This window comes from Shewanella sp. SM68 (assembly GCF_025653925.1).
Lineage (GTDB): Bacteria > Pseudomonadota > Gammaproteobacteria > Enterobacterales > Shewanellaceae > Shewanella > Shewanella oncorhynchi.
Genome location: NZ_JAKKRU010000004.1, coordinates 115,344 through 173,014 on the forward strand (window position 1 = coordinate 115,344; position 57,671 = coordinate 173,014).

Here is a 57,671-nt window from a genome sequence, read left to right on the forward strand (position 1 = left end):
TTCCTCGAAGCGGGTTTTCTGGGGGTCATGCTATTTGGTCAGCAGAAGGTAGGCAAAAACCTGCATTTCTTCGCCACTTGTATGGTCGCCACGGGCACTATTATCTCAACCTTTTGGATCTTAGCTTCAAACAGCTGGATGCAGACGCCCCAAGGTTTTGAAATCGTGAACAATCGCGTTATTCCAGTGGATTGGTTTCAGATAGTGTTTAACCCTTCATTTCCCTATCGTTTAGCCCATATGACAGTGGCGGCCTTTATTTCATCGGCTTTCTTTGTGGGCGCATCGGCGGCTTGGCACTTACTCAAAGGTAACGACACGCCCGCTATCCGCAAGATGTTGTCTATGGCGATGTGGATGGCGTTAATTGTCGCGCCGCTGCAAGCTCTAATTGGTGATTTTCATGGTTTAAATACCCTTGAATATCAACCAGTAAAAGTCGCGGCAATGGAAGGCCATTGGCGTAATGAGGGTGACAAACCCACACCGCTTATCTTGTTTGCGATTCCCGATATGGACGCAGAGAAAAACCACTTCAGTCTCGAAATCCCAGGGCTGGCGAGCCTGATCTTAAAACATGATTTAAGCAAACAAGTGCCAGCCTTGACTGAGTATCCCGCCGAGGACAGACCCAATGTGCTGTTAGTGTTTTGGAGTTTTAGGCTCATGGTCGGCTTAGGCTTATTGATGATTTTTGCTGGACTGTGGAGTGCTTATCTCAGGCGCAAAGGCAGCCTCTACAGCAACAAACACTTTCTGCGATTTGTATTGGTGCTCGGCCCCGCCGGATTGCTCGCCACACTGGCAGGCTGGTTCACTACCGAACTTGGCCGTCAACCTTGGGTGATCCAAGGATTGATGCGCACGCAGGATGCCGTGTCTTCCCACAGCGTAACCCACTTGAGTATCAGCCTAGGGATTTTCATCGTCAGTTACTGCGGCATCTTCGGCGTGGGTTATCGCTATATGATGCGACTCATCCGCAAAGGGCCAGATATCGCGGCAACAAGCCATTAATTTTAAAGTAAATGAATCTAATTTTACTTATTCAATCTAAAACATATTTAAGGGCTCACCATGGAATTCGATCTACCCTTGATTTGGTTCGGGATCATCATTTTTGCCACCTTAATGTATATCGTGATGGATGGCTTCGATCTCGGCATCGGCATACTGTTTCCCTTCATTCACGATGAGGACGACAGGGATATTATGGTCAATACCGTCGCCCCCGTTTGGGATGGTAATGAAACCTGGTTAGTGCTCGGCGGCGCCAGCCTGCTCGGTGCATTTCCCCTCGCCTATGCCATAGTGCTCGAAGCGCTAACCATACCGCTGCTCATCATGCTGCTGGCATTGATTTTTCGCGGCGTGGCATTTGAGTTTAGATTTAAGTCGGGTGCAGAAGCTAAACCATTCTGGGATAAAGCGTTTATGTTTGGCTCTATCACGGCCACCTTTTCACAGGGCGTAGTGCTGGGGGCGTTTATCTCCGGCATTTCGGTGAGTAACCAACAATTTAGCGGCAGTAGTTTCGATTGGTTAACGCCCTTCTCACTTTTCTGTGGATTTGGCCTTATGCTGGCCTATGCTCTGCTCGGCGCGACTTGGTTAGTAAAAAAATGCCAAGGCGAGCTTAAAACGACCATGCAACAACTCGGCAAAGCACTGACATTATGCCTGTTGATGACCATAGGTTTAGTCAGTTTATGGACCCCCTTCGTGCAACCCAATATTGCCCTGCGCTGGTTTAGTTTACCGAATTTATTCTACTTCGCCCCAGTGCCAATACTGGTATTAGCCTGCAGTTGGGCCTTGATAAAATCCCTAAATCGTGATGATAACTATCAGCCATTCCTACTCACTCTAGGGCTGATTTTCTTAGGATTTAGTGGCTTAGGGATCAGCATCTGGCCACACATTATTCCACCCAACATCAGCCTTTGGCAGGCAGCAGCCCCCGACAGCAGCCTGAGCTTTATGCTCGTCGGCGCCCTGATGATCATCCCGCTGATTTTGGTTTATACCTTTTGGAGCTACTACGTGTTCCGCGGCAAAGTGACCAAGGATGCAGGCTATCACTAGCCATGACTCAGATAAAAGAAGAGGCTTCCCAAAACGCGACCTAAGCTAACTTGGCTTAGGTCGCTGATTCACCTTAGATGACTTTACATATGCAGGAGATCAACATGACGACCCAAACGAAATCCCTCGCCTATCGACTCGGCTGGTTAGTGCTGATTTGGTGTACGAGCGTAAGCTGTCTGTTCCTCGTCTCTATGTGTATCAAAATACTTTTAAAAGGTGCGGGCTTAACAACCTAAGTAAATATTGACTTTAGAAGCTTATATTAAGGCTTAATTCAGTTAGTGCCCATAGCATCTAGCAACAATGCACTAGAATATTCAATGGTTGAATTAATTTGCGCCAAATTAACAAGTGCTCAGTTTACTTTACGAGTGCTAGCATTAAATTGACGAAGACTAACCCCCAATGTGGCAAAGTTAAAACAATGTTAAATCCAACTTTACTGTTATCAGTATATTCAGCAAGATTAGCTTAGTTAGGCTTGCTTTATATTTTTACTTGACCTATGGTATCAGCCAAGCAATTACTTATTTAGTTAATGGCAAGATTTAGTTAATGGCAAGACCGATATACTAAATCGATATACAAAAAAATAAATAATCAATCGAATATCAACTTTTGACTGGAGATGTAACACTATGTTTAGCACTGCATTTTCATCACTATTTTCCCATGTGTTAGCTAACACATCTAGTTCAGTAAGCTCAATCCGCCTCTCGCTCAAATTCCCAGTCTAAGCCGAGCGTCACTCGCGCTCGGCAGAATTATAACTTCTTGTGAAATAAGCACAGAGTAATACTCATTTTAATTTCTATGCTTATATTTTAACTTTGTTATTTCAGAGGCGGCAATGGCATATTCTTTTTTTAGTGGTCTTTTCCAGAATTTTATTCTAAAAACTGAAACCTATTATTTACAAAACAGTTTTAATGCCTCTCTACGCCCAACGGCTTTGGCAGGCGTGATTAGTAAGCTTGAGCAGCTAAAGCATGATACGACGAGTGATAAAGTGACTGTGGGACGAGAAATTCACTTAGTTAATCTGCAGGATCAGCAAGAGTACCAAATTGAACTCGTGTATCCACCAAGGCATAAACCCAGTGCAGGACGTTTCTCTGTCATATCAGATTTAGGCGTCAGCTTACTTGGGTTATCAAAGGGCGAACTGGCAGAGGTGAGCATTTTAGGCAAACCAGTTCTGTTTATGATTAAAGATGTCAGTTTAACGAAAAAACAACCTAAAAAGTCTGTATAGAAAAAATCATTTGGGCATACTTTTTGTAAATAGCTATTGAGTATTGCTACTTGACAACATTTCAGAAATTTTAAAAAATATGATTATTAGGCTGTAAGCATTTTAAAATAAAGCATGTTCAATTCAGTGGCAACATGCTTTGAACTCGCTATTAGCGGCGGCTTATAGCGGCATTTTCAACATAATATCATTAGAGGGAATGTTATTTTGAAGTCATTAACTGGCCGCGATATTTATTAAAGAGACACTTTAGATAAGTTTAACACTACAATTAACGACTCTTTGCAACTATTTACGTATAAGTCATGGCAGCGCTTTAGAGTAAACAGCAAAGGGGTTAAGAGGTTTAGCACGGCGCCTCAATCGTTAAATTTATTTTTATACTCTTTATAAATAAACCGTCTCAATTAAAGCCTGAAATAAAAAATTGAGCCCAACTATCGAAACCGATTTGCGGCGCGGGTTCGGATAGTAACCTTCACTTTGGAGTTTATATCTATGAGTAAAGAAAAAAACAAAAAACCGCCAATGAAAACCTTAAAAGAGAAGCGTCAAGATAAACGGAACCGCCAAAAGGCTTCCGACTAACTTATCTAACTCTGTAAAAAACCTTAAATCCTCTCTTTAAATAGGCCGAAAATAGGGTGTTAATACTTTAGCACCCTATCTTATTTCACAGTTTCCCCCAATATTTTTAGTGCATCATCTAGCGCGACTTTCGCATAGGATCTCATTATCTCGCCTTTATTAAGCCTTGCTCCATCAGCCACTCAATCACAATCGGCGGCGATACTGCTCAGGTGAGCACTGAGCATATTTTTTAAACATCACGATATAAGGCGAAGTTTGGTTATAGCCGAGCGTCAATGCCACTTCTTTGATCGCAAGTCCCTGACGTAATAGATGTAATGAATAGATAAACTTATGCCTTTGTCTTAGCTCAGTAAAACTCATCCCCAGAACCTCTTGGCAGCGACGAGCTAAGGTACGCTCTGTGGTATGTAATTCACTGGCCCAAGATTTAAAGGTTTTCGAACTCGCAGGGTCGGCTTCAAGTGCCTGCAACAACGGCTGTAACAGTTTATCTGAAACGGTGGGCAGAAATTGCGGTAGAGCTTTACCCAAGGTCAGCTGATCGAGCAAAACCTCAACCAGTCGCTTATCCGCCGCAGTTTCTGCCACAGTGACTTGCCGTTCCCGCAGATCGTTAACGATCGATTGGGCAATGGATGTCACGGCTAAAAGACAGGTCTCTATGGGAAAAGCCGCAGCCCGCTCGGCAACTATATTCATCGAGCAATAATGAATACTGCGCCGAGTGTAACTTTCATGTTCTATCCCCGCAGGAACCCAAATCGCATATTGTGACGGCGATAAAAACCGTTGCCCTGCAGCATGTAACTCCATAATTCCACCGCTGATTAACTGCAGTTGCCCCCAAACATGTTGATGTTTTGGCGTTACCGTATTTGGCAGGAAAGCTTCATAGTTGAAGAAGATATCTGCAGCAGGCTCTTGCTCTGCCGTGAGCGGATGGTAAACCGTGCGCATTTTGATGCCCTCAAAGCTATGGTGGTCCAAAAAACTCAAACGAAATCGCTAACCCAGATTACGCTTGTCCGTAGAGGAACTGACCTTGTCTGATAAGCGATATTTATATCATAACCGACCATGGATAATAGCCACTAATCTATTATCTGGATGCTTAAGTGATAAGCCATAAACTATGGCCAGTCACTTTAGCCAGTACCTAAAGGCAAGACCATGCTGTATTTGTTCCCCCTGTTGGCCGTATTAATTTGGGCAGGCAATTCGATAGTCAACAAGCTCTCATTTGGGATTATCGATCCTGAAGCCATAGCATTTTACCGTTGGTTTTTCGCTATGTTATTGTTAACCCCCTTTGTCGCAAGTCGCGTCTGGCAAAAACGCCAAGTGATACTACCTTTGTTACCTAAGTTTGCTACTTTGGCTTTGTTAGGTATGGTGCTAAACCAGAGTTTGGCCTATTTTGCGGCGGCTACCACCACGGCAACAAATATGGCATTAATCACCTCTCTCGTGCCTATGATCAGTCTGTTTTTAGCCGTGCCATTACTCAAGCAAAAATTATCACCGTTAGCCTTTGGTGGCACCTTAATCTCGCTATTTGGATTGATTTTTATGCTCAGTCACGGCGATATGATGAACCTTGCCATCGGCGTGACTCAAGGTGATTTACTGTTGCTCTTTAGCGCCTTTGTGTATGCGCTCTATGGCGTATTACTGAAACGCTGGCAACTGCCACTACCGACTTGGGAATCGGTTTATATTCAAGGACTCATAGCCGTATTCATGCTGACGCCACTGCTGTTTACGAGTCCCAGCATAGCGATCAGTGCCCAATCGGCACCACTGATACTTTACGCTGCTATCGCTGCCTCACTTTTAGCGCCGTGGGCTTGGATCAATGGCATAAGCAAACTCGGCGCCGATCGCACCAGCGTATTCTTTAATTTAATGCCTATTATTGCGGCGATACTGGCGGCCATCATCCTAGATGAAACCTTAGCCATTTATCATTATATTGGCGGTTCTATGGTCATTATTGGCGTCATGCTAGTGCAGATAAAACCTAAGCCTAAAGTCATCCCTACCCTAGCTTGTCCTGAATAATCCAAAGTAATGCGTCAACGCCTTGGTAATAGTGACCAAGGCGGTTTCGCTTATTTCAATGCGTACAAAATCCCATCGCAATCTGCTGCACGCAAAGGCAATTCTATAAATAACGGCTAAGCTATTTATTAAGTTATTAATGGAGATCGTCCTATGTTTAACAGTATTCGCGTTAAGTTTTCACTGATGTTTGCCATTATGGCGACAGCCCTCATTGTCATGGCAGTCACCGATGCTATGCAAAGCCGTGCTACTGTGAAACAGATGCAGGAATTTAGTCAGTTATTTAATCCCGCAATTTCGGCAATTCTCAATGCAGATCGCGACCTTTATCAAGCGCAGCTAAGTGAAGAAGTGTTATTGAGGGAAGAATTATCTGCCGATAATCGCAAGAGTGAGATTGATAACTGGCAAGAGAATGTCGATCAAGCCCGTGACAGAATGGGCGAATTTAAAAAAATCCTTACAGATCACCTGCAAGTACTGCAATCAACTAATGGCTTTGAGGCGCAGTTTTCTCTCTGGTATCAAGCCTCATCAGAGGTCATTAATGCCGTCAAAAGTAATGATTTTGAACGCGCGAAACAACTCCACGAAACCAAATCCAAGCAAGAATTTAAGGCATTAAGAGATATCTACAATGCCGCGGGCGAAGCCGCCGATAACAGAGTAAAAGAGCTAGATTTACAAGCAACGGAACAGGCAACCACCCAAACCCAAATATCCTTAACGATAGCAAGCTTAGTCGCCATTGTGGCGCTGTTGATTGCCTACTTCGGCCCTAAAATCATAGTCAATGCAATTGAAGATATCACTAGCAGGATCAATGACATTGTCGATGGTGACGGTAACTTAACCCAAAGGATCCCTATCACACGTCAGGATGAAATCGGCGAGCTCGCCCATGCATTTAACTTATTTGTAGAGCAGCTACAGCAAATGGTCATCTCGATTATTGGTCAAACTAAAGATGTGAGCCAAACCGTTGAAAGCCTTGCAACTAAGTCAGCTACCACAATCAACATCAGCCATGAACAAGAGCAGTTTGTCGATACTATTGTCACAGCAGTAAATGAAATGAGTGCAGCCGTAAGAGAAGTCGCCAGTAACGCTCTTCATACTGCCACCGAAATCACTAAGGTGAATGACCAAACAGTAGAGGGTAAGAATATCCTCGCCCAGTCCGTTAATCATATTCAGCAACTGTCTGAATCAGTTAAAAATGCAGTGACAGTTATTGAAAAACTTTCAGTCAATTCTGCCAATATTGCCTCAGTGCTTGATGTGATCCGCTCAATCGCTGAGCAAACTAACCTCCTTGCCCTTAACGCGGCCATTGAAGCGGCGCGCGCTGGCGAACAGGGCCGTGGCTTTGCCGTAGTTGCCGATGAAGTACGTACACTGGCGAGTCGTACCGAAACCTCAACCCAAGATATTCAGCGCATGATTGAAGAGTTGCAACGCGGAGTAAATGATGCGGTTAAAAGCATTGAATCGGGAGCTAGCCTGACCACATCAACCGTGACCCTCGCCAGCCAGACCCAAGATGCATTAGATGAAATTCTAAACTCCACCTCTAAGGTCAGTGAGATGTCCACTCAAACGGCGACTGCGACCGAAGAGCAAACCCATGTGACCGAAGAAATTAATCGTAACTTGACCGAATTATCCGATAAAACAAGATACTGCAACTTAGTCATTCAAGAGACTCAGCAAATAGTCGTCAACACTAAAGCCATTTGCAGCAACCTACAAAAAGAAGTTGCGCGATTTAAAGTCGCTTAAGATAAATGACTAACGACACATAGTTAGCGATAAGCTATTGAAACGAAAAGAGTGCCCAATGTAGGCACTCTTTTTAATGGAAATAATACCAAGCAAAGCTTGAAGACAATAAAAGCCCACAACCGTATGCAAGTTGCAAATAACGGTAACGAAACCCAAGTTGTATCGATTCACCCGTTAAAGTGCGAATAACAGTACTAACTGCTTAACGTTAACTCACAGTAATGATTGAATTTCTAATTCAATCATCTGCAAAAGCTGTAAAACAACCAAAAGATACATCAATCAAAACTGACTAATTGCCCACCCAAGTGAGCAATTTTTTCAGCGGCCAAGTCGGGATTAAGATAGCCAGCGACTTTCGTTAACGCATCGGCGCGCCAAGCAAAAGAGGCTCTCACACTAACAATACGCTCGCTTTCAGCATCGATGTTCGTATCGGCAACATTGCCAGTTGGCAGTAATAGTGCAGGGTAATCATGACTTAAGGTTTGTGAGACCCTTGAGCTGGCGAGCGCCATATTGCTAACGCAAAGCTTTTGGCTCGCTCCTAATGGACCGCGGCACACTACATTTAAAGATGCACTGCCAAAAACTTTTAAATCGCCACCCGCATTGACCCAACCTCCGCTCACGCCAGCGCGACGCAGCTCACTCACTGCCATATCAACCGCATAACCTTTAGCTATACCATCTAAGGTTAAAATTAGCGGTCTAGCTAATCGCGCTTGATTACCTTTTATTTCAATATCTTGCCAGTCACCTTGCAATAACAATGGCATACCAAGGTAAGCAGGCAAAGCGCCGCGAGACATCATTTCGCCGCCAACGGTACAATTGAATAAGTTGTTGCTCGCCTTACCCAGCCCCTTAGCCAACTTGAGCACTCGTAAACTATCTTGGCTTAACGTTACCCAAATTCCCGGCTGCCGATTTAACTGATTTAACTCGCTGTCCTGTTGATGGAAGCTCAGCAACCGCCCAATATGGGTCACACGCGAAAAAGCCGCGCTAATAGCCGCTTCCAATGCTTTATCTTTAAGTAGTACCTCACCGCTTTGATTTGGCAGTGACTCGGCAGCGATTTCCACCAGCGTTCCGAGTAATGGCTTAGCGCGACGTATCATGATAATACCCACTGTAGTAGGAAGATCTGAGGGATCAGCAATAAACGCTTCATCCAGTTAAATTTAAACAAAGCACTAAGAGCAATTAACATAATTTGTGCGGATTCTATTAAAGTCTCTACTTCAATACAAATTGTTGCCATTAGTTTTTATGGGGATTTTAGATGCTTGAAACTGTTTTATATTTAAAAACAATAGATTGCTTATTAAGGTTTTATTAAAGTTATTTGACTTATCATTGCTATCACAACGCTGCACAAGCGAACTAAGTCAATACGTCCCCAAATGAGCCCTATTGATTAATGCCACTCATCATTTACGCTATTTATGCTGGCTTACCCACCAACAACTCAAACTAAATGGAGCAATAAATAGCCGGCTTACTCCATCACACCAGTCATCTGCTTAAATTTTACGCTATTCCGTTCAGTTGAAATACACGCTAAATCAGATATAAACCCTCTAACTCAATCTAAATGAAAACAGGTAAATTATTGATTAGTAATTAAAATAAAGACTAATTTTCATCTTATACAACCTATTAATAACCTAGCGATCACAACGGAAGTAAAAACATCTAGACGTCTAAATTGACAGGTTATCAGGGATCAAATATGCTTTGCCTCAAGTTGCTAGGATACGATGCCGAGGCAACACTGAATTTAAGCGAGTTTGACTGCCAAGGATCCTGCGGAAAAACCCTAAGCGAAAGAGAGATAACATTTGAGCAATCCAACAGCAGCACAGCACAGCCCGGCATCTTTTATTGCCCTGTTGCCATTATTTGTTTTCCTTGGTCTTTTCATTGGCGCGGGTGTGTATTTCCAAAGCCAAGGTGTCGACTTTGCCTTCTATCAATTACCCAGCGTTATCGCTATTTTACCTGCAATCATTCTGGCGTTGATTTTATCAAAACAGAAATTAAATCAATCGATTGATACCTTTATTGGCGGTATTGGTCACAGCAATATTATTGCTATGTGTTTAATTTACTTACTTGCAGGCGCCTTCGCTGCAGTCGCTAAAGCCACTGGCGGCGTCGATGCTACTGTTGCTCTTGGTTTATCGTTAATACCATCGAACCTGTTACTACCTGGTTTCTTCGTGATTGCCGCTTTTATCGCAACGGCCATGGGAACCTCTATGGGGACAATCGCGGCTGTCGCTCCCATCGCCCTAGGCGTAGCCGACCAAGCGCAAATCGACTATGCACTGATGGCGGGAGCCGTGATGTCTGGCGCCCTATTTGGTGACAACTTGTCGATTATTTCCGATACCACAATTGCAGCTACGCGCACCCAAGGCTGTGATATGAAAGATAAATTTCGTGAAAATTTGATTTTCGCTATCCCCGCATCACTGCTAACCTTAATCGCCTTTGTATTTGCCGGACAAGGCCAAGCAGAATTAGCAACGCAGAATATCGATCTTATTAAGGTCATTCCTTATCTGACCATTTTGATCTTAGCCGTGGCGGGTCTGAACGTATTTGTGGTCTTGACCTTAGGTATCTTATTAGCGGGCGCAACCGGCCTGTTTACTATGGATTACGGCGTGATCCAATTCGGTAAAGATATTTATGCTGGCTTTAGCAATATGCAGGAGATTTTCATTCTGTCTATGCTAGTGGGTGGTTTAGCCGCACTCATGCAGCAGCAAGGTGGTCTTGCCTTTGTGAGTAAACAGATTGAAAAGCTGATCACTCGTTTCTCTAAGGCGCAAGGTGAAGCTTCATGCCGTGCAGCTGAGCTAGGTATGGCAGGTATAGTCGCAGTGACTAACTCTTGTGTGGCTAACAACACGGTTTCTATCGTGGTGACGGGTGATATTGCAAAAGACTTAGCAGAGAAGCATGGCGTGAGTCCAAAACGTGCCGCCAGCATACTCGATATTTTCGCCTGTATTATCCAAGGTTTGATCCCGTATGGTGCACAGGCACTCTTGATTGCTTCGACCTTTAGCATCACGCCATTAGCAGCGGTATCACACGCTTGGTACTGTATGATTTTAGCCGTAGTGGCTGTTGCGATTGTAATTTTCCGCAAACGACACTAAATGATATTTGAGTCGCATGAGTAAAATCTAACGTTTATGACAAGGAACGCACTAGGCGTTCCTTGTCATTTTAAAGCCCTCTTTTGACGAAAAAGCATCAACTCGCTTGCCTTCATTAAACAATTCAGGCAAGTTACCGCATTCAATGTGGTCATATCCCATCAGCATATTTTTAGTCTCCATGAATCCTCTTTATCACCAAGAACCAAGTTATTACGATCTACATCGTCTTATTACATGGTTGATTGTAGGCGCAGCCTTTATTAGTGCTTCTGGAGTTTTAATTGCTATTTATGCTGAATATCAAAACATTGGAGTTCAAGTCTTACAAATACGAGCTGATTTTTTAGGTAACTATATCAACTCACCCCTCGCTTATGTGTTTAATTTAAGCTTATTGGCTGCAGGACTCTGCATACTCATTTCAATGACCGGGCTCTACTTACTAAAACTGGATACGTTCAGCCAATGCATAGCACTTACAGGTGCTTGGGTAGGAGTCTCTGTGATTTTGATGGGAATATTCCCCATTAATTTTTTGAGCATACACAGAATAGTTTCAACGAGTTATCTATTAAGCACCCTTATCTTACACAGCCTTGTGATTATAGCGGGGATAGTGCCTCGGTTTATTTGCCCAAAGCCACTGTTCTATTTGAGCCTGATCAGCTTTTGTAGTGCAGTGAGTTTAACCCTGCAATTAGATTGGACAATATTGGATTTCCCTCCCTGTGTGCCCCAAACACACTTTTGTACTGTTTCAGCCAATATGTGGCTCCAAACTAACTTGAGTATCATTTGGTGTTTAAGCCTAGCCTTTGCAATGCGGCGCCTATCAAAAATACTGTATCATCGCGCCCAAGAACGCCAAATACTTTAGGGTAATCCATGCGCTTAGCAAAATACCTCGCCCAGTGTGGCATAGGCTCACGCCGTGAAGCCTGCCGTTTGATTGAGGCCGGGCGCATCACACTCAATGGCGGTATCGCCCGCCACACAGATCCCATCTGTTTAGACGAGTCATTACACTGCCTCGACAGTATTGAGTTTGATGGCAAACCTATCACTAAAGCCGAAACATTCGCCTATTGGGTATTTAACAAAGCTGTGGGCACAGATTGCCGTCTGCTTGAGCAGGATGAAACGAGCCTCATACACCTACTTCCCAAAGCACCAAGACTCTACCCCGTCGGCAGACTCGATAAGGACTCCCGCGGCCTACTGCTGTTAACTAACGATGGTGAGCTGACCCATAAACTGATGCACCCCAGTTTTGCCCACAGCAAAACCTACCATGTGCGCCTCGATAGGCCATTCGCAGATGATTTTATTGAACAAATGGCCAGTGGAGTGCGTTATAAAGACCTGCAAACCCTGCCCTGCCAAGTCCGCCGCCTCAGTTCGGACAGCTTTGAAATCGTGCTGACTCAGGGATTAAATCGACAAATTCGTAGGATGTCCAAGGCACTCGGATATCGCGTTATCGATCTTGAGCGCATTGCCATAATGGCGCTGAATTTACGCGAATTAGCATCTGCTGAATTACAAGAAGGGCAAATGCGGCCACTAACACCACAGGAAACCACAGCGCTTAAAACGGCACTGGTTACAGCGTAAACTAAAAAACCGAAGATAATTACGGATGGAATATCTACATTAGACCTTCTGATTTCTGCCAATAGCAGCCATCTGCAGTTAACTCTCTTATGCCCCAAAGCAAGACAGTTGAGCTACGCGCATTACACATTAATTGACATTGCTTCCCCAGTGACACGCCGTGAATATATCCATATAGGCTCGACGGCGACATCCATGTCGCCAACGGTCACTGGTGCAACAATGCCAATCTTAACTAACCCCCTCGCTACTCGTTTAGCTAAAAAGATATTGCCCCGAAATGAGTTAACGTTGTTGCTCAATCGAGGTATATTCATTTTGGTTTGCCATAGATTCTCTCATTTCACATGTTTTGCAATAACAAATCTAGAACGGTGGCCAATAAACTTAGCCACAAAAAAGACAGATAAACTGCTAATAAGTTCGCTGTAGATTCAGAAAGCTAATTTCTCTTAAGTCGTCAAACTGCTTACACAAGGCTTATGACCACCTGCAAGGATAGTTATGCTAACTAATTGTTTTTCTTTGACATATAATAAGTGCGTGATAATCTATCACCATACAGTTGTATAGATAGTAAATAGGGAACTTTAATGTCTACAGTCTACTCGTTACGAATTAACTATGACACAAGTGCCGATTGCCCAGAGAGAATATTTAAGGCTATGGCACTTTATGTTGAAGGGTTTAATGAGCTTCAGGCTGCATTTCTTCATGGCTACAGTAGTGAATTGAAAATCTCATCTACTTTAAATGAAACTCGCAGTGGATCACTCATTGCTGATATTGGAAAAACTGTCAGCAAGTGTGTTAACGGAGTTAGCACTGGTAAACTTTTTGATCTAATAGCTAATGGAATCGAAAGAAAAATCTCCTGTGTTGGCAAAGTTGATTCTGAAAGTGATGTTAGACAGTTCGCTGATGAAGTTTACTCTATTGCAGCTAATGATCCTGAAATGCTTAAAATTATCTGTAAAAATGACGGTAACCTTTACCATATTGCTGATGCACTTCATAAGTTAGACAAGGCTCAGAAAAACCTTCATGAAAACGATAAGGTCGAAGTTGGACGGTTTGAAAATATGGTACCTTTAAGTCCAACTTTCTCTTGTCCACGTGATGCTGAAGCAATATTTGAAAACTGTGAAGTTATGCATATAAACAGCGAAATTTTGACTTTAAGACGACCAGCCTATCAAGATGAACTTAACTGGGAATTTGAAAGAAAATCGCATAACGGCCGTAAGATTACAGCGAAAATGTCATGTGTAAAGTGGTTAGACGACTTTAAAAAACGAAGGGTTCAGATATGGCCAGGTGATGGACTAGAGGTTAAGGCAAAATACACCCAAACCAATAAACCTGGTAAAAATAAAAAATCATATACCTATGAGATCATAGAAGTGATTAGAGTAGTTCCCGAAGAAGAAATATTAACGCAAGGTGATTTAGGCTTAGCCGATGACCAATAGAAATTATGAACCAGCCAAAAAGGAGGTGATGTTCATCGTGCTGCCACTGCTGATATTATTTATCATAAAGTGGATTGGTGGTGATCTTCTTAGCTTCATAAAACTGACCGACTTTTCACTTGCTACTTCAATAATGTATGGTCAACTAGTAGCAAAATCATTCAACGTGCCAGATAGCAGTAAGAAAAGAGATGAATTTAGTACCTATCAAGTAAAAATATTTAGTTTATGCTTACTTTCCTTGACGATGTACACATCACTTAACTTAATAAAAAGTGTCTCGGATACAGTCTATTGGGTACAGGGAGTGTTATGTGTTACTTAATTAATATATTACGTTCCAGCAGCCACTGTAATCAATGAAATGAGCAGGGAATAGTGAAAAACTTCAGCTTCATCTACGAAAATAGTTCTTTCTAGTTGACTGAACAGAAAAGCCAAGTCACTTATAAACCAGCGCCTACCTAATAGGTTGCTTTTATAAAACCACTGCGAGTAACGCATGTGATGGTCAATGGAATGAGGGCATCAGTTAGATTCCTTCACTAGCCCTACAAAATCTAATAAGTATTACTATCGACTAGTACAATAACTCTATCAAGCTTCTGTCCAAAAACGAGTCACATCTCTGCTTTAAAACAAACAGGCGACACCGATGCTAAGCGGGCGTTCCATGGTGATTAGCGAGACGACCGTCCGCCCCATGGACGGGGCGGTCGAGCATCCAGGGAGGGACTTGCTGCGTGTCGGTGAGCAAGCACCATGGCAAGCCTGCGTTAGTGGATATCAGCCAACGAATATGCGGGGTCAGTGTAAACTAATCTGGTTACCATAACTTTGCTAATGCTATTACTCACCTTTAGTGCATTAAATCTAACGCATTTATGTCCCAAAGCGTGCAGCGTAAGGCCGTTAAATCCACAGGTTACACCAATAATAAAAAGGTGAGTAATGCCCTGGTGCACCTATCAAAACTGCTATATCAACAGCTATCAGCAGCCATTACTTTCACACAATAAAAAAGCGATAAACCCAGTGAGTTTATCGCTTTTTTATTATCTTGTTATGGCTGCATTCAAAGAGCACTAAATCGCACTTGAATGCTGATAATCCAAATTCACTGCCATTATAGGCCGCACCATTGCTGATGCGGCAATGGATTACTTAACGATTTCCATCTCGGCTAATAGGTTGTCGGCATGATCTAAATACTTCATTACCCACAGCATATAACGGCTGTCGACATGAATAGAACGGTTAATTTCATTATCAAATGCCCAACCGCCGATAATGCTTTCATACACACCGTCGAACAATAGGCCGACGAGTTCAGCGCGGCCGTTTAAGGTCGGTGAGCCAGAATTTCCGCCAGTAGTATCTAAAGTTGATAAAAAGTTTACTGGTACAGAATCTATTGATTTCATATAGAAATCACCATATTGCTTCTGCTTAATCAGCTCTAACTCTTTCTTCGGTGCATCGAATGGGTCAACACCCGTGTCCTTTTGCACTATGCCTTCAAGGCGAGTGAATGGCACGGCCACTAAACCGTCTTTTGGCGAATAGCCTTTCACATGGCCAACTGTGACACGTAAGCTTGAGTTAGCATCGGCATACACAGGCTTACCCTGCTCTAGGTTATAAGCAATAATGGCATCCATATATTGCGGACGCACCTTCATTAGTTCACCCGCTAATTCTTTTTCTTTCTTTTCTTCAGCCATATCTGTGTCATACATAGCGACAGCGAATTGAATGAAAGGATCTTTAGAGGCTTTAAAATCGGCAACGGATTTATCCATCCACGCCAGACGAACATCTTTCTTACCTAACTCAGTTTTGGCGTACATTTTATCTAAGGTTTTCGAAAGCTTAGCTTCACTAAACTTTTTATCGATACCAAAGGCTTTATCCAATGCGGGTAGGCGCTGATCTTCTGGCAGTGCGGCGTAGCGTTTTAGCATGTCGAGCAATACCGCTTTATCAACGCTTGGCGCATAACGACGGTCGATACGCTCCATGCTGGCTTTTAGACGTGTCATATCACGATCTTGGAAGCCAGGTTCACGCTGCATATCTGGCAGTTGTTTCTCGTTCGCGAGGCGATATAAGCTGCGCGCCGTCGGCAACATAGTCGTACTGCCTATATAGCTTAAGATCATGTCACGCTCTTGATGCGTTTTGCCTTTGGCAATCAAGGCATCTAATTCCGCTAAGGTTTTACCGTATTTCGCTTCACGACTGCTGTCTTTGGCTATCCACGCCGCAAGCTTAGCTTCGAGGGCTTTACGGTCGGCCAACATGGTTGATTTACCGTAAAACTCGATCATAGAAGTGAAGTTTTTCGCGTAATTTGCAAGGCCAGCAATTTGACTCTCGTACTTAATACGCTCGTCGCTGCCCTCTGGCGCGGTTTCTTTAATGATTTCAATAAAGCGTTCACGCAGCATTTTGCCTTCGGGATAAGCCCACTCAAACTCATTTTGAACTTCAGTGGCTGTGCGATATCTGTTGGTGCGACCTGGGTAGCCTGCCACCATCACAAAATCACCTTCGCTCACACCTTTAGCCGATACTTTTAAGAAACTTTTTGGCTCATAAGGCACGTTGTCAGCACTAAACTCTGCGGGTTTACCCGCTTTAGAGACATAAGCACGGTAGAAAGAAAAATCGCCTGTGTGACGTGGCCACATCCAGTTGTCTACGTCGCCGCCGTATTTACCCACGCTCGCGGCTGGGTTATAGACTAAACGCACATCACGGATTTCCAGTTGTTTAACCAGATAATATTCGAGACCACCGTGAAAGCTATACACTTGGCAACGGTAACCATCTTCTTTTTCACATTCAGCAACTAAGGCTTTCTCTTGGCTTTCAACGCCTTGATAGAAGGCGCTGCCCACTTTACCTTCAAGCCCGTTTTTAACTCGCTCAGTGACATTAGTGACATCTTCAGTCACATAGACACGTGAGCCAGGGGTCGCAGGTAACTCATCGGCGAAGGTCTTAGCTAAAAAACCATCCTGCAGCAGATTTTTCTCAGGAGTGGAGTTGTATTGAATCGCTCCATAGGCACAGTGATGGTTAGTCACGACTAGGCCCTTTGGCGATACAAATGATGCAGTGCAACCGCCAAGGCTTATCACTGCATTCATCGGGAATTCGGTGAGTTTAGAAATCGATTTTGCATCAATTTCAAGGCCTTTTGCTTTCAGCTCATCAGCCATAGCAGGCAGTTGATGGGGCTGCCACATACCTTCGTCAGCCTGTGCGCCAAAACTAGCGGCCACGGCAACTGTGAGTAACCATTTTTTCATTGTGTTAAGTCCGTTTTATGTGAATGAAGCCACGCGCAAGCTGGGCCATTTTCTCGTTTTAATAGCGTTGTTTTAATTTTAAATAACTGTGCTAAAACCCAGCATCACTTGCTTTAAAACCTAAAAAGCAAAAAGTCAGGCCGAGGCCTGACTTTATCACATGCGACACTCTCTATAACAGACTCTGAAAAACTCGCTTACAAAGCAAATACATTTAATCAAAGTTACTCAGCCGCGTTCGCTAAAAAAAACCACCTATTGCAATGAATTAGATCCCAACAAATAGCTGAGCACCCACAATCACGGCACCTAACAAGCCAGCAATGACTAACGCAAAAGATCCGCCAGACACTTGATAACCCCCAAGCTGCGACTGACGTTGACGCAGTGCCATAACAATTGGCAAGAAGATGATCATCACGACCAATGGTACGGCCGCAAATCCCAGTACCGCCACAAAGCCTTCAGGCAAATACAAGGCACACAAAACAGGCGGAATAAAGGTCAGTAACCAAGTTTGAATACGGCCGGCAAACGTTTCTTTGGCGCGAGTTAATTCGGCGATAAAGTCATATAAACTTAAGGTCACACCGAGGAATGAGGTCACTAAGGCTAAATCAGCGAATAATGAAATACATTTGCTGATCCAAGGCGTATGAGCAATATCCTGTAATGCCGTGACGAGTGAAGGTAGTGAACCTTCAAAACTATTCACCTCATATCCGCCTACTGTGCCTAAAGTCACCAATAACCACAGAACATAACAAGCAAGTGGGATAGTCGAGCCGATTAACAACACCTTACGCAGTGATACCGCATCGCCATCAAGATAACGCACTAAGGTGGCGATACAGACGTGGAAACCAAACGAAGTAAACACCACGGGAATTGCCGCCATCCAATTGCTGGTCATCGACTCGGCAATCGCACCCGTTGCCATGCTAGCAATACTGACTTCGGGCAATAAAAATAATACCACCACCACGAGCAATAGAATCATTAACGAAAATAGGAAACGTGAAACTTTATCGACCCAAGCAACACCTAGCGCCGCAAAGCCACCGAGCACGAGTGTAAATAACAACACTGCGACTTGATTATCGAGCACGATATCGAACATGTTCTTCGCTTTAAGCACTAATAACGAAGAGCCGCCGGTGAGATAAGCCGCGGTCAAGGCAAATAATAAACTCAGGAAAGAAGCACCTTGAATTATTTGACCTTTTTTACCCAGTAACTTACCCGTAATAGCATGCACGTTATCCCCCACGCCAGTGCGTAAGTTAATTTCGAGCATAAGTAATGAGGTATAGGCGGACACGCCCCAAATAACGACGAGTAACACTAAAGCAGGGATAATACCTAAAGCCGCTGTGGCTAAAGGTAACGCTAACATACCTGCGCCAATGGCCGTCCCGGCAACGATGGCGATCGAGCCTAACATTTTTGAATTCACACAATAGTCCTGTTCAATAATTAATTATTATTTTATTTGAGTAAGATTTGAACCGATAAAGCCTTGCGTCTTAAATCGAAATAAGCGACACATCACTTAAAGCATCCAATCAGATCTCGACCTAGCAGATCAATTGGCCCCAATAGCTTTTGAATGTTTCAACCCAGTAGCCATTGAGGCTAACTAAATCGATTATTGAAAAATGGCATGACTTTCAATTGTGATAGCCCAAATTAATGTACCGATATAAGCATCGATTAAATAGATAGTTTGGGACATTAACAGAGCCAAACCCAGTGGGCAAGCCAGTTGTGAACAAAGAAGGGTAGCAAACGGTAAGGTAACAACTTAATAGCGCTGTGATAAACGAAAATAAACAAGCCAACAAAATCGCTACCTTTGTTGAGAATACCTGTAATCTTGTATTAGGCTCGAATCAAAATAAAGCCAGTCTTTTTCCATCCGATGCAGACAAAAAGGGCTTAAACACACGGATATGTTTAAGCCCAATGACACCTTTTTGAAGCTAGGTTAGCTCAAAAAGTTAATTTACAGCTCAGTCCACGCCATAGCCCAAGAAGCGCCAACACCTGGCTCAAATCCTGTGGCAGAAGCCGACCACTGCACGCAATAGCCGCTATAAGGGAATGGCTTACATTGATACACTTTGCCATTTTTAGGCTGTAACACTGTAGTACCTGCAACGTAATCTTTCACGCCTGCTGGGAATACAAAATCAGCTTCTGGTGCAGGAGCTTGATCCTTTAAGAAGAGAGCAAAGTTCTGCTGAATAACATCACCTTGTTTAGGCTCAGCTTTTACCTGCAAATGATAATGCCCAGCTTTAGGCTCAACGACGTCTAACACTAAGCTCGCGCTGGTATTGTTAACAGTTTGGCTCACAAAACCTGACGCGGTGCCATCATGGCTAAACAAATACGCTGACACTAGCATCTCAGCGTTACTGGTTACATCAAAGCTGACCTTCGCCGCACCATCGATAATTTGATAATCGTCAGCAAGTGAAGTGACTTCTAAGCTGTTGCCCGGAGCAGGAGCTAAATCAAATCCGACTTCGACACGCTCAATACCTGAGTTTTTCGCTGTAAAAATGTCATTTTTGCCATACACAGGCTCAATCACACCCGATGCATTTTTTTGTCCCGCTTTTAACTGGGACTGCTGAGCATTAATCGCACTTGCTAATAGGAAAGGCCAATTTTGTTTATCACCTTGAGTCGCATCGCTAATGGTAATGACTGTTTGCTTAGCCGTTTGCTCACCATTGGCGTCAAACACCCGGGTCATCACTTTATCGCCTGCTTTTAGATTGAGTGACGGATTGATATCCCCCACATCTTGCCATTCACTCGGCACAACAGGACCCGAGCCCAAGTTCACATCGATAGCATTGTAGAAACTATTCGTCGTATCTCCCACTTCCCACACGGCCAAGATCACTTGATAACCACTGCGACCTTCTGGCACGTAGCAGTCATGGGTCACTAACTTAGGCGGCTGTTCCATACCACCATCAACTACGCAAAAGGGTGCTAAGTCAAAGCTCGCTCGGCTCAAAGCTTGGTTTGGGTTCCAATCTTGGCGAGTTAAATAGTAACGCCAATTACGGGTGACATGATTTGCTGTGAACTGCCAACTGAACTTATTCCAGCCCGCTTTAATATCCGTCTTTGCCCAACGGCTCGGACTTTGTTCATCCAAAGGTGAAAAAGCACCATTGCCAGCACTCGCCAATTTGCCATCAGCAGGACCTGATTCAGGAAAACCCGATGGCCCCTCAACACTTTGTGGCTCCCATTGCACCGCACCACAATTGGCATTTTTACCTGTTTTACAGGCATATGAACGCGATTCAGGTGCCACAACATAACCGTGCGCCTGCGCAGAGATACTCACAAACGCATTCGTCGCCATTACTGCCGCGGCCAATAAACTCAATTTAGAAATAGGGGAAAAAACAGTAGGATTTGCCACTTTAATGCACTCCATTGATTGCCTATCATCCTAAACATAATGATAGGCTTAGATATAAAAGTGGTATTTGGGCAAACAACAGCATTAAACAGCAGTCGTTTATCTTTCACAGAAATCGAATTCTGCGGCAACTCCGCTATCTTAGTTCACTAAAAAATCCATTTACAACCTTAGACCGGAAGCTTTGCGTCCTAACTTTTCAATTAGTTTGCCAAATACAGTCGTTATCATTGAGTCACTACGAGTTAACAGTATGTAACCAAGTAGAAATGACTTGGCTAAATTAGCAACAAAAGACAACGTTGTCAAAAAATAATTCATTTATATTCATTAAGTTACAGAATGTGGATCGGTATTTTTCTGACACCCGTCAAACATTTATCAGCACCTACTGTTATAAACTCGTGCTTGAAACTAAATCTTACCTAGGTATAATGCCCACCTCGCTTCGGGGGAGTAGCTAACTGGATTTCGAGCCATCGTCATCTAGGGTGAACATCAACATACTTGGCAACATGCCATGGTGTTCACAGCAAATCATAGATTTGCCCAGCAAGACCTGAGCACAATGACCGCACCTAGGGGTGGACGGTTTATTGTGCTTATGTCATAACCACCCCTAAAGGATCACACTTGGAAGCCCTACTTGCCTCAACCTTTACGGTTGCTATCGCCGAAATTGGTGATAAAACTCAATTGCTTGCACTAATCCTCGCCGCAAGATTTAAAAATAAAACTGCCATTATTTTAGGTATTTTGCTGTCGACATTATTTAACCATTTTGCCGCAGCTTGGATTGGTCAATGGGCCATTAACTGGGTAAGCCCAGATCTTGCACGTTATTTAGTGGCTGCGTCCTTCTTCGCGATCGCTCTTTGGGTGTTAATCCCCGATAAAGTCGATGCAGAAGAGAGCCGTTTCTATAAAATGGGCCCCTTTCTCGCCACCTTTATCCTGTTTTTTATCGCCGAAATGGGGGATAAAACACAAATCGCAACTGTGGTATTAGCCGCAAAATACGATTCATTAACTATGGTGGTTGCAGGCACAACCTTAGGCATGCTGCTTGCTAACGTACCCGTAGTGATCGCAGGCCACTTCAGCGCCGAAAAATTACCTATGTTGTGGATACACCGTGGCTGCGCCGTATTGTTCGCACTCTTAGGCGTAGCAACACTGTTCTTCTAAGAATCGAGGCAGGGGTTTTGCTGCAGAATAAAATTTCTTCACGCAATATTTCATTCTTTTAAACCTAACCGTTTTGCAAGTCGGTGCAAATTACCTGTATCGATTTGCAATATTCTTGCACACGCAGCCCAATTTTGTTGATTCGCGGCTAAAACTTGGCGAATAAGTTGACGCTGATATCTCTCAGTCGCAGCCTTAAGCCCCAGCATAACACTGGAATTATCTTGCGATTGTCCCTCACGACAGGCCGACTCAGACCTAAATGCTAATTCACTGGCTGGCGTTGCGGCATCTGATGGTCTATCTTCGTCAACTGTTCTGTGTGCTTGATTCATCAAAGAATCGAGCTGAAAATGTTTATTACTTAAGCTGATGTAAGCCGTTTTTAGCTCGGCTTTCGCCAACACCGCAGCCCTGTGTATCGAATGCTCTAGCTCACGCACATTACCCGGCCACGTGTATTGCTCTAATAACTGCTGCGCTGCGGGTGTGATATTGATATGGGTGAGTCCTAACTTCGCTTTACAACGTTCAAGAAAAAAACCTGTCAGCATAACAATATCTTGCCCACGCTCTCTTAATGGTGCTACGTGGATAGGAAATACGCTCAACCTATGGTAAAGATCGAAACGAAAGCGCCCTTCCGTTGCCTCTTGGTGCAAAATTCGATTAGTGGCGGCAATAATCCGAGTATTAACTTTTAGGCTCTTATCACTGCCCACTCGCTGTAATTCACCGTATTGTAAAACCCTCAATAACTTAGCTTGCAGCCCCAAGGGAAGCTCCCCTATTTCATCTAAAAACAAGGTCCCCTTGTCAGCGAGTTCAAACTTGCCTTGCCTATGACTGATTGCCCCCGTAAATGCCCCTTTTACATGCCCAAATAACTCGCTTTCGGCGACGGACTCAGGCAGTGCTGCGCAGTTCAAATAGATAAGTGATTTATCGGCTCTGGTCGATTGATTATGTATCGCCGCGGCCACTAACTCCTTACCCACGCCAGTTTCGCCGGTAATTAATACCGATAAATCAGTGCCTGCCACGGCACTTATCTGCTGCTTTAGCGATTGGATCTGTGTGGATTGCCCTATGATCTCCTGCTGACTAGCAGGACGATTGAGCACCTCAGTTCCATTGGAAACTTCAACAACTTGGGATTCTAGCTGTTGCATCAATAACGCAGTATTAAGACTGGCTGCGGCCAGTGCGCTGATCACACGCAACTCGCTATCACTAAAATCATCAAACTGATGAGGGTTGAAACCATCAATGGTGAGCGCCCCAATTAAGCGATCGTTCGCGATTAGTGGTAAACCAATGCAAGCATGTACATGTAAGTTCGCACTATGATGTGGAATTAAACCATCATACGGATCAGGAAGTTCACTGTCGGCCGGGAAACGAACCACATCGCCAGCACGGGCGATAGCCTCTAATCTCGGATGTTCACTAATTTGAAAGCGCCGCCCTAACACTTCGGCAAAGAGCCCATCTATCGCCAAGGGGACAAATTGCTGCTCCCGAAATGCCAATAATGCCGCAGCATCACAATTGACACGCCGCCTGACCACTGCCAACAAACGCTCAAATCTGTCTTGCGTCGACACGCCGACAGTTAAATCTAAGGCTAACTGAGTTAAATCAGCATGGGCACTCATAGCACATCCACAGTCAAATAAAGTCATATTGACAACAGTGTAATGTCAATTTGACTAATATCAAATTGTCATTATGACATCAGCAAGTGATTTAAAATGTTGAAATACGCTAATACCAATAAAAATCAAAACCTTAAAATATTGGCATGGTGAGTGCAATAAGAGATTTAACTAAATAAGCAAGATTTACGTAGCGCATTCATTATTAATTATCACAGGTGTATTTATGACTATTCATGTAAAAAACAATATCCACTGGGTGGGTCAACGCGATTGGGAAGTGCAAGATTTTCATGGTACTGAGTACAAGATAACTAAAGGCACAAGCTACAATAGCTACCTTATCCGTGAAGAAAAAACCGTGTTAATTGATACAGTTGATCATCGGTTTAGCCAGCAATTCTTACAAAATCTTGAAGCTGAAATTAATTTAACCGACATAGACTATATTGTGATGAACCATGCAGAGGAAGACCACTCAGGCGCCCTGACTGCATTAATGGCCAAAATTCCTAACACACCAATTTACTGCAGTGAAAATGCGGTCGACTCCATTGTAGGACATCACCACCACCCAGAATGGAATTTCATTACCGTAAAGACAGGTGATAGTTTAGCAATAGGCAATGGTAAGCAACTGATATTTATCGAAGCACCTATGTTGCATTGGCCAGATAGCATGATGACATACCTCACCGAAGATGCGGTTTTATTCAGTAACGATGCCTTTGGCCAGCACTATTGCGATGAACATTTATTCAATGATGAGGTTGATCAAAATGAATTAATGGAGCAATGCCTACGGTACTACTCAAACATTTTAACGCCCTTTAGCAGCCTAGTAACGGCTAAAATTCACGAAGTATTAAGCTTTAATTTACCTGTAGATATGATCGCAACTTCACACGGCATTGTGTGGCGTGATAATCCTGCCCAAATTATTCACAAATATTTAGCTTGGGCCGACGCTTATCAAGAAGACCGCATCACGATTTTCTACGACTCTATGTCCAATAATACTCGCATGATGGCCGACGGTATTGCTCAAGGTATTCATGATGTTGACCCCAATGTAGCAGTAAAAGTGTATAACGTCGCACGTCATGATAAAAACGAAATCCTTGCACAGGCATTTAGGTCAAAAGGTATTTTAGTCGGCTCATCCACCATGAATAATGTGATGATGCCTAAAATTGCCGCCATGCTTGAAGAAATTACGGGCCTGCGTTTTCGCAATAAAAAGGCGGCAGCTTTTGGTAGTTATGGCTGGAATGGCGGCGCAGTCGATAGAATTCACACTCGTTTGATGGATGCTGGTTTTGAAACCTCGGTGGGATTAAAAGTCAAATGGCGTCCCGATCGAGATGCGATGCAAGAATGCCGTCAGCACGGCCAGCGAATCGCGCGAGAATGGGCATTGCGTCCCCTCGATAGCGCGAATAGTCGCTCTATCATTAATCAAGTCATGTCAAAACCTAGCCAAGCCACCACAGCCAGTCAAATAGCTGAAAATACTGCTACTAATAACGTCCCTATGACTGCACCTATTGCAACAAAAGCGTGCGAATTAAATGATACACAATCAATGATTTGCACCGTTTGCCAATGGGTTTACGACCCTGAAAAAGGAGAACCTAATCAAGATGTCATTGCTGGCACACCTTGGACTCAAGTGGCCGAAGACTTCCTCTGTCCCGAATGTGGCCTAGGTAAAAGCGTTTTCGCTGTCATAAAAAATGAGGTGACTAATGTCTAAACCTATCGTCATTATCGGCAGTGGATTCGCGGCATATCAGCTAGTCAAAACACTGCGACGTTTAAACCGCGAACAACCGATTACAGTCATCACAGCCGACTCTGGTGACGAATACCATAAACCAGATTTAAGCCATGTGTTTAGCCTTAAAAAAATGGCGTCAGACCTCATAAAATTGACCGCGACTGAATTTGCACATGAACAACAAATTGACGTGATAAATCACTGTGAAGTCATAAAAATAGATAAAGTTCGTCAGGTAGTCTGTTGCCATCAAGGACGCGAAATTGCGTACGAAAAATTAGTGCTTGCCACAGGTGCACGACCCTTTATTCCGCCTATAGAGGGGGATGGCGTCGATATCATCCACACAGTTAACAGCTTAATGGAGTATCAGGCCTGCGAAGCAGACATCCATGGCGCGAGGAGAGTACTAGTTATCGGTGCGGGTTTGGTCGGAGTTGAACTGGCAATGGACTTAGCAACTGCGGGTAAGCAAGTGTTTTTGGTCGATCCACAAGCGAGCTTAATGCCGAATATGCTACCCGAAATGTTAAGCCACAAACTGACCGCTGTACTAACGCAGCATAACATCACAGTGCAATTGCAAACCCGAGTCAGCCAACTGCAGCACCAAGATGGCAGTATCTCTGTGTGCCTAGATAATGACCAGCGGTTTATTTGTGATGCGGTTATCTGTGCAGCCGGACTGATCCCTAACAGTCAACTTGCCCAGCATGCGGGGCTAGAAGTCAATAAAGGTATCGTCGTTAACGAATGCTTACAAACCAACGATGCCCATATTTATGCGCTAGGTGATTGCGCCCAAATCAACGGCCAAAATAGGGCCTATTTGCAACCTGCGTTACTGAGCGCCAATGCGCTGGCGAACACATTACTGAACCAACCGACAGCAGTGAATTTTCCCGCCATGCTCATTAAAGTGAAAACGCCACTGTTACCTATCCAGCTCAGCGGTATAACAGTCAATGGCGTCCATCGCTGGCAAGTCGATATTGATGCTCAAGGAAGCTGTATTAAAGCATTCGACGTGGATGAAAAATTTATAGGATTTATCGTAACCGAGGATAAAATGCAGCAAGCGTTTGGATTGTTAAAGCAGCTAAATAGCCCTAACGCGGCACTCATCGCGGCCTAAGAGCACATTAACGAGAATGTTAATATTGTTGTCGCTGATAATAAAAACTGAGTAGAGGCTTTCTACTCAGTTTTATCGTTTCTACTATTTATTCAAATATTCGCAACAGCAACAGTTTAAAGACCTAATGCCAGTTTAATACGTTGTCCATAATCCGCATCGGCTTGAGTAAAATGCGCCACCATACGTTGCTGCACATCTAAACTCGCTTGACTTAATGAACCCGAAATTGTTGCCACTAGGCGCGCTTTCTCAGCTTCAGAGAAGATGCAATACAAATTACCCGCTTGGGTATAATCGTCTTGGTTATAACGACTGTAACGCGCCGCTTCACCTTCTAAACGCAATGGTGGTTCGCTAAAGTTTACTGGCTCAACCAAGGCATCAGCAGTGCTGTTCGGGCCATAGTTTGCCGAAGCGTCGCCACCAGTTTGACTGCCATGGTAAGGGCATTGTGTGCCCGCCATCGCACCTGCACGTTGATGGTGATTTGCCTTAGCGGCATGCGGGCAGTTTACTGGCAATTGGTTGTAGTTAGCACCAATGCGGTAACGCTGCGCATCGGCGTAGGCAAATAAACGCGCTTGTAACATCTTGTCTGGTGAAGCCCCGACGCCTGGGACCAAATTACTAGGTGCCAATGCCACTTGCTCAACTTCAGCAAAGTAGTTTTGTGGCAGACGATTCAGCTCTAATACACCAATCTCAAGTAATGGATAGTCGCTATGCGGCCAAACCTTAGTTAAATCAAATGGATTGATATGGTAAGTATTGGCATCCGCCTCAGGCATAATCTGCACATTAACCGTCCAACGCGGGAAGTTACCATCAGTAATAGCAACCACCATATCGCGCTGCGATGAATCGGGATCAATCCCTTTTAATTTATCAGCCTGTTCATTAGTTAAGTTGACCACGCCTTGCTGCGATTTAAAGTGGAACTTTACCCAGAAACGCTCGCCCTTGGCATTCCACAGCGAGAAAGTGTGTGAACCATAACCGTGCATTTGACGGTAGTTCGCCGGAATACCACGATCCGACATCAAAATGGTCACTTGATGCATAGCTTCAGGATTCAATGACCAAAAGTCCCACATAGCCTGCGGATCTTTTAAGTTTGTCTTAGGATTACGCTTTTGCGTATGGATAAAGTCTGGAAACTTAATCCCATCTCGTAAGAAAAAGGTCGGCGTATTGTTACCCACGATATCGTGATTACCACGGGTAGTATAAAAACGTAAACCAAAGCCGCGTGGATCGCGCTCTGCGTCGGCAGAACCCATTTCTCCACCTACGGTTGAGAAACGAATAAAGGTTTCGGTTTGCTTACCAACACCATTGAAATGGTCAGCAATGGTGTAATCGCTTAAATCTTTAGTCAGCGTAAATGTGCCGTAAACCCCAGTACCTTTAGCATGCACGATACGCTCAGGAATACGCTCACGGTTGAAATGGGCTAACTTTTCAATTAAATGCCAATCTTGCAATAGCAGAGGACCACGCTCACCCGCCGACAGTGAGTTTTGATCGTCGGCCACTGGGGCGCCGTTTTGGCTCGTTAAGTACTGACTTGTTTGATGTTGTTTACTCATGCCCTGCTCCTTAGTCTTGATTGCTGGTTAACCAGGTTTCAATTAAATCGTAAATGGTGGCCATGGTTTATCTCCTTGGCTGGCGACGTGTTGTCGATAGAGCAAGAATAGAGAATTACCACTTGAGAATAAAACAATTAAACTAGATTCATACAATCTAGAAAAAAGATTAAAGATAAGTTTGGCAAGACAGTTAATGAATTACACGGACTCACAGCCAATGGTCCGCTCACATCACTTAAGATGCTGTTGAAAAACCAAATAGCTGCTCAGGACAATGGAGCGAAGTGCGGTGCGAGAAAGCGGAGTTAAGCTAATACACTGCCATTAACTGCTGGATAAGTCGGCTTCACGATAAAGCTTAACCAAATAATAAGTGTCAATCAGCACGATAAAAAAGTTAACTAAGGCAACAGGATAAGCCCCAATTGCCACACCGTAGGCCACAAATAAAGCCGCACCAATGAGATTCCACCAGCGCAGTTTCTTAATGTTTGACATCATCAGTGATATTGCAACGACCACTGAAGCTAAATAACCAACCCATTCCCAAATTGTAGCGTTATCCATATCCAATCCTTATCTATATATTATTTAAATCAAACGATTGATACGCCAATCACACCACAGGTAATAAGCTGGCTCATTGCATTTAGCGTTTAACGACAGCCGCCGTCATCCGTGAAATACAAGTCAGTTCACCCGCGCTGTTGTGGATTAAAACCTCCCATACAGAGCTGCGCTTCCCTAAGTGGATAGGCTTAGCCGTGGCGGTTAATACCCCATTACGGGAAGCCCGTAAGTGGTTAGCGTTAATTTCTTGACCGACACAATAGTACTGCTCAAAATCCACCGCGAAATTTGCCGCATAGCTGGCAACGGTTTCAGCAAGCGCGACATTCGCGCCACCATGCACTATGCCCAAAGGGTTATGCACCGCCGGACTGGCTGGCATAGTGGCCTTCATGTAATCGTCGCCAATCTCACTGATCTCAATTCCTAAAGTCTGCATCAAGGTGCCTTTGCCACCCATACCGGCATCTAAACGCGCGCAATCCTCTAACGTTACAGCTCTAAACCAAATACTCATTGCAACTTCCTAGTCAATAAAACCAATCAGCAGTTTACTGTGAAGTGGATGAAGTTCAACTAGTTTACTCTCAGCTGGTCACATCAATATCAGCAAAAATAAGGCTCAAACTAACCAAGATTTAACGGTACTTAGCTGACTAAACCAGACAAGAAATAATCCCCACACCACGACTACACTTGGCATAATTAACGCGTCAGCTCCTAGCACCACAGCCGCTTGCTGAATGCAAAATACATAGGTCATTTGCAACAAAATAGCGATAAGCGAGGCGACCAACACTTTATAAGCAATTAATTTTCTGAATAACAATAATAGGCATCCTAGAACCCCTGAAACCACGGCAAAGCCAAACACAGCATCAACCCAAATTGGCGTCGTTTCATAGAGTTTAATTTGATCTGGGCTCATCTGTGCGAGTGCATCTGGCGTCATAGTCATTTGCATCACAAAAGCCATCAGCCCCATGATATTCCACAACAAACTGAGCGTTGCGACAAAGTAAAACCACAGTGGTGCCTTGATATTCATGGTTTTCAGCGGATTTGAGGTGGTATCCATACTCACTCCTAATAAAAACTGAAAAAAAGAGATAAAAAAGGGATGGTTAACCATCCCTTTGTTTCAGTCTAGCTCACAAATTGCACTTGTGAGTTAACCCCATATACAGGTTAACGGCGACGACGCTGCAAACCAAACAAGGACATCAGTGCTAAACCTAAATAACCTAAAGCACCGCCATCATCTTTAGGCTTTGGCTCAGGTTTTGGCGGGACTACTGGCGCAGGATAACTTAAAGCAACAATCACAGGATCATGATCCGATGCAGAAAAAGCATTTTCAGATTTAACCAGATCACCAGAGAACTTCTTACCGTATTCAAACAAGCTAGATTCCACTGAGTTGATATGCCAATCTTCAATATCCACTAAACGTTTGGCTAAGCTAGCATTGGCTAAAGCATGATCTAAGTTACCTAACTCGCCGTTATAGCTATAAGAGAAAGTGCTTGCACCGTGGGCTTTCGTGTTCAAGTTGATAAAGCCATAACCTTTTTCAATCTTGCTGCCTTGGCGCTCAAACACTTTGCCGTCGAGCGTCGTCCATGAAGCGGTCAGGATGTCACGATCTGACTTGCTCGCATCGAAGTCGGTTAGTACACGGATAGGATCCTCCATACCATAGGCATTCATATCACCGATGATCAGTAAGTCGCCTTTCACGTCTTTTAGCGTTTCACCCAAGACTTTGGCCGCAGATACGCGGAAAGCATTACACTTGCCCTGTTGATCGGCAGGATCAACTGACTCTTCGAAGTTAGCCCAATCTTCTAAACAGCCTGAGCCTTTAGATTTCAAATGGTTAACGACTACGGTCAGAGACTCATCATGGATTTTAAAGGTTTGCGCTAAGCTGTGACGTTGATAAGCATCATTACCAGGGTTAGTCTCAGTTTTGCCATCTTTAGTACGAGTCACGCTGCCAGCACTGGCGTGCTGTTCTGGAGTACCGATAACTTGTGCGGCCCCCGCTAAAGTCACTTTACCACCACGGTATAACATGCCGACAGTGATCGCATCTGTGCCAAAGTACTTGCCGTCATACTTATCAGCATCGGTGATTTCAACAAAGCTATAGGCGTTTTCAGGCGTCTGCTTGTCATTTAGTGCATCGACTAAATCCTTAATAGCACTCTTCTCACCAAAACCGTTGTTAGCAATTTCCATCAAACCCACAATATCGGCGTTCATAGCGGTAATAGCGCTAACGATTTTAGTACGTTGCAGCACCATTTCTTCCAGCGTTAGGGCGCCACGGTTACTGCCTGATGGATTGGTATCGCCACCATCAACATCGTTAAAGAAGTTCAGCACGTTAAAGCTAGCCACGCGCAGATCACCCTTAGTTGCAACACTTGGGGCTTCAGTTCTATCGTCACCACGGATAAAATCACCCGCTGTAATAGTATTAGTCGCCACTAAACGATAAGCGCCGTAGCTGTAACCAATCACACCTTGCAGGTTAGTCAGTTGATCGCCAACACGGATGTAACCCGTTTCCACATTGAAATCAGGGAAGTATGGAATAACACCATTGGCAGGCTTGTAATCGGATTCGATAAAGAGTTGGTTTTCGCGGTTAGATTTAACTAATGCCGTTGCTTCAGCAGAAAGCGCTGGATACAGCTGTGTAGGCTTCATCAAAGGTGCTTGATATGACACTAGCATGTTATTGCGACTACCCGCATAGTCGAAGCTGAAGGTGCGGCTGATTTTAAGATCACTGCCCGCATCTAAGGCCACATTCATGCCTTCATAGCGCTCTAATGCTTGCGCTAAGGTTTCGCCATCGGCCACATAGAAAGGTGCGGCAATAGGGACTTCACCCTTAGCGCCAACATCAAATTTCTTATCGGCTTTAATATCGATTTGAGTTAGGCCAAAGTATTCTTTCACTTTACCCTGCACACACACTTCAACCCCTGGTTGAATCGCTTCAGGTGCAGCTTCACCTAAGAATACAAATACACCATCAGAGGTATACGGTGAGTTATCACCCTTAACTTCTTGTAAGTAAAAACCTTTAAACAAACTTTCACCACGGGCAGTCACTACGCCACGCACAGTCACTTCGGCTTCAGATTCGAATGCCCCTGCTGGTACAAATGGGCTCGACTCGCCCGCACCTTGTACTTGATAAATAGGCACAATTTTAGCGCCAGTACAGCTAAAGAGCGGCACTTCTGGCTCAGCAGGCGTTTCTAGAGAACCTAAACCAGAGAAGGTATCTTTAGGTAATTGTTCCCACTGGGCGGCATTAAATACTGTATTCGCCACTAACGCATCTAATTTACGTTTTAAGGTAACGTCTAATCCCCAACCCGTTGGCGTCGGCACATCACCAATAATATCGATGACTGCATCATCTTTCATTAAGGCAACCGCATCACCGCCATTAAAACTTAAACTACCAGAGTAACTATCAACCCCTTGAGCAACAGTAATAGTACCGCTAGTATTTAAAATAACTTTTGTCGATTTTGCCGCAATAGTTTGACCACCTAAAGCCACCATATCCGACGCAACAGTAGCACCATCTTTATAACGAACCAGTTTATAACCCGCGAGATCAATTGCCGTATCGCCGCTGTTATACAGTTCAATCGCTTTATTATTTGAGCTACCTTCAACATATTCGGTGATCATCACATCTGCGCTTGCCATCATAGGCAAAGCCGCTGCAACAGCTAAAGAAATAGCCGTTAATTTATTAACATTATCCATATCATCAACCCCATTATTATAATATTGCCGCTAACTTCTATTAACGTGCGAGCGGATTATTTCAGAGTTGAATGCGTAAAAAAAGAGGGCAAGATCGCACATTGCCAATGTAACACATTGATGAGTAACTAATTATAGACACCTCACTGTTCACCTAACAGAACAGGATGGTAAATCAAAAGTATTAGCCATGTAAAAACAAACAGTAAGAGCAATACACATAAGCTCAAAGCATCTAGTGTCCAGCTCAAATAATAATCAATATTTTAATGTGATATTTTGATGATATTATTCGGTATGCAATACCCAATAATATATAAGGAACACGGGTCCTTAAAAGGTAATGGATATAATTAAAACTTAATTTAGCATTCATTATTTTGAAATAAACATAACAGTCAAACTGCTAAAGTGGATGATTTATACCCTTGGTTATTGCAGCAGATTAATGTTGATGATGGGTATAAAAATGAAACATAAAGCCAGTCTGAGAACCAACGACTGTAAGATAGTGAGCTCAATATTAAAACAATAATGCGAATTTTACAGACAAAAAAATACCGCTCATTTAGGAGCGGTATTTTCAATTGCGGCGTATTACACGTCGCAGCTAATCAATTACTTTTTAGCAGGTTCAGCTACTGGCGCCGCAGAAGCTTTCTCGATTGATTTCAACTCAACTTCGAAAATCAACGTAGAGTTTGGTGGAATAGTACCAGTATCACGTACGCCATAGGCTAATTCCGATGGGATCACAAACTTGAACTTAGCGCCAACAGGCATTAATTGCACGCCTTCAGTCCAACCTGGAATAACGCGATTCAAAGGGAACTTAGCCGCTTCGCCGCGTTTATAAGAACTATCAAACTCAGTACCGTCAAGTAAAGTACCGACATAATCCACTTCTACAGTGTCTTCTGCGGCAGGCTTTTCACCCGTGCCTGGAGTTAATACTTCATATTGTAAGCCAGACTCAGTTGTCACTACACCAGGCTTAACCTTGTTTTCTTCAAGGAATTTTTTACCATCTTCGATATTTTTCGCAGAAATCGCTGTTGCTTGTTCCTGACGTTTATCGTTTAACTTTTTATCTAGACCTTGAAGAATGGTTTGCATTTCTTCTTCGGTTAAACTTAATTGGTCATTCAGACCATTAGTGAAACCAGTGACGATCAGAGTGCGATCAACTGGCAGGCCTAATTCTTCTTGCTCTTTGATATGGCCAGACATATAACGACCGATTGAAGCGCCTACACTGTAAGCTTCTTTTTGAGCTTCAGTCGTTAATTCAACATTTGTACTCGTAGCTGCTTTTTCTTCTTGATTACAAGCAGATAGGCCAATAATAGCCAATGCAACTAACGATAATTTATAAATCGATTTCATTAAAGCTTCCTCAGCATCCTCAAGCGGTTACAATAACCTAAGCGTGACAACTTTATACTAGTTATCTCGGTTATACCAACTAGATTCTTTATGGGTTAACAGTGATTAATGTCACTTGATCAAGTCTAAAGACAACAACTTAGGGAGCAAGTTCATGAAGAAAAATCTACTGCTGGTAATTTGCACAGTTTTTCTAATCGCTTGCCACCCCAAAGCAGAAGATATCAGTGTTCTCACGACAGAACCCAGCTATAGCGCGAGCCTATCAAGTAATGGGCAATTCGCCTTAGTTGCCACTCAAAGTAGTGGAGTTCAATGCTGGGATCTCAGCACCCATACCCTCAAATACCAATGGATACATGGCGATATTAATACTGGCGTCACAGGTACGGCGATTTCTCCCAACGGGATATTTGCCGCATCGTTAAGCCGAGATTCAGTTGCTATGTGGAAAATAGCCGACGGTAAGCCTTTGGGCTGGTGGTCCTTACCTTCATCCGGTGAAAGTGTCGCGGTAGCCGATAATGGCGCACTACTTATTGGTTTAAATGATGGTTCAGTCATGTCGCTTAATGCCGAAAAATCTGCCTTAATCAAGTTTCTTGGACATAAAGAGCGCGTCAATAGTGTAGCCCTATCTGCTGATGGCCGATTAGCATTAACGGGGTCAAATGATATGCAGGCGATTCTCTGGCAGGCACAAACTGGCCAACCGCTTCATACGTGGACACTCGGCAGCCGTATAACCAAAGTGGCACTCAACGACAGTGGTAGTTTAAGTTTTACCAATGGCAGCACAGATGAAGCAAAGATCTGGGATAACACAAGCGGTAAGCTATTAAACAAGCTGGATATTACCCGTCGTCAAATGAACTTTTCAGCGGTGAGGTTTATCAAACAAGACAGCCAGATATTAACAGGTACGCCAGCGCGGGAAGTTATACTCTGGCAACGTGACTCGGGTAAACAAATTGAAAAATGGCAGGTTGCACTCACTAAAAACAGCCAAAATCGAGGAGCCGTTGTATACTCTGTGGCAATTCGAGATACCAATAAAGTCGTTAGTATCAGTAGCCAAGGCTTAGTTGAAACTTGGCAGAAATAGAGGTTAGCCATGCAAGGCGTACAAGCACAGATTGAAGATCTAGAAACCAAATTGGCTTTTCAAGAGCTCACAGTCGAAGAATTAAACCAAGAGGTCATCAAATTAAATCGACTGGTGGCTCACCAGCAACACCAAATTCACATGTTAATTGGTAAGTTGCAGGACATGGAACCGAGTAATATGGCGACTCAGGCTGAAGAAACGCCACCACCACATTATTAACACTGACGCTTTAGATGTTAACTTTGATTAAAAAAACAGTTACTGCAAAATATCCAGGGAATGCGATGTTTAAACATTTAATGCCAAAAGAAACCCCAACTCTATTACCCATAGCGTTAGTGGGTGAACCCATTCTAAGGCAGACTGCAATCACAGTGAACCATTTCGATGCCGAGCTCGTGCATCTTGCCGAGCAAATGTCTGCCAGCATGGACGCTGCCAATGGCGTTGGTATCGCAGCCTCCCAAGTTCACAGCCCTTTAGCCTTATTTATTATGGCTTCTCGCCCTAATGAGCGTTATCCCGACGCGCCCAATATGGCGCCTGTGGTCGTGGTTAATCCGCAAATCATTAATGCATCAAGCGAGTTGGTCAGCGGAGAAGAAGGCTGCTTATCTGTACCGGGGCAAAGATTTACGATACAAAGACATCAAGCCATTGAAGTACGCTATCAAAATTTACAAGGCGAGTGGCAACAAACCGGATTAACGGGCTTTATTGCACGGATTTTTCAACATGAATTTGATCACCTTCAAGGGATCACATTACTCGAGCGTTCACTTATGCCAGAACAGACTCAGGCGATTTCAGCCCAATCCATCAAAAAAGGTGAAGCGCAATAATGAAACTGTCCTTCGTTACATCTTTTTCTCGCGCATTTATTGCACCAACCTTGGCAATGGGATTGATTTTAAACTTATCTGGCTGCGCTTATAACAGTATTTTCATTAATTATCCTGCGCAGATTGAACCACTCAAACAAGAGCTTAATAGTGCGACTCCCATGGCCGATATCGACAAACTTGCCAGCAATATCAATGGCAATGACGGCTTACTCTATGCCCAAGAAGCGGGACGAATTGCTCAAGTCGCCGGCGATTTTGCTGCCAGTAAAAAATATTATCAGCAAGCAGTAGATGCTTATACCGCCTTTGATGATAAGGCCAAAGTCAGCGTTAGTGACATTGGCGCAACAGCCAGCAGCTTAGTGTTAAACGACAATGCGATTCCGTACCGAGGCCCAGGGTATGAACGCATCATGCTGCACCAATACCAAGCTCTTAACTATTTGTTTAGTGGAGACTATCAGGGGGCTCTAGTCGAAGTTCGTCGCAGTAACGAACTACAGAGCAGCGAGCAAGAACGCTATCAAAAATCACAAAAGTCAGTTCAAGCCATGGCAAACGGCACCATAGATGCCGAGGTTAACAAACTAGGACAAGCCGCGGGCACAGTCACCAGTTCTTTCTTAAACGCTTACAGTTATTACACGACTGGTGTACTGCACGAAGTGCTGGGTGAGCCGAACGATGCCTATATCGATTATCGTAAAGCAGCACAAATCACTCCAGATAACACCTATTTACAGCAAGATCTGGTCCGTCTCGCCAAGCAGCTCGGCATGCCACAATATGATGAGTTTAAGCGCCGTTGGGGCGATGCTAAGTTGCCCAATCCCAAAGATGGTCAAGTAATTTTGATGGTCGAGCGCGGCTTTGTGCCAGCAAAACAAGCTCTCACTGTACCTTTTACTATCCATGGTAACTGGCAGACAGTGTCACTCGCTACCTACATGCCAAACAATACTTTTGTGCCAGAGACGCAAGTGCAAGGTTTAGGTACAGTGCTGAAAACTGAACCTATTGCCAATATCGATGCCTTAGCCATCACAGCACTCAAGGAAGATCTGCCCGCGACGCTAGTCCGTCAAGTCGCTAGAGTCTATGCTAAATCTGAGATGGCCTATCAGATTGAGAAGAGTGGCAAACCGGGTAACAATGCGGCCGATATTGGCAGCATAGCGATGCAGATTTTTAACGTAGTAACAGAACAAGCGGATCGTCGTAGTTGGCTGACGCTCCCTAAACAAGCACAGATCGGGCGGCGTTATTTGAGTGCAGGTGAATACACTTTGCAGTTAGATAAAGCGCCACCGGCTAAAATTGATGTTGCAGCAGGCAAAACCACCTTAGTCTGGGCAATTGATACTGGTAATTACACCCGAATTTATTCAATAATCATTTAGCCTAGCGGTTGTGGTATTTGAATAAGACGTGTGTCATTAAGTTTATACAATCACAAAATGGAACTGACTATGAAACAATTTAAACTGATTTTTGTACTGGCTGCCGTTATGGGTCTAGCTGCATGTCAATCTAAAGTCGAATATGGCGATGCCACAGAAGTTGAAACCGTCAATGAGAACTTTGGCTCGACGGATCTACAAGCTATTGCAGCCAAGATGGTGGATAGCATGATGACTTTCCCTCCTATCGTGGCAATAACAGCCAATGACCGCCCGATTTTATTTGTTGATAGCATCAAAAACAAAACCTCAGAACATATCGACACTGAGTCTGTCACTGACTCTATCAGTAACAAATTATTGCGCTCAGGCAAGTTCCGTTTTATCGACATGACTAAAGTAGATTCAGTCCGTAAACAACTAGATTACCAAAACAACACTGGCATGGTTGACCCATCAACCGCCATCAAGTTTGGTCGTCAAATTGGCGCTCAATACATGTTATATGGCAATTTATCGAGCATAGTGAAGCAAGACGGTAGCACTAAAGATGTCTACTATAAGATGACAATGCGTTTAATGGATTTAGAAACAGGCCTTATCGAATGGTCTGATGAAAAAGAAATCCGTAAGATGAAGTCTAAGTCTTTCTTAGGCATGTAATTGTCCTATTGGCACTTAATTCTGCCAAACAGTAATCTCAAGAAGCCAGCGTTAACGCTGGCTTTTTTTTACATTTTTAACATTGGTAATCCAAGGTAAATAAGGTAGTGTACTCGGCCAAAAATACACTGCGATGATGATGCTCAAAATTGGCGCTGGCGCGAGGGATAATTTGCCACAAAGGCAAACCTACACACACGATATTGAATGCAAACATCCAAGCAGAAAACAAAACAAATCGTTGAAGGATTTAAGTTGTGAACTTGTTTAAAGCCAGTCTCGTTGCCCTTACCTGCGGCACATTAATGTCGTGTGCAACCCAAAGTACACTCAATACGGGTCCACGTGATGCTAGCGCTTATATTAGCCAATATCAGGCTGCGCTTCGCTCGCAGGTCATCTCCGATATTCACTATGACTTGGATTTTCAGCTCACAGGGGACGCCGAGTTTTCCGCCACCTCCAAAGTGACATTTCAATTAAGTGAAGTGCCAAAACAACTGAGCTTAGATTTAAACAAGGCGCAGATAAAACGCTTTATCATCAACGGTACCGCCGTATACCCCAATTACAATGGCGCTTACATCAGCTTAAATACGCGTTTGCTCACCTCAGGTGAAAATACCATAGAAGTGCAATTTAGCCGTGCCCACAGCACCAATGGTGAAGGTTTACACCGTTTTAAAGATCCAATCGATGGCAAGGTCTACCTCTACTCTCATTTTGAACCCGCTGCAGCTCAGCAAATGTTCGCAGTGTTCGACCAACCGGATCTCAAGGCTAACTATCAAATTACGGTAACAGCGCCCAAAGACTGGCAAGTCATTAGCTCGATGCGTGAAAGCCAAATCACCCCAGCGGGTGCTTACAATCGTTGGACTTTCCCACAAACACCTAAGCTAAGCCCATATAACTTTTCGATGCACGCGGGCCCTTATCACATGTGGCAAGACAACTCAGGCCGCTATCCTATGCGCCTGTTCGCCCGTCAATCCGTTGCTAACCAAGTCACGGAGCAAGATTGGTTTACCTATACAAAACAAGGATTAACTTTTTTCGATAATTACTTTGGTATTCCTTATCCCTTTAAGAAATACGATCAAATTCTAGTGCCAGACTTCCTTTATGGCGCAATGGAAAACGCGGGCGCAGTGACCTTTTCCGAAGATCTCTTCCTTCATAAAGCGGCTATGACAGCGGATCAGAAGCAAAATCTTGCGGGCGTGATCATGCACGAAATGGCGCACCAGTGGTTTGGCGATCTCGTCACCATGAAATGGTGGAACGGCTTGTGGTTAAATGAAAGTTTTGCTTCATTTATGGGCACACTTGCGACTCAAGAAGCCACAGAATTCACCAATGCTTGGCGTACCTTCTACGCTAAAGGCAAGCAAAAAGCCTACGAGCAAGACAGCTTAGTCACCACGCACCCCATTGAAGTACCCGTAGCAACGACTCAGAACGCCTTCGACAATATCGATGCTATCACTTACCAAAAAGGCGCATCAACGCTGAAACAATTACGCCATTTACTCGGGGACATGGTGTTTCGTCGTGGCGTCAGTAACTATTTAAAACAATATAGTTATCAAAATGCTGAGTTAGACGATTTTATCAATAGCCTAGGGAAAGCCGCTGGCCGCGATTTAAGTGCATGGACTCAAGAATGGCTCTACAGCGCGGGCGTTAACACCATCAAGGCGGAATATCGTTGTGAAGGCAACCGAATCAGCGAATTTAGCCTACGACAGCTCCCTGCAAGCGCAGAGCTACCCACATTACGTGAACAAAAAGTCCAAGTGGCTTTATTTACCCAAGGTCGCTTTGATCTGCGAAATGACATTACAGTGCCAGTGACTTACAAAGGCGAGCGTACTGAAGTTAAACAACTGATTGGTGAGCGCTGCCCAGACCTAGTCTATCCAAACTTTGATGATTGGGGCTTTGTGAAAGTCGAGCTTGATGACAAGTCATTTAATACCGCAAAACAACAACTGAGTAATATTTCCGATCCACTACTGAGATCTATGCTATGGCAAAGTCTGTGGGACAGCGTCCGCGAAGGTAAATTGAGCTTAGATCAATACCTAAGCACAGTGTTTGTTAACGCGCCTGCTGAGACGGACTACACGATTGTTGGTCAGATCATCGATAGCATGTTGCGCTCGAAGGAATATCTCGCGCAGATCGCCCCTATTCAGCAAAACTACGCTGAAAATGCAATTAAAGGCTTAAGCCAAATGAGTCTGAGAAAAGCAATGGAAAATAAAGGCGATAATGATTTCCAACGGATCTGGTTCAATGCCTATGTCAGTTTAGCAAGCGACAGAGATTCACTGCGTCATTTAGCACAACTCATTGATGGTGAAACAAAAATTAAGGGGTTAACTTTAGATCAAGATTTACGATGGGCAATCATAACCCAGCTTAATCGCTATGATTTTCCTAACGCGCTGCAGCGCTTAACCAAAGAAGCTGCCAAGGATAATTCAGACTCTGGTGAAAAAGCGGCACTTGCGGCACAAGTGATCCGCCCTGAAGCGGCCGCAAAACGTCGTTGGTTAAGTAAAGTACATCTAGACAGCCTACCTTTCTCCAAACAGCGGATTATTATGCAAAATCTTTATCCTGCTGAGCAAAAACTATTAAGCGCAGCTACAGCGGAAGAGCGTCTGGCGAGCTTAATGGATATGGACAAAAAAGGGCCTGTATTTATGCGTAATTATAGCCATTTCCTCATCCCAACCGATTGTAATTACACTAGCATAGCGGCATTGGACAAAGTACTTGATCGCCAAACTGGGCTATCTAACCTTACCCGCCGTAATCTACTGGAAACCCGTCAAATAGAGCAGCGTTGTGTGCTGATCAAAAATAAGATGACCCACTAATATTTAGGTCATTTTAAAATTAAAAAGGGGCTCCTAGGAGTCCCTTTTTTATGTTCTGTTACAGATGAGTCTTAAACTTGAACCAGCACACAAGATGTTACCCGCGCGAAATTAAGCTCACTAACCTTTGATATAAACAAGCCAGCATTCTGAATAATGAATTAATCACACTCACAACCAATGACATATTTAATTAAATTGTTAGCTTGAGCTTATGTATTTTAACGGCTTACTGACGATAACTAATGTTATTTATCACCTGTAAAATATTATTCATCTCTTCAGTTTAGTCTGCTAAGTTCCATCAGCTCATCAAATAAACAACCGCTGACGCAATCGTTATTGATATAAAAATCATGTAATTATTAAATTCATAAATTATGGGCGTCACTTCTAAATTTATTACTATAATTCTTCAATGATTTAATGTTTTGCCCCGTACTGCCGCTATACTAAAACAATGTTAGAGAGCTAACGGAATATAAAGGATATAGATTATGCGATCGACACTCAAAACGCGGCTGCTGTTTAGCAGTCTTTCCGCTGTACTGATCACTATTGCTGTACTCGTGAGTATCTCTAGTTATTTCATTAGAAATAATGCGTTAGAAAACACCCAACATGAAATTGACCAACTGGCGAAGACTTTTTCATCCGGCATAGGTCAGTGGATACAAGACAGAAAAATGGCCATTACTAGCCTAAAGCAAACCATTGAAGCCAATCCTAGTACCAACGTTACCCCTCATTTGTTGCAAGCGCATACTGCGGTTGACTTTGCCCTCACTTACTATGGTGACGAGCAAGGCAACATGTATCGCCAAGATCCGTCGCTGAATACCGCAAATTATGATCCCCGCGTTCGCCCTTGGTATATGGATGCTAAAACGGCGGGTAAAATGATCATGACGGCGCCCTACGTCAGCGCCACATTGAAAAAACAAGTCGTAACTATAGCAGAACCTGTGATGAGCTCAGGCCAGCTCATAGGCGTAGCGGCTGCAAACTTAACCATAGATCAGTTAACAGATGCAGTGCAGCGCCTCCAAGTACCAGGCAAAGGTTACACTCTGATGGTCGATAATGCAGGGCTCATTATTAGTCATCCCAATAGCCAGCTAAATACTCAACAACTCACTAAAATCGATAGTAATTTTAGTAATAACTGGTTATCACAGCGCACTAATGCCAATACGATGGAAGAGCGAAACCTCGATGGTGCCACTAAGTTAGTCTATGTTGCGGCAATACCCTCAACAGACTGGGCGCTGATTTTCGTAATGGATAAGCAAGAAATCATGTCACAGGCAACCGATCTTGCTTGGTGGATGTCAGCCGTAGGTGTTGCACTATTGGTGCTGTTTGGTTTAATTTTAATCGCCATCTTTAAAATTCAATTCAAAGATCTCGAACGCGTTGCCCAAGCACTCAATGATATTGCCGAAGGCGATGGCGATCTCACTGTGCGCATTCATACTGCCAACAGTCACGATGAAATTGGTATGTTAGCTTCGGGGTTTAACCGCTTTGTAGAACGTCTACACGGTATGATTTCCCGCATGCACAAGATTGCGGGCCAATTGGAATATCAAGCCAAAGGAAGTAGTGCGTCGGCAACGGATAACAGTCAGCGCATTGAAGTACAGCAAGATGAAGTGACTATGGTTGCCACTGCGGTGACCGAAATGGCCAGCGCCACCGAGGAAATTGCCAGTAATGCTGAGCATACAGCGCAGACCGCTCAAAATGCGGTCGGACTTTCAAACCATGGCCATAAACAGGTAATGCAAAGCCAGCAATCTATCCGTAATTTAGCCAGTGAAGTAGAAACTGCAGGGCGAATTATCGGTGAACTGAACGAGCACTCACAAAAGATCAACAGCATTTTGTTGACCATTAGTGGCATCGCAGAGCAAACCAACTTACTTGCACTCAATGCAGCCATTGAGGCGGCACGTGCAGGAGAACAAGGTCGTGGCTTCGCTGTAGTTGCTGATGAGGTGCGTGTACTGTCACAACGTACGCATTCATCGACACAAGAAATTCAAGCGATGATCGAAACCCTACAACAAACCGCAGGCAAAGCCGTTAAGTCTATGACTCAAAGTCATGAAATGGCAGAAACCAGTGTGGCCGATGCTAATTCAGCCAGCGAAAGTCTGTTGCAAATCAGCAAAGCCATTAATGATATTTCAGATATGGCGAGCCAAATTGCCACTGCAGCCGAGGAGCAAACCTCAGTCACCAGCGAAATCAACCGTAATACAGAGTCGATTCGTGAAGTGTCAGAGAATCTCTCGATTGAGGCACAAACGTCTATGGTCCAAGCTCAAGAGCTCGCCCATTTAGCCGCATCATTGCAGCAGGAAGTTAATCGCTTCAAACTGTAATCAAAAGCCTTATTTTATATAAAGATTACATCAACAGTTCCATACAATAATGCCCGCAAGTGTCAGTGACATTTGCGGGCATTTCTTTACATATTATTTCTTCAAAGACTTACAATGGCTCGCCTAAAGCGAGCTTAAATGATCTTCATCGCTTTATTTTCAGGAATATTGGCCTCAGGCCGAAGCTCAGCATGTAAGTTTCTTAATCCTTGATAACCCATTTCAATTCGATTTCCGCCATTCTTTTTAGCTTTATACATAGCAGTATCGGCACAGGAAATAAGCTGTTTCTCATCTTCACCGTGCTCTGGATACAGAGCAATACCGATACTCGGCAGAATATGGATCTGCTGTTCGGCAAGCTCGAAGGGTTGCTCGAATACTTGCAATATTTTTTGCGCAGCCAGCAGGGTATTATGTGCTGAATCGACTCGTTCAAGTAAGATGACAAACTCATCCCCCCCAAAACGCGCAACGGTATCTGAGCCCCTCACACAACTGACTATTCGCTGCGCTGTCACTTGTAGTAATAAATCGCCCACGCTATGACCAAAAGTATCGTTAACCCACTTAAATCTATCTAAGTCTAAATAAAGCAAAGAGAAATAACTTGATTCCCTATGGGCTCGAGATAGCGCCTTTTGAAATCTATCGTAAAAAAGCTCACGATTAGGTAACAAGGTTAACTGATCATAAAGTGCAATATGCTCTAATCGCGCGAGCATTTGTCGACGCTCAATCGCAAAGGCTATTTGTGTAGAAACAAACTCCAATAACTCACGGTCTTGGTGTGTATATGAAGCCGAAGTGGGCAAGCTATGCATAATCAAAGCGCCGATAACGCCTTTCTGTAGCTTCAGCGGCACACCCAGCCAACTTAAACTGCCATTACCCAAATCTTCACGAATCGCTTGGGGATAATCAGTTAAGGTCACGGGACACAGGAGTAAAGACTCAGCACTGCGGATCACTTGATCAGTGAACACACTGAAACTTGCAATATCGATAAGTGAATCCTTGCCAGTAGCGGCTTTATAAGGAAAACTTAATTCATTTAAATCTTGATCGTACAATGCAATAGCAAAGTTTGCTGCAGGCAATAATTTAGCAATAATTTCATGAATTCGACGATATAGGGCTAGCAAGTCCTCAGCGACATGCACAGCCTCTGAAATCTCATATAAGGCTGCTTGTCTACGTTCGGCATTTTTGCTCTTAGAAATATCTCTAGCGACTGCGACACGTTGTTGATAAGCATCGGACCAACGTGCAGACCAAAGAATATCGACGATAACACCATCTTTACGCACATAACGGTTTTCAAAATCGACTTTAAAGCGACCAGCCATAATTTCATTGGCCGTTGCGAGAGTGCGTTCCCTATCCTCTGGAATGACAAGATCTAGCATCTGCATACCCATCATTTCTTCTGGGGTATAGCCAAAAATACGTTCTGCCCCAGCACTGACAAATTCAAACCTCCCCGCTTTATCGACGACACAAATAGCATCCAAGAGAAGGTCGATAAAATTGCTTAAGGAAGTGTAGCCATCATTATTCACGTAATTCTCCAATAAACGTCCGTCTTTGGCTAAGTCCTAAGTTTGATCATAAGCATAAAAATAATAATAACGCACTATTAGAGTAGGTTAATTTTCAATGTCATTCCAGAGTTGGCTAAGTTAAGTCCGACTTTTACAGAGTTAAATTCAAACAAAATCAAACACAATACTTAAGGCCATCGGTGGCACTATTTGAATCTGGACGACAGATATCGGCACAATGCCCTAAAGTGTTGGTCAACATCAGGGCGCAGCTTTGGTACGCGCAAATCGCATTAAAGGAATTTATTTTTGGACCAATTGTGCTCTCCGTTACATCAACCCAACCATTTTCGCCTTGGGCTTGCCATGTGGTCGCACTCGAATTGGCAAGAAAGTGTGTATGGTCACGGAACTAAACAAGCGGAGCGACTCGCCCGTTACGCGACAATATTCAATACTGTCGAAGGGAACACCAGCTTCTACGCAACGCCTGCACAGCAAACGGTAATGAATTGGCACAGTGCCACGCCCGATAGCTTTCGTTTTACCTTCAAACTACCGCAAACCATCACTCACCAAAGATTATTGCAACACTGCGGCCAAGAATTGAAAGATTTTTTCCAGATAATGACACCATTAATCGATAAAACAGGGAGCTGGAAAATTCAACTGCCCGCCCATTTCGGCCCAGAAAACTTGCCTGCGTTAGCGCAATTTCTAGATCAAATCCCCCAAGGGTTAACCTATGGCGTCGAAGTCAGGCATGCTGCGTTTTTTGCTAAGGGAGATGCCGAGCGTGCGCTTAATCGATTACTCATCGATAAAAAAGTGAATCGCATCATCATGGACAGCAGGCCCTTGTTTGCACTGCCGCCCTGCAATGTCGCGATTATCGACGCTCACAAGAAAAAACCTCGAGTGCCAGTGCATGCGATTGCCACCGCCAATAATCCAGTGGTGCGCTTTATCGGCCAACCAGACGATGCCGTAACACAACTCGCACAGCAAGGCGTTACTGCTTTACCTAAGGATAACGATGCCTTTTTTGATAATTGGCTCACCCAACTCCCGCTGTGGCTCGCAGAAGGTCGAGAACCCTATCTGTTTATCCATACTCCCGACAATGAAGCCGCGCCTGAACTAGCCATCCGTCTCTATCAAAAATTGCGCAGCCAAATTGCAGCGCACATTCAACTCGCCGAGCTAAGACTACTTGATAAGAAACCTGAGGAGACAAGCACGCAGATGGGACTTTCTTGGTAAAACGGGCGCTAAGTAAAATGGACGTAAGAAGAAACCCACGGCAAACTCGCCGTGGGTATATACCCAAACAACCTGAAGATGCAGGATTCAGCGGGAATTTAACGCACTTTAGGCAAGGCCATTTATTGCTCCTGCATAAATGGCATTCACGCCATCCATGGCGATTGCGGTTATTTGCAGGCCTAGCGGGCTAAGTTAAAAATAACCAACGCAGCATAAAGTGCGTTAAAACCCGCCGGGACGGAGCGCCCAGGGCACTCCACTTCCGTGTTGCATCAATTCAAAAGGTGGCCGACATTCTGTCATTAATGCGCCTTGAATTGAAGCACCCTGGGCGCTCTGAAACTCGTATCTTCAGGTAGCTTGGGTATAGATGAAAAACAGCTTTAACTCGGGATAAATAAGTTATTCATTTGCTCAAAACCAAGGGAAATGGCTTTAGGTATTGAATCCTTATCAACGGCAATAACCGCATCTTTTGACTCTCGCTGAAACGGTTTTGCCTTAATTGAATTTAACAAAATTGGATTAAGCAAAGTGCTATAGGCCTGTAAAAATGAAGCTGGGCCAGTGGAAAAACGCTGCACACCTGCGGCAAATAACTCGCCGATATCCATCTGCTCATTCAATGGCATAAAATTCAGTGGCATATCCACAGCGGCAGACAAGCGCTTAGCGGTCTCGACCTGATTCGCGCCAGGGATAAAGCCACCATCAGCACCCGCAGCCTGATATTGAGTTAACCTATCGATAGTCATAACAACAGCGGCCTCACCACTGGCTAAACCAAGTAAATACACATCAGTTCGCGCATTAATAAATAATCCTTGGCAACGAGGATGAGCACGAATAGCTTTAATTTTGGCCACCATCTCAGCAACACCTGCACTGCAATCCTCAATATTAATTCCTGCTACGCCAAGCTCAGCGAGCTTCGCAACAAAAGCAGCAACCTCATCGGGATCTTGGCTATAACCAGATTCAATATCTATCGTCACGGGCACTTGGCTCAGCCGTAGAATATTGTTCACTACGTCCAATAAAGCCGCTTTAGGTAGCGCTTGGCCATCGGGATAACCGAGCGACCAAGCCAATGCCGCGCTACTGGTCGCAATCGCACGGGCGCCCGATGCTTGGATGATGGCCGCACTGGCGGCATCCCAAGCGTTAGTTAATATCAGCGGCTCTGATTGTTGATGTAGTGCTTTGAAAAGTGTTCTAGATTGCTCAGCCATCTTATGTCCTTGTTGGTGTTGGAGGCTCAACTCTAACAAGATGGCTTAGGTAATTATCGCGGGAAACGGCACTGAACCGAAAAACCAAGCCCTCAAGGCTTGGCTATGTGAGCATTCAACTTGAGTATTCTTGGCTAACCCCAAAGTGCATTGGCAAGGATAAACACACTCGCGGAGAGCAACATAGTAATAGGTAGTGTCAGCAGCCAAGCAAGCATGATCTGCTTAATGGTTTGGATCTGAAGCCCCGAACGATTAGCCACCATAGTACCCGCTACAGCGGAAGACAAAATATGAGTCGTCGATACCGGCATCCCCGTCATACTGGCAATCCCAATAGAGACGGCAGCGGTGACCTGCGCAGCAATGCCCTGGCTGTAAGTCATACTCGATGAACCAATTTTTTCCCCCACGGTATATACAATCCGCCGCCACCCCACCAACGTGCCGCAGCCCAGCGCAGTCGCAATGGCAATAATCACCCAAATGGGCGCATACTCAGTAGTTCTAGTGAGATCTTTTCGCCATTTAGCCAATGAACTCAAATCCTTAGCAGGAAGATCCAATTTAGCCACTTGGCGAGCAGTATCATCGATGCACAACAATAAACGTCGCACCTCGCGTCGCTCTTCTACATCCATATCTTTGTAAGTCGAGACTTTTGCTAAGCGACGGTCAAGTAACGACATCGCCGGTAATACATTGGCAGATGAGCAATGGGCCAGCATATATTCGGGAACGTTGACTAAGGCTTTAAAGTCGATAACATCCGCGATAACGGCTTGGTTACGGTCATAAATCGCCATAATGCGACGATTAGCATCTTGAGTTCTTTCTAAATCATAGGGTTGACTGCCCATGTCCAAGGCAAAATAAGCCGGTGCCATACAAATCAGCACTAGCATCACTAAACCTATCCCCTTCTGTCCATCGTTAGAACCATGGGCGAAACTCACCCCCATAGCAGAGATAATTAAACTCGCCCTTGCCCAAAATGGAGGGTGTTTTTTACCATTAATCTGCATCTGCTCATCTGGGGTACGGTGAATTTTATGTTTCTGCCAAACGTATTTCATGATGAGCAAAAAAATCCCTGCCATCACAAACCCTAAGGTCGGCGAAATAATCAAGGACAGCATGATCTGCGTTGCTTTAGAGACATTAATGCCCTGCAAGATAGGCTGATGATTTATCCAAGCGAACGCGCCACCCACGCCCATTATCGAACCAATCAAGGTATGGGAACTCGATGCCGGAATACCAAAATACCAAGTACCTAAGTTCCAGATAATTGCCGAAAATAGCAGGGAAAACACCATCAGCAAGCCTTGGATTGAGTCCATACCGAGCAAGGAGTCTACGGGTAATAAATGCACTATCGCATAGGCCACCCCTAACCCCCCTAACAGCACACCCGCAAAATTAAATAGTGCGGAGGTAACGACCGCCAGATTTGCCGGCATTGCCTTGGTATAGATCACCGTCGCCACCGCATTTGCTGTGTCGTGGAAGCCATTAATAAATTCGTATGCCAGTACAAAAAGTACGGCAAGGACTAAACCCACCGACCACGCAAAGCCTAACGTTGTGAACATTTCAAACATAAAATACTTACCCATGGCGAGAACGCCCACAGGTTACGCCCAAGTTTGGGGTCTTTTACAGTGAAAAATTGTTTAGATTGTCAAAAAGTGAATTAGCCCCCAATAACTCAGTAGCATGCTTGCAATTAACACTGGCTTGATTTTATTCGGCCAAATGAATATTTGTGCCGCGAAAAGGTGCAATATATTGATTCAATATTAAATAAGCCAACTAAAAATAGTGTTCATAACCATACGCCGTAACAGGGTTATATCCCATGATCGCCTAACCGAAATCGCTGTGGCGTCATCCCAAAACGCTCCTTGAAGGCTTTGATATAGGATGAATCATTTTGATAACCAATTTGGTGGGCCACATTCTGTATTGATAGGTCAGTGGCCAATAACGACAGCGAATAGATCAGCCGCAAATGTTGACGCCATAATACGAATGAAGAACCAAACTCCCTCACAAATAGCCTCGACAATGTTCGTTCCGATGCCCCAACCATCTCACCCCATTTCACTAAAGAGAAATCTAAAGCTGGCGTTTGGGTTAAATGCTCAAAAATCAATTTTAGGCGCCTATCTTGCGGTATCAGTAACTTGAAAGTCTGTCCTTCCGCACTATTAATTTGATCATATAACACCTCAAGCAAACGCAGTATTGGCGCCTGAACCATTGGCTCAACATTCGTTGGGGTATTAAAAGCACATTGTTTTCTGAGCGTTAACACTAACTCCCTTATAAAAGCACTCATAGCGACAGGCTTAACCATGGCACCATAATCTCGACCATACATAGGATTCAAATAGACACCAATAAAGCAGGTATCTGTAATCGCAACAGACTCATGCATGACACCTGCAGGCACAAAAAGCGCTGTGGTATGGGGAACCAAAAAAAGTGCCTCATTTGCCTCTGTCTGTAACAGGCCTTGAAGCGGAAAAATAAGCTGATGCCAACAGTGCTGGTGTAAAACATCCACATAACCCTTCTGCATCTCAATCGTTTTGACAAAAGAAGGCATATTAGGCGCTTGCTCAATAATGGCGTTAATCGAATCGAGTTGGCGACTTAGCATTATTACTTGTCCATATGACGTTATTCAGCCAAATAAAAAGGATTGTAGCATAGCGTTATCCCATAAAAGACACAGGAAAACTCGATGCGCATTCATTGCATTATCCATGAAAGCTATGAAGGTCCAGGCTATTTTAGCGATTGGGCTGCAAGCAAAAACTACAGTATGAGCTTTAGCAGAATCTATCTAGATGAAGCTTTACCCGACAATAGTGATGGTTTTGATCTATTAATTATCCTCGGTGGCCCTCAGTCTCCCGCGACATGCAAAAACGATTGTCCATATTTTGATAGCCAAGCAGAACAAAGGTTTATCAGACAAGCTATCCAAAAAAATAAAGCCGTTGTGGGGGTTTGTCTTGGGGCACAGTTAATCGGTGAGTCATTAGGTGCCCGTTATCAAAAGAGTCCACATGCCGAGATTGGTTACTTTCCTATTGAACTGACTGCGGCAGGAAAAAGTGATATTAACCTTAAGACATTTTCGACCACTGAAGTGGTCGGCCACTGGCATAACGACATGCCTGGCCTCACTCCCGATTGCGAAGTGCTCGCCACAAGTGCAGCCTGCCCGCGGCAAATTGTACGTTACACAAATTTAGTTTTTGGATTTCAATGCCATCTTGAATTTATTAGTAGCCAATTAGCGCCATTAATTGCTCAAGAAAATGCTTTTTCTAGCATACAGAAAATGCCATATATTCAAAGCCCTGAATTCATACTGGGGCAATCAACGGCTAGGATGAATCAGTTACTGGGGCATTTTTTAGATAATCTAGTCCTAACCTATCAAGCCGTATAAAGTAAAAAGTGGCTCAAGCCAAAACAAAAACGCCAGCTAAGTTAGCTGGCGTTTTAGATTAATGAATCACGAATCGCTTATTGCAGATGACCTGCATTGTGCAATTCACGATCATCCTTTGCAGGCGGATTCCACTGATACATCCAAGTCTCAGACAATGGCTGACCATCGACCTCCAAATAGACTCTCAGGTTAATCGGCTCAGTACCGTCTCCAGGTGGCACTACGTCAAACATAGCGCGGTAACCATTAATCGAGGCTAAAGGACGGGCTGATTCAATTTCCACTTTGCCTTCAGATGCTGTGATCACGGCTTTAACTTGGGTGTCTTTACCTATCATAGGTAAAGTTCCGCCCGCGAAATCAACCACAAAACGCTTACTGTAGTATTTGCGTTTCTGGCCAACTACGCCGCCAATCCCGGTGAAGGTATCGACAACCCGAGCACGGGGTGATTGAACCGGTGGAATGCCACCCCAGTACATGTTGTAGCTGTACAGCAGCTCTTGACCAGGAACAATCGGCTCAGCAGGATTCCAGAAAGCCACTATGTTATCAAAGGTTTCATCCAGTGTTGGAATTTCAACCAACTGCACTGAACCTTTACCCCAACTGCTGGTTGGTTCAATCCATAGGCTTGGGCGTTTATCATAAAACACGCCGTCGTCCTGATAATGATCGAAGTTACGATCACGTTGCAGTAAACCAAAACCTTTTGGATTTTCATCGCTATAGGCGTTGAATCGCAGGTTTTCAGGGTTACCTAGCGGACGCCAAATCCATTCACCATTGCCCGTGTGCATGGCTAGACCATCGGTGTCATGGATTTCTGGACGCCAGTCATAACCGGTGCGGCGATCGTTCTCACCCACCATAAACATACTGGTCAGTGGCGCAACGCCTAAACGTTCAATCGCTTTACGTGGATAAACAGCCACATCCACCTTCATTTTTAAACGTTCACCCGGTTCGATATCAAAACGATAAGCACCCGTGACACTCGGAGAGTCTAGCAAGGCATACACAGTGGTGATATTCGATCCTGGTTTAGGTTTTTCTAACCAGAAATTGGTGAACATTGGAAACTCTTCGGGTTTTGGCAGTGCAGTATCAACCGCTAAGCCGCGAGCCGACAAACCGTACTGCATTTCTTGACCCACTGCGCGGAAATAACTAGCGCCAAGGAAGGCAACAATGTCACGCTGCCAATCGGTATTAAATTGCATACGGAAACCAGCAAAACCAAGATCCTTAGGCAACTGACTACCTTTGACCTTTGACTTGCCGTAATCGAACATTGAAGGTGAATATTCGATTAACTTAGCCTTACCCTCATTTAGCTCATAAATATGAATAGGGGTATCAAAAAACAGCCCAAGATGGAACAGTTCGGCACGAAACTCCGAATCTTGATCACGCCATAGTGCGGCTTTCTTCTTGAAGTGGAATTGTTGGTAATCATCCCAACTCATGCCCTGAAGGCTTTTAGGTAATTCGCCTTTATGACTCTCATAGGGTTGTGCAGCCATAGTACGGGCGTAACCCTTAAGCCAAGCGTAACTAAACTCTTCACCTTCTTGTGGTGACGCCTGCTTACCTGCCGCACATGCTGAAAGACTCAGCAATACGCTACAGGTTAACAATACGCCGCCAACCATACGCTGCAAACGGCCGCGACGAGAGGAAAATTGGGCTTCAATCGAGGGTAGTGTCGCCCTCGATTCTTGATAAACGTTTCTTTGTTCGGGAAATAAATTGGGTTGCATAAGCAGACTCTGAATTGGTGTAACTTCCTGACACTTCCCTGCAAATCTGAATCAATTGCAGCGATGGCCCTGTGGAGAACTGTTGATGACAGAGGTAACAATACAGCGATCAGCAACAATTCGCCAGAATCTAGCATACTTTCTGTCGAATGGAATATGGCATGCTAGCTATTTTCAATCTTGAGGCCTATTTATGAAAATATGATTAAAAAATTCCGTTATTTACTGAATTCACGCCCATAAAAACTTCACTGCCAGCAAGAAGGCCGTCGACTTAATATCTGAAGATAAAGTGCACCTTCGGCATAGGTTAATTATCTGCTCAGCGTGTTAACTCGAAGAGATAATATCGCCAGCCCGCAAAATCGGTTTATGGCCTTAAAATCATACAAGTCGCCGTAGCAGTGGCGAGCAGTTTTCCATCTTGCGTTTTTAGCGTACCTTCCGAAATACCTAAAGACTTAGATAAATTGATCACCTTCCCCTCAGCCACTAACACTTGATGTTTAGGCACAGGTCGAATCATTTTAATATTCAAGTCGATAGTGCCGTAACCGACACCCGCTTCAAGCAATGTATGCACGGCGCAACCTGTAACAGAATCCAATACAGTCGCGGCAAAACCACCATGAACGCCGCCCAATGGGTTGAGGTGCTTATCATCGGCAGTCGCATGGAATGTCACCGTTCCTTCGTCGGCTTGAACCAGCGACATTGGCATAGTGAGAGAGATAGAAGGTGCGGGTAATTCACCCCTTGCCATCGCCTGTAAAATGGCTAAACCCGACATTTGCTGAATATTCATATTCCACCTAAATTGATGAGCGTCAAAGCACATGAATAAAAATGACCGCTTAACCACTTTGGATTAGGCGATCATTTAACTGAAAATCAACTTAAACGCTCAGTCTGCATTAACCCCATCGGCGTCTAAATTGGATCCATCTACTACTAAAAAGACTAATAAATATAAGCTCAGCGAAGATCGAATCTATCTAAGTTCATCACCTTAGTCCAAGCGTCGATAAAATCATCGACAAATCGTAGCTGTGCATCACTGCTCGCGTACACTTCTGCGAGTGCACGCAGCTGCGAATTAGAGCCAAAGATCAAATCAACACGACTTGCAGTCCACTTTTGCTGGCCGCTGACACGATCAACACCCACAAACATATCCTCCGCTTTAGAAGTGGGTTTCCACGTCGTCCCCATATCGAGCAAGTTAACAAAAAAGTCATTGGTCAAAAACTCAGGACGCGCAGTCAAGACACCCGTTTTTGACTGATCAGAGTTCGTATCTAACACCCGCAGACCGCCAATAAGCACTGTCATTTCCGGCGCAGTTAAGGTCAGCAATTGTGCCCTATCGACCAATAACTCCTCCGCCGAAACAGAAAACGGAGTGGGATGATAATTTCTAAAGCCATCTGCGACAGGTTCAAGTACCGCAAAAGATTCCACATCAGTTTGTGCTTGCGTGGCATCCATACGACCCGGCGTAAATGGAATCGTTACTTCAACCCCCGCATTTCTAGCCGCTTGGTCAATACCGACACAGCCTGCCAGCACAATCAAGTCAGCAAGGGAGATTGTCTTACCTCCTTGATTGAACTCAGACTGAATACTCTCAAGCACTTTGAGCACCTTAGCCAGTTGCTCAGGCTGATTCACTGGCCAATCTTTTTGCGGCGCGAGTCGAATTCGCGCACCGTTCGCACCACCGCGCATATCGGAACCCCGGAAGGTTGACGCCGAGGCCCAAGCGGTTGATACGACTTCTGAAATCGTTAATCCAGAACCAATAATCTTCAATTTGAGATCAGTAACATCCTGCTCATTAACCAGAGGATGATCAACCGCTGGAATTGGGTCTTGCCAAAGAAACGTTTCTGCAGGCACTTCAGGACCCAAATAGCGCGTGCATGGCCCCATATCTCTGTGTGTCAGCTTGTACCAAGCTTTTGCAAATACATCGGCAAACTCATCGGGATTTTCAAAGAATCGACGTGATATTTTCTCGTAATCAGGATCGAAGATCAGTGCAAGGTCGGTAGTCAACATGGTTGGCACATGACGTTTTGAAGCATCGTGCGCATCGGGGATCACCCCTTTACCCGCGCCATTTTTAGGTATCCACTGATGGGCACCCGCAGGGCTCTTAGTCAGTTCCCATTCATATCCGAATAGATTTTCAAAAAAATTGTTACTCCATTGGGTTGGTGTTGAGGTCCAAGTCACTTCGAGGCCACTGGAAATAGTATCGCCACCTTTACCGCTTTTATAGCGACTCTGCCAACCTAGCCCTTGCTGCTCAATACCTGCGGCTTCTGGCTCAGGTCCGACTAATGCTGCATCACCTGCACCATGGGTTTTACCAAAAGTATGACCACCTGCAATTAAGGCTACGGTTTCTTCATCATTCATCGCCATGCGGGCAAAGGTTTCGCGGATATCTACGGCGGCAGCGAAAGGATCTGGGTCGCCATTGGGTCCCTCAGGGTTAACATAAATCAACCCCATTTGGACTGCGGCGAGGGGATCTTCAAGATCTCGCTCTCCCGAGTAACGCTTATCGTCTAACCATTTATTTTCCGCCCCCCAGTAAATATCAGCTTCGGGTTCCCAAATATCGACTCGCCCACCAGCGAAACCTAAGGTTTTGAATCCCATAGATTCCAGCGCGACATTACCCGTGAGGATCATCAAATCGGCCCAAGAGATTTTATTGCCATATTTTTGTTTAATCGGCCAAAGGAGCCGGCGTGCTTTATCGAGGTTTACGTTATCTGGCCAGCTGTTTAACGGTGCAAAACGTTGATTACCGCTCCCCGCTCCGCCACGTCCATCACCGGTACGATAGGTGCCAGCACTGTGCCATGCCATACGAATAAATAGCGGCCCATAGTGGCCAAAATCTGCTGGCCACCAGTCCTGTGAATCCGTCATTAATGCGAGGAGATCTTGCTTTACAGCAGCTAAATTGAGGGATTTAAAGGCTTCAGCATAATTGAAGTCATCACCCAAAGGATTAGATAAGGAAGAGTGTTGGTGCAGAATATCGAGCCGGAGCTGTTTAGGCCACCAATCTCGATTCGAGGTGCCACCAGCAGAATGGTGCATAGGACATTTGTTCTCAGACATAACGTGCTCTCCTTCTGTTCGCAAAAAATATTCAAGTAAATAAAATCTAAATGACTTTTGCCGCAAGTTTGTACTGCTTAACGCTCTCTACCACAGACTAATCGTTTCAATAGAGAAATAAAAACCAGTCTAACGACCTTACCTTACCTCTAGATGAAACGCGATGAATCCGCTCATTAAAAAATATTCAGCAAAAATTACCCTTTCTAAAATAAGCTATTAAAGGATAGTAGAATCATACCAATCATAAAAAACAAGGGCTGCAAAATGCAGCCCTTGTTTTTTATTGGGTAAAACTATGGGATAACTAACTATTTAGCTTCTGCCACAGGTTTGCGTCTATTGTGCGCAATGATCAGGGCAACTAAACAGATAACCCCGACAGCGATACCCACTGGCTGGCTCAAAGGTTGCGGTAAACCTAGGCCAATACCCGCAGTCATAATATAAGACACAGTAACGCTGGTACCGCCAATTGCTGGTAAGCTAACAATCCAATGGAAGGTCCCGCGATCGAACAAATACTTAGTCGCTAACCACAACACACTGGTTGATAGCAGCATATTTGAGAAGGCAAAGTAACGCCAAATCAAAGAGAAATCGATCTTCGTCATAAAGTACGCAATGGTCAGAATAGGCACAGCAACCAATAAACGATTACGCATACTTTGCGGAATATGGAAGGCATCGATAATAGTCAAACGCAGCGAACGAAATGCGGTATCGCCAGAGGTAATAGGGAAGATAGCCACGGCCACAATCGCCATAATACCGCCCGCAACACCTAAATACGTAGTTGCCACTTGGTTAACCACTAAACCTGGGCCACCTTGGTCGAGCAAACTCTTAAGCTCAACATAACCGCCAGGGAAAGCTGCAATACCCGCCGTTGCCCATACACAAGCAACGATACCTTCAGCAACCATAGCGCCATAATACACAGGGCGAACATACTTCTCATTCGTCAAGCAACGAGCCATGATGGGCGCTTGAGTTGAATGGAAACCGCTAATCGCACCACAGGTAATAGTCACAAATAACAGTGGCCAAACAGGTAGTCCATCTGGATTTGGTTCGAGTAACTCATTGTTGTAATGGCTGTGGTCGAAATAGGCAAACACATCACCCATTTCAGGTAACTGCGGCGCATTGATCATTAGAGCAACGGCGATAGAAACTGTCATGACTATCATCAACAAACCAAATGCGGGATATAATTTAGTGATGATTTTATCAATCGGCAGCATAGTCGCTAAAAAGTAATAAACTAAAATCACTAACACCCAGAAGGTATTATTGCCAAAGATGGTGTCTTTAAAATAATCGAGATTACTCAGCAAACCTGCGGGGCTCATGATGAAGACCACGCCCACAAAAAACAGCAGCATAGCCGTAAACAGCAACATCACGCCTTTAAAGTAAATATTAAAGTAGTGGCCCGCAATCTCTGGCAGACTCTTACCGTCTTCTTTAATACTGAGCACGCCAGAAAAATAATCATGTACTGCACCGCCAATAATATTCCCCAGTACAATCCACACTAAGGCTATTGGGCCGTAAAGTGCACCGAGGATCGGGCCAAATATCGGCCCCACACCCGCGACATTGAGGAACTGGATCAGAAACGCTTTAGCCGGATGAACCGGAACGTAATCGACGCCATCTTCGAATCTCGCCTGTGGTGTTATCGCTTTAGGATCTATACCCGCTTGCCGCTCAACAAAGGGACTATAGAACTTGTATGCAAGCACTAAGAGTGCGATACAAATAAAGAAAATTAACATTATTTAATTATCCATACTTTAGTAGGAGGTGATTTAATGGAGAGTTTCATTGAGTTAGCGACTGAGGTCAAGCAACACACTATTAGACTAATGTCGGGTTGATTATCTGAAACAGCCGTACGAGTGGGTATAGATGAACAAACGCGTTTAAAAATAATCCCTATGAAGTATTCAATTTATCTGCAACAGTACTTATCATACTAAAACTGAGTTCCTCTCATCGTCCTTATTCCATTC

At 44.2% G+C, this 57,671-nt stretch carries 42 protein-coding genes and 1 riboswitch (1 of these 43 only partly in view); of the genes, 21 read left to right on the forward strand and 21 right to left on the reverse strand.

Features of this window, described 5'->3' with window-relative positions:
• From L5M40_RS08520 to L5M40_RS08535, 4 genes are all read left to right on the forward strand, one after another.
• Positions 1–1,017: the 3' portion of a cytochrome ubiquinol oxidase subunit I gene (locus tag L5M40_RS08520; protein WP_263175748.1), read on the forward strand. 318 nt of this gene lie to the left of the window's left edge; 1,017 of the gene's 1,335 nt are visible here — the last part of the coding sequence; the start codon falls outside the window, past its left edge; it ends in the stop codon at positions 1,015–1,017.
• A 60-nt stretch (positions 1,018–1,077) separates the two neighbouring features.
• Complete coding sequence (cydB, locus tag L5M40_RS08525) at positions 1,078–2,085, forward strand: cytochrome d ubiquinol oxidase subunit II (protein WP_263208610.1); 1,008 nt, start codon at positions 1,078–1,080, stop codon at positions 2,083–2,085.
• A gap of 104 nt (positions 2,086–2,189) precedes the next feature.
• Entirely contained in the window at positions 2,190–2,324 is a 135-nt protein-coding gene (locus tag L5M40_RS08530) for a DUF2474 domain-containing protein (protein WP_105250029.1), read from the forward strand.
• Positions 2,325–2,938: 614 nt separating this feature from the next.
• Positions 2,939–3,343 (forward strand): GreA/GreB family elongation factor, encoded by a 405-nt coding sequence (locus L5M40_RS08535; RefSeq protein ID WP_028759523.1) that lies wholly within the window; start codon positions 2,939–2,941, stop codon positions 3,341–3,343.
• Between the two features lie 774 nt (positions 3,344–4,117).
• Here L5M40_RS08535 and L5M40_RS08540 read toward each other — a convergent pair.
• Positions 4,118–4,894, reverse strand: a complete 777-nt coding sequence (locus L5M40_RS08540; RefSeq protein ID WP_263175750.1) for an AraC family transcriptional regulator — start codon at positions 4,892–4,894, stop codon at positions 4,118–4,120.
• Positions 4,895–5,107: 213 nt separating this feature from the next.
• On the opposite strand from L5M40_RS08540, the gene L5M40_RS08545 reads away from it, so the two are divergent.
• Both L5M40_RS08545 and L5M40_RS08550 read left to right on the forward strand, forming a co-directional pair.
• Positions 5,108–5,998, forward strand: a complete 891-nt coding sequence (locus tag L5M40_RS08545; protein WP_113939865.1) for a DMT family transporter — start codon at positions 5,108–5,110, stop codon at positions 5,996–5,998.
• 153 nt (positions 5,999–6,151) lie between these two features.
• Entirely contained in the window at positions 6,152–7,783 is a 1,632-nt protein-coding gene (locus L5M40_RS08550) for a methyl-accepting chemotaxis protein (protein WP_173496925.1), read from the forward strand.
• A 281-nt stretch (positions 7,784–8,064) separates the two neighbouring features.
• Here the strand turns inward: L5M40_RS08550 and L5M40_RS08555 are convergent, their stop codons facing one another.
• A complete protein-coding gene (locus L5M40_RS08555) occupies positions 8,065–8,910 on the reverse strand; it encodes an FAD:protein FMN transferase (protein WP_263175751.1) in 846 nt (281 codons plus the stop codon).
• 723 nt (positions 8,911–9,633) lie between these two features.
• Here L5M40_RS08555 and L5M40_RS08560 point away from each other — a divergent pair.
• Positions 9,634–10,965 carry a Na+/H+ antiporter NhaC family protein gene (locus L5M40_RS08560; protein ID WP_105250033.1) on the forward strand — a complete coding sequence of 444 codons (1,332 nt, stop codon included), beginning with the start codon at positions 9,634–9,636 and terminating at the stop codon, positions 10,963–10,965.
• A 51-nt stretch (positions 10,966–11,016) separates the two neighbouring features.
• Here the strand turns inward: L5M40_RS08560 and L5M40_RS08565 are convergent, their stop codons facing one another.
• Entirely contained in the window at positions 11,017–11,148 is a 132-nt protein-coding gene (locus L5M40_RS08565; RefSeq protein ID WP_263203116.1) for a hypothetical protein, read from the reverse strand.
• A gap of 705 nt (positions 11,149–11,853) precedes the next feature.
• Here L5M40_RS08565 and L5M40_RS08570 point away from each other — a divergent pair.
• Positions 11,854–12,582 (forward strand): 23S rRNA pseudouridine(2604) synthase RluF, encoded by a 729-nt coding sequence (locus L5M40_RS08570; protein WP_263175752.1) that lies wholly within the window; start codon positions 11,854–11,856, stop codon positions 12,580–12,582.
• 593 nt (positions 12,583–13,175) lie between these two features.
• Positions 13,176–14,054, forward strand: a complete 879-nt coding sequence (locus L5M40_RS08575; RefSeq protein WP_263256508.1) for a hypothetical protein — start codon at positions 13,176–13,178, stop codon at positions 14,052–14,054.
• A gap of 1,160 nt (positions 14,055–15,214) precedes the next feature.
• Here the strand turns inward: L5M40_RS08575 and L5M40_RS08580 are convergent.
• The 3 genes from L5M40_RS08580 to gbpA all read right to left on the reverse strand — a co-directional run bounded on the left by L5M40_RS08580 (position 15,215) and on the right by gbpA (position 20,822).
• Positions 15,215–17,371: a S46 family peptidase gene (locus L5M40_RS08580; RefSeq protein WP_198572959.1), complete on the reverse strand. Its 2,157-nt coding sequence runs from the start codon at positions 17,369–17,371 to the stop codon at positions 15,215–15,217.
• Positions 17,372–17,639: 268 nt separating this feature from the next.
• Positions 17,640–18,815: an aromatic amino acid transport family protein gene (locus L5M40_RS08585; RefSeq protein ID WP_263175770.1), complete on the reverse strand. Its 1,176-nt coding sequence runs from the start codon at positions 18,813–18,815 to the stop codon at positions 17,640–17,642.
• Positions 18,816–19,376: 561 nt separating this feature from the next.
• Positions 19,377–20,822 carry an N-acetylglucosamine-binding protein GbpA gene (gene gbpA, locus L5M40_RS08590; protein WP_263175754.1) on the reverse strand — a complete coding sequence of 482 codons (1,446 nt, stop codon included), beginning with the start codon at positions 20,820–20,822 and terminating at the stop codon, positions 19,377–19,379.
• Between the two features lie 123 nt (positions 20,823–20,945).
• Positions 20,946–21,045, reverse strand: a riboswitch (cyclic di-GMP riboswitch).
• Between the two features lie 410 nt (positions 21,046–21,455).
• Between gbpA and L5M40_RS08595 the strand changes: the two genes are divergently transcribed.
• Positions 21,456–22,010, forward strand: coding sequence for a TMEM165/GDT1 family protein (locus tag L5M40_RS08595; RefSeq protein ID WP_131524629.1), 555 nt, complete (start codon positions 21,456–21,458; stop codon positions 22,008–22,010).
• Between the two features lie 50 nt (positions 22,011–22,060).
• Here the strand turns inward: L5M40_RS08595 and norR are convergent, their stop codons facing one another.
• The gene (norR, locus tag L5M40_RS08600; RefSeq protein ID WP_263175755.1) at positions 22,061–23,668 is read right to left on the reverse strand and encodes a nitric oxide reductase transcriptional regulator NorR; all 1,608 of its coding nucleotides are present in this window, start codon (positions 23,666–23,668) and stop codon (positions 22,061–22,063) included.
• A 226-nt stretch (positions 23,669–23,894) separates the two neighbouring features.
• Here norR and norV point away from each other — a divergent pair, with 226 nt between their 5' ends.
• Positions 23,895–25,424 carry an anaerobic nitric oxide reductase flavorubredoxin gene (norV, locus tag L5M40_RS08605; RefSeq protein ID WP_263175756.1) on the forward strand — a complete coding sequence of 510 codons (1,530 nt, stop codon included), beginning with the start codon at positions 23,895–23,897 and terminating at the stop codon, positions 25,422–25,424.
• On the forward strand, positions 25,417–26,583 hold the full coding sequence (norW, locus tag L5M40_RS08610) for an NADH:flavorubredoxin reductase NorW (protein WP_263175758.1): 1,167 nt from the start codon (positions 25,417–25,419) through the stop codon (positions 26,581–26,583). The genes norV and norW overlap by 8 nt, the downstream gene beginning before the upstream one ends.
• Positions 26,584–26,699: 116 nt before the next feature.
• Here norW and katB read toward each other — a convergent pair whose 3' ends face one another.
• From katB to fkpA, 6 genes are all read right to left on the reverse strand, one after another.
• Positions 26,700–28,175 (reverse strand): catalase KatB, encoded by a 1,476-nt coding sequence (gene katB, locus L5M40_RS08615; protein WP_263256509.1) that lies wholly within the window; start codon positions 28,173–28,175, stop codon positions 26,700–26,702.
• A gap of 327 nt (positions 28,176–28,502) precedes the next feature.
• The gene (locus tag L5M40_RS08620; RefSeq protein ID WP_028761593.1) at positions 28,503–28,745 is read right to left on the reverse strand and encodes a YgjV family protein; all 243 of its coding nucleotides are present in this window, start codon (positions 28,743–28,745) and stop codon (positions 28,503–28,505) included.
• Between the two features lie 82 nt (positions 28,746–28,827).
• Positions 28,828–29,265: a PaaI family thioesterase gene (locus L5M40_RS08625; protein ID WP_259529458.1), complete on the reverse strand. Its 438-nt coding sequence runs from the start codon at positions 29,263–29,265 to the stop codon at positions 28,828–28,830.
• A 105-nt stretch (positions 29,266–29,370) separates the two neighbouring features.
• Positions 29,371–29,826: a hypothetical protein gene (locus L5M40_RS08630; RefSeq protein WP_263163751.1), complete on the reverse strand. Its 456-nt coding sequence runs from the start codon at positions 29,824–29,826 to the stop codon at positions 29,371–29,373.
• Positions 29,827–29,936: 110 nt separating this feature from the next.
• Positions 29,937–32,549, reverse strand: a complete 2,613-nt coding sequence (gene exeM / locus L5M40_RS08635; RefSeq protein ID WP_263175762.1) for an extracellular exonuclease ExeM — start codon at positions 32,547–32,549, stop codon at positions 29,937–29,939.
• 618 nt (positions 32,550–33,167) lie between these two features.
• Positions 33,168–33,935, reverse strand: coding sequence for an FKBP-type peptidyl-prolyl cis-trans isomerase (gene fkpA, locus L5M40_RS08640; RefSeq protein WP_131524662.1), 768 nt, complete (start codon positions 33,933–33,935; stop codon positions 33,168–33,170).
• A gap of 154 nt (positions 33,936–34,089) precedes the next feature.
• Between fkpA and L5M40_RS08645 the strand changes: the two genes are divergently transcribed.
• The 7 genes from L5M40_RS08645 (at position 34,090) to L5M40_RS08675 (ending at position 43,232) form a co-directional block, all read left to right on the forward strand.
• On the forward strand, positions 34,090–35,040 hold the full coding sequence (locus tag L5M40_RS08645; protein WP_028761597.1) for a WD40 repeat domain-containing protein: 951 nt from the start codon (positions 34,090–34,092) through the stop codon (positions 35,038–35,040).
• 9 nt (positions 35,041–35,049) lie between these two features.
• Positions 35,050–35,262 (forward strand): SlyX family protein, encoded by a 213-nt coding sequence (locus tag L5M40_RS08650; protein ID WP_006080410.1) that lies wholly within the window; start codon positions 35,050–35,052, stop codon positions 35,260–35,262.
• 65 nt (positions 35,263–35,327) lie between these two features.
• Positions 35,328–35,885, forward strand: a complete 558-nt coding sequence (gene def, locus L5M40_RS08655; RefSeq protein WP_263256510.1) for a peptide deformylase — start codon at positions 35,328–35,330, stop codon at positions 35,883–35,885.
• Entirely contained in the window at positions 35,885–37,288 is a 1,404-nt protein-coding gene (locus tag L5M40_RS08660; protein WP_263175764.1) for a COG3014 family protein, read from the forward strand. Before def ends, L5M40_RS08660 begins: the two co-directional genes overlap by 1 nt.
• 69 nt (positions 37,289–37,357) lie before the next feature.
• Complete coding sequence (gene lpoB, locus L5M40_RS08665; protein ID WP_173246506.1) at positions 37,358–37,951, forward strand: penicillin-binding protein activator LpoB; 594 nt, start codon at positions 37,358–37,360, stop codon at positions 37,949–37,951.
• Positions 37,952–38,208: 257 nt separating this feature from the next.
• Complete coding sequence (gene pepN, locus L5M40_RS08670; protein WP_263256512.1) at positions 38,209–40,842, forward strand: aminopeptidase N; 2,634 nt, start codon at positions 38,209–38,211, stop codon at positions 40,840–40,842.
• A 497-nt stretch (positions 40,843–41,339) separates the two neighbouring features.
• Entirely contained in the window at positions 41,340–43,232 is a 1,893-nt protein-coding gene (locus L5M40_RS08675) for a methyl-accepting chemotaxis protein (RefSeq protein WP_105250050.1), read from the forward strand.
• A 134-nt stretch (positions 43,233–43,366) separates the two neighbouring features.
• On the opposite strand, the gene L5M40_RS08680 is transcribed toward L5M40_RS08675, so the two are convergent.
• Entirely contained in the window at positions 43,367–44,794 is a 1,428-nt protein-coding gene (locus L5M40_RS08680; RefSeq protein WP_263176835.1) for a GGDEF domain-containing protein, read from the reverse strand.
• A 291-nt stretch (positions 44,795–45,085) separates the two neighbouring features.
• Between L5M40_RS08680 and L5M40_RS08685 the strand changes: the two genes are divergently transcribed.
• Positions 45,086–46,039, forward strand: coding sequence for a DUF72 domain-containing protein (locus L5M40_RS08685; RefSeq protein ID WP_173497342.1), 954 nt, complete (start codon positions 45,086–45,088; stop codon positions 46,037–46,039).
• Positions 46,040–46,425: 386 nt separating this feature from the next.
• On the opposite strand, the gene L5M40_RS08690 is transcribed toward L5M40_RS08685, so the two are convergent.
• The 3 genes from L5M40_RS08690 to L5M40_RS08700 all read right to left on the reverse strand — a co-directional run bounded on the left by L5M40_RS08690 (position 46,426) and on the right by L5M40_RS08700 (position 49,942).
• Positions 46,426–47,274 carry an isocitrate lyase/phosphoenolpyruvate mutase family protein gene (locus tag L5M40_RS08690; RefSeq protein WP_263176836.1) on the reverse strand — a complete coding sequence of 283 codons (849 nt, stop codon included), beginning with the start codon at positions 47,272–47,274 and terminating at the stop codon, positions 46,426–46,428.
• A 134-nt stretch (positions 47,275–47,408) separates the two neighbouring features.
• Complete coding sequence (locus L5M40_RS08695; protein ID WP_105252986.1) at positions 47,409–48,878, reverse strand: inorganic phosphate transporter; 1,470 nt, start codon at positions 48,876–48,878, stop codon at positions 47,409–47,411.
• Between the two features lie 248 nt (positions 48,879–49,126).
• Complete coding sequence (locus tag L5M40_RS08700; protein WP_263172466.1) at positions 49,127–49,942, reverse strand: AraC family transcriptional regulator; 816 nt, start codon at positions 49,940–49,942, stop codon at positions 49,127–49,129.
• A gap of 84 nt (positions 49,943–50,026) precedes the next feature.
• Between L5M40_RS08700 and L5M40_RS08705 the strand changes: the two genes are divergently transcribed.
• Positions 50,027–50,743 (forward strand): type 1 glutamine amidotransferase, encoded by a 717-nt coding sequence (locus L5M40_RS08705; RefSeq protein WP_263176837.1) that lies wholly within the window; start codon positions 50,027–50,029, stop codon positions 50,741–50,743.
• Positions 50,744–50,820: 77 nt separating this feature from the next.
• On the opposite strand, the gene L5M40_RS08710 is transcribed toward L5M40_RS08705, so the two are convergent.
• From L5M40_RS08710 to L5M40_RS08725, 4 genes are all read right to left on the reverse strand, one after another.
• Positions 50,821–52,509 (reverse strand): glucan biosynthesis protein, encoded by a 1,689-nt coding sequence (locus L5M40_RS08710; RefSeq protein ID WP_263176838.1) that lies wholly within the window; start codon positions 52,507–52,509, stop codon positions 50,821–50,823.
• Between the two features lie 370 nt (positions 52,510–52,879).
• The gene (locus L5M40_RS08715) at positions 52,880–53,314 is read right to left on the reverse strand and encodes a PaaI family thioesterase (RefSeq protein ID WP_028761608.1); all 435 of its coding nucleotides are present in this window, start codon (positions 53,312–53,314) and stop codon (positions 52,880–52,882) included.
• Positions 53,315–53,484: 170 nt separating this feature from the next.
• The gene (gene katG, locus L5M40_RS08720; RefSeq protein ID WP_263176839.1) at positions 53,485–55,650 is read right to left on the reverse strand and encodes a catalase/peroxidase HPI; all 2,166 of its coding nucleotides are present in this window, start codon (positions 55,648–55,650) and stop codon (positions 53,485–53,487) included.
• Positions 55,651–55,961: 311 nt separating this feature from the next.
• Positions 55,962–57,434 (reverse strand): carbon starvation protein A, encoded by a 1,473-nt coding sequence (locus tag L5M40_RS08725; RefSeq protein ID WP_173497338.1) that lies wholly within the window; start codon positions 57,432–57,434, stop codon positions 55,962–55,964.
• Positions 57,435–57,671: the final 237 nt, after the last annotated feature.

Bases quoted from the DNA above. Each gene is read 5' to 3' on its own strand.
- cydB (WP_263208610.1), top strand. From the start codon at position 1,078: ATGGAATTCGATCTACCCTTGATTTGGTTCGGGATCATCATTTTTGCC.
- L5M40_RS08530 (WP_105250029.1), top strand. From the start codon at position 2,190: ATGACGACCCAAACGAAATCCCTCGCCTATCGACTCGGCTGGTTAGTG.
- L5M40_RS08535 (WP_028759523.1), top strand. From the start codon at position 2,939: ATGGCATATTCTTTTTTTAGTGGTCTTTTCCAGAATTTTATTCTAAAA.
- L5M40_RS08540 (WP_263175750.1), bottom strand. From the start codon at position 4,894: ATGCGCACGGTTTACCATCCGCTCACGGCAGAGCAAGAGCCTGCTGCA.
- L5M40_RS08545 (WP_113939865.1), top strand. From the start codon at position 5,108: ATGCTGTATTTGTTCCCCCTGTTGGCCGTATTAATTTGGGCAGGCAAT.
- L5M40_RS08550 (WP_173496925.1), top strand. From the start codon at position 6,152: ATGTTTAACAGTATTCGCGTTAAGTTTTCACTGATGTTTGCCATTATG.
- L5M40_RS08555 (WP_263175751.1), bottom strand. From the start codon at position 8,910: ATGATACGTCGCGCTAAGCCATTACTCGGAACGCTGGTGGAAATCGCT.
- L5M40_RS08565 (WP_263203116.1), bottom strand. From the start codon at position 11,148: ATGGAGACTAAAAATATGCTGATGGGATATGACCACATTGAATGCGGT.
- L5M40_RS08570 (WP_263175752.1), top strand. From the start codon at position 11,854: ATGCGCTTAGCAAAATACCTCGCCCAGTGTGGCATAGGCTCACGCCGT.
- L5M40_RS08575 (WP_263256508.1), top strand. From the start codon at position 13,176: ATGTCTACAGTCTACTCGTTACGAATTAACTATGACACAAGTGCCGAT.
- L5M40_RS08580 (WP_198572959.1), bottom strand. From the start codon at position 17,371: ATGAAAAAATGGTTACTCACAGTTGCCGTGGCCGCTAGTTTTGGCGCA.
- L5M40_RS08585 (WP_263175770.1), bottom strand. From the start codon at position 18,815: ATGTTAGGCTCGATCGCCATCGTTGCCGGGACGGCCATTGGCGCAGGT.
- norR (WP_263175755.1), bottom strand. From the start codon at position 23,668: ATGAGTGCCCATGCTGATTTAACTCAGTTAGCCTTAGATTTAACTGTC.
- norV (WP_263175756.1), top strand. From the start codon at position 23,895: ATGACTATTCATGTAAAAAACAATATCCACTGGGTGGGTCAACGCGAT.
- norW (WP_263175758.1), top strand. From the start codon at position 25,417: ATGTCTAAACCTATCGTCATTATCGGCAGTGGATTCGCGGCATATCAG.
- katB (WP_263256509.1), bottom strand. From the start codon at position 28,175: ATGAGTAAACAACATCAAACAAGTCAGTACTTAACGAGCCAAAACGGC.
- L5M40_RS08620 (WP_028761593.1), bottom strand. From the start codon at position 28,745: ATGGATAACGCTACAATTTGGGAATGGGTTGGTTATTTAGCTTCAGTG.
- L5M40_RS08625 (WP_259529458.1), bottom strand. From the start codon at position 29,265: ATGAGTATTTGGTTTAGAGCTGTAACGTTAGAGGATTGCGCGCGTTTA.
- L5M40_RS08630 (WP_263163751.1), bottom strand. From the start codon at position 29,826: ATGGATACCACCTCAAATCCGCTGAAAACCATGAATATCAAGGCACCA.
- exeM (WP_263175762.1), bottom strand. From the start codon at position 32,549: ATGGATAATGTTAATAAATTAACGGCTATTTCTTTAGCTGTTGCAGCG.
- fkpA (WP_131524662.1), bottom strand. From the start codon at position 33,935: ATGAAATCGATTTATAAATTATCGTTAGTTGCATTGGCTATTATTGGC.
- L5M40_RS08645 (WP_028761597.1), top strand. From the start codon at position 34,090: ATGAAGAAAAATCTACTGCTGGTAATTTGCACAGTTTTTCTAATCGCT.
- L5M40_RS08650 (WP_006080410.1), top strand. From the start codon at position 35,050: ATGCAAGGCGTACAAGCACAGATTGAAGATCTAGAAACCAAATTGGCT.
- def (WP_263256510.1), top strand. From the start codon at position 35,328: ATGTTTAAACATTTAATGCCAAAAGAAACCCCAACTCTATTACCCATA.
- L5M40_RS08660 (WP_263175764.1), top strand. From the start codon at position 35,885: ATGAAACTGTCCTTCGTTACATCTTTTTCTCGCGCATTTATTGCACCA.
- lpoB (WP_173246506.1), top strand. From the start codon at position 37,358: ATGAAACAATTTAAACTGATTTTTGTACTGGCTGCCGTTATGGGTCTA.
- L5M40_RS08675 (WP_105250050.1), top strand. From the start codon at position 41,340: ATGCGATCGACACTCAAAACGCGGCTGCTGTTTAGCAGTCTTTCCGCT.
- L5M40_RS08690 (WP_263176836.1), bottom strand. From the start codon at position 47,274: ATGGCTGAGCAATCTAGAACACTTTTCAAAGCACTACATCAACAATCA.
- L5M40_RS08695 (WP_105252986.1), bottom strand. From the start codon at position 48,878: ATGTTTGAAATGTTCACAACGTTAGGCTTTGCGTGGTCGGTGGGTTTA.
- L5M40_RS08700 (WP_263172466.1), bottom strand. From the start codon at position 49,942: ATGCTAAGTCGCCAACTCGATTCGATTAACGCCATTATTGAGCAAGCG.
- L5M40_RS08705 (WP_263176837.1), top strand. From the start codon at position 50,027: ATGCGCATTCATTGCATTATCCATGAAAGCTATGAAGGTCCAGGCTAT.
- L5M40_RS08710 (WP_263176838.1), bottom strand. From the start codon at position 52,509: ATGCAACCCAATTTATTTCCCGAACAAAGAAACGTTTATCAAGAATCG.
- L5M40_RS08715 (WP_028761608.1), bottom strand. From the start codon at position 53,314: ATGAATATTCAGCAAATGTCGGGTTTAGCCATTTTACAGGCGATGGCA.
- katG (WP_263176839.1), bottom strand. From the start codon at position 55,650: ATGTCTGAGAACAAATGTCCTATGCACCATTCTGCTGGTGGCACCTCG.
- L5M40_RS08725 (WP_173497338.1), bottom strand. From the start codon at position 57,434: ATGTTAATTTTCTTTATTTGTATCGCACTCTTAGTGCTTGCATACAAG.